A 54,757-nucleotide genomic window follows, 5' to 3' on the forward strand; every position below is an offset into this window, starting at 1 on the left:
ATGTGAGTGCAGAGACGGCCATGTCGTGGAACCTGGCAAGGGATGTAATGCTGGCCAAGGAAAGTGTCGTGGCGAACTCTCCCTGGACATTCATGCAGAACACATCAGGGGTGAATAAGCCTGAAAACTATACGTTGCTACCTTTCTTCAAGGCGGACGACTGCACTGCTCAACCTGTGACCTGTTGGCAGGACCCGGTATCAGGGGCTCACGTATCGGTCCACTTCAAGACTTATACATTCACTGGAAACGGCAGTTTTGTTATCGCTCCGGGCAATGTGGCGTTTCACCCCGGGAAAAATAGCCAGACGGTTATCCGCTGGAGCAGCCCGGTCGTTGGTGAGGTAAATGTTCTCGGGCGTGTCAACAGCATTCACGACAGCTGTGGTGATGGGGTTGCCTGGTCCCTGAATTTGGATGACTCGGTTCTTCAGTCGGGTAGCTTGGCCAGAGGTACGGGAGCTGTTTTTTCGGTAAGCAAGGTGCCTGTCAGCAAGTTGTCGTCCATCTATTTTGTCCTGGACAAGAAGGCCAATTACTCTTGCGATACCAGCACCATCGACATGCTGATCACCAAGTGACGTGCCTTTATCAGTGGTTCTGGAGGCCGCGCGTGATTGTCGAAGCTGCGCAAGGGAGATAGACCGGTCCAAGAGTACTCAACTCTGATTCCGATCTGACAGCCTGTCACTTGCAAGCCACCTCGCCTGGTGTACGGTAAGCACACGCCAGCCCCATCAGGAGAGGATTGTGAAAGAAATCACCCAGCTTGCCGCTGAACTCGGCCGGCGTTTGCAGGTTCTGAATGCCCACGTCACCACCGCGGAGTCCTGCACCGGTGGAGGGATTGCCGAGGCGATCACGCGGATTCCTGGCAGTTCGGCCTGGTTCGAGGCCGGTTATGTCACCTATTCCAACCGCCAGAAGACCCTGCAATTGAATGTGCCGGTCGATTTGTTCAATTCGGTCGGCGCGGTCAGTCGTGAAGTGGTCGAGGCCATGGTCCGGGGGGCGCAGGCCAAGAGCCATGCGCATTTTGCCGTGGCGGTCAGCGGTATCGCCGGGCCGGATGGCGGTTCTGCGCAGAAGCCTGTGGGCACGGTGTGGCTGGCCTGGGGAGCGGGAGAGACACTTACTACCGAGTGCCGGCACTTTCCGGGGAATCGCGATGAGGTCCGCCGACAAACGGTGAAGGCCGCGCTAGAGGGGTTGCTGCAACATGCTGCGGCAGAAATCGCAAATCAGGGGTAGGCGATCCTCGAGCGCTGTGGAATAATACTGGCTACTTATACAGGTGTTGGCCGTCAGGCCTTATTGATTACGTGAGGACTTTAATGGACGACAACAAGAAGAAAGCCTTGGCTGCGGCCCTGGGTCAGATCGAACGTCAATTCGGCAAGGGTGCCGTAATGCGTATGGGCGATCACGACCGTCAGGCGATCCCGGCCATTTCCACCGGCTCTCTGGGTCTGGACATTGCTCTGGGCATTGGCGGTCTGCCAAAAGGCCGTATCGTTGAAATCTACGGCCCTGAGTCGTCCGGTAAAACTACCCTGACTCTGTCGGTTATTGCCCAGGCGCAGAAAGCCGGTGCCACTTGTGCGTTCGTCGATGCCGAGCACGCACTGGATCCGGAATACGCCGGCAAGCTGGGTGTGAATGTTGACGACCTGCTGGTTTCCCAGCCGGACACCGGCGAACAGGCCCTGGAAATCACCGACATGCTGGTGCGTTCCAACGCGGTTGACGTGATCATTGTCGACTCCGTGGCGGCCCTGGTGCCCAAGGCTGAAATCGAAGGCGAAATGGGCGACATGCACGTGGGCCTGCAAGCCCGCCTGATGTCCCAGGCGCTGCGTAAAATCACCGGTAACATCAAGAACGCCAACTGCCTGGTGATCTTCATCAACCAGATCCGCATGAAGATCGGCGTGATGTTCGGTAGCCCGGAAACCACCACCGGTGGTAACGCGCTGAAGTTCTACGCTTCGGTCCGTCTGGACATCCGCCGTACCGGCGCGGTGAAGGAAGGCGACGAAGTGGTGGGCAGTGAAACCCGGGTCAAGATCGTCAAGAACAAGGTGGCTCCGCCGTTCCGTCAGGCCGAGTTCCAGATTCTTTACGGCAAGGGCATCTACCTTAACGGTGAAATCATCGATCTGGGCGTGCTGCACGGTTTCCTGGAGAAATCCGGTGCCTGGTACAGCTACCAGGGCAACAAGATCGGTCAGGGCAAGGCCAACTCGGCCAAGTTCCTGCAGGACAACCCGGAAATCGGCAACGCGCTGGAGAAACAGATCCGTGAAAAACTGCTGACGGCATCGCCAGACGTCAAAGCCAACCCGGTCAAAGAGACCGAAGACGACATGGCCGACGCTGATATCTGATTGATCCAATGACCGCCGTACTCGATACCCTCGTCGCGGTGCGGCGAACCGCAATGGACCTGCTCGCGCGACGCGAGCACGGTCGAGTCGAGCTGACGCGTAAACTGCGTCAGCGCGGCGCCCCTCCTGAAATGATCGAGGCAGCCCTTGACCGTTTGACGGAAGAAGGCCTGCTGTCTGAATCCCGTTATCTCGAAAGCTTTGTTTCCTATCGTGCCCGGTCCGGTTACGGGCCCATGCGTATTCGCGAAGAACTGGGCCAGCGCGGCTTGCAACGCAGCGATATTGATCTTGCGCTGCGCGAGTGCGGTATCGATTGGCAGGAACAATTGCGTGACGTCTGGCAGCGCAAGTTTGCCGGGCAGTTTCCTGCGGATGCTCGAGAGCGCGCCAAGCAAGGGCGTTTCCTGAGTTATCGCGGGTATTCCATGGACATGATCAGCCGCTTGTTGAGTGGCCGGGGCATGGACGACTGAAGCCGTACCCGCTGCATAACGCAGCGGGCTATGGCTGGGGTCAGTTGGCTTTGCTGGTCTCTCGTGCCCGTTGCGTTGTTTGAGGCTGAGGCCTGGCCCAGTTTTCCGGCAGGTTGATGAAGTCGATCAGCTCGCGCAGGCGACCGTTGTCGCGAGCATTGAAGGCGAATGACAGCCGCGCCAGATGGCTGAACTGCACTTCGTCGTGTTCCTCCCCGCTGTAGGCATGCTGTTGAAACTGGCCACTCAGGCACAGGTCGGCGAATGCTGTCTGCATCTGCTCCAGCGCCTGCTCATTGAGGTTGTAGTTCATGCGGATGACGAACTGCTGCTTGAGCCAGCGGCTGGAGTGGAAGTTGGCATAGAACTGCTGGATTTCCTGCACGGCTTCTTCAGTGCTGTGCACCAGGCGTACCAGCTTCATGTCACTGGGCAGAATGTAGCGATTGGCTTCCAGCTGGTTGTGGATGAAGTCCAGGGCGCCTTGCCAGAACTGTCCACCCGGCATGTCCAGCAGTACCACGGGTACCAGCGGGCTTTTGCCGGTCTGAATCAGGGTCAGTACTTCCAGGGCTTCATCAAGGGTGCCAAAGCCGCCTGGGCAAAGCACCAGTGCGTCGGCCTCCTTGACGAAGAACAGCTTGCGGGTGAAGAAAAAGTGGAACGAGAGCAGGTTATCCGTACCGCCAACGGTGGGGTTGGCATGCTGCTCGAAAGGCAGGGTGATGTTGAACCCCAAGCTGTGCTCCAGGCCTGCACCATCGTGGGCGGCGGCCATGATGCCTCCGCCGGCACCGGTGATGACCATCAGATCCGAGCGGGCCAGGGCAGCCCCCAGTTCTCGGGCCATGGCGTATAGCGGGTGTTCACTGGGGGTGCGTGCCGAGCCGAAGACCGTCACTTTGCGTCGGCCCTTGAACTGTTCCAGGACGCGGAAGGCGTGCTCCAGTTCGCGCAGGGCCTGCAGGGTTATCTTGGCATTCCAGCGATTGAGGTCATCCTCGGCCATGCGCAGGACGGTGAGCACCATGTCGCGGTAAAGAGGAAGATTCGGGCTGTTGGGGGCTATCTGGTTGAGTTGCGCTTCGACCTGGTTCGTCAGGTCGACGCCGTTGCTCTGAAAATGACGACTTAACAGGTCATTCGATTGGTAAGGCATTCAGCTTCTCCTTCTGCACAGAACCTTGCGCACGATCGAGATATTCGAATGTGCCACGACACTGCCTGTGTCGCTGCCTGCTCAGCCCAGCGAATGAGCGAATTTCCGGACCCGGTCACAGCTGACAGTCGCTGGGCAGTGTTGGGGTCATCCACAGAGGTTCTGCTTTCCTTTATTTGAGAACATTTGCACAGCAAGACGCACAAGGACGGCCTCCTCAACCGTCCGCAAGCCGTTTCGGACATGGCTTGATCATGTGCCCATAGAGTCTTGGCTGGCAACCGCTTGTTCGTGGTTTTCCCCAGGCTGGCACCGCTGGTCAGGAGGAGCGGCAGGGGGCGGCGGCTCTGATTTACTAAGGTGCAGCGTCTGGAGCAGGAGAGAGGCAAGCGGGTTCTGGGCCATGCAGGCCCAGAGCAGGGAGGCAGGGGATGACCATTGTCACGCTGGAGATTGATCCGAAGTTGTATCAGCTGCTGCAAGCCGCCGCCGCTGACCATCAAATAAGCTTGGAGGATGAGTGCCGGCGCCGATTGGCAGCACAGGAGCGGCCATCGCGATACCTACAGGCCCTGGTTGCCGAACTGCGCGCCGATGATCAGCAGCGGCGCGCCGCTCGTTCGTGATTACTTTTTCTTGGGCGTGCTTTGCGCCGGGCAATCCGACTCCTGAAAGCGCGCTGAGGCCACCGGGCGATTGGTGCGGTTTTCAGTGAACTCGTAACGCATGATGGCGCCTTTGGCCATCAGCTTGCGGTAGTTGGGGTTGCGGCAGACGCTTGCCCCAAGTTGCAGGTAGACCGCCTTGGGGTTGGCGCGCATCTGCTCGGCATGGCCAGACTGCACGCTGAGGTGGTTGATCAGTTCCTTGCCTTCAACGGTATAGCCCTGGTCGAGAATGTTCTCGTTGATTTCCCGAGGAGTGCCGACGTTGCTTTCCGCAGCGACCTTCTCCAGCATTTTGCCCAGTTCGAACTCTTGCAGGGACGCAGCTTGGGCACCCAGGGGCAGGGCCAGCAGAAGGGCGACGGTAGGAATGGTAAAGCGCAACATGAAACTCTCCTGGTGCAGTGACTGATGCTTCGACCAGCCACTCGACTGTGCGTTCAGTGGCGACGAATTATAGGGGGAGAGGCCGCAGGGCGGTACAGGTTTGAACGGATAGCTCTGATAAACTTGTCCGACTTATTCCCTTCTTGAGTGTTTGTCGTGTTGATTTCTGTTCCTTGCTGGCACGTCCTGCGATGAGTCATGCGGTTTCCCGTCTACGTGATCTGCGGATGGCGCGCGTGGCCAAGCCCTTTTTCGCACGCGGCTCACGGGCTGAACGCTGCCCCCGCTGTCGAGTGATTCCCAGCCATTGCCTGTGTGCCTGGCGACCGAAAGTCGTTGCCCGGTCAGCCATGTGCCTGGTGATGCACGACGTCGAACCGCTCAAACCGAGCAATACCGGTTGGCTGATTGCCGATGTGATTGGCGACACGACGGCGTTCAGCTGGTCGCGTACCGAGGTCGATCCGCAACTGCTGGCGTTGCTGGCCGACCCGCAGTGGCAGCCCTATATCGTGTTTCCGGGGGAGTTTGTCGCGCCCGAACGTGTGGTCAGCGAAGTCAGGCAGGAGGAGGGCAAGCGGCCGCTGTTCATTCTGCTGGACGCTACCTGGAGCGAGGCGCGCAAGATGTTTCGCAAGAGCCCTTACCTGGAGCACTTGCCGGTTCTCAGCCTGTCCCCGGAGAAACTCTCGCGCTACAAGCTGCGTCGCTCCAAGCGTGATGACCACTTCTGTACCGCTGAAGTGGCGGCGTTATGCCTGGAGCTGGCTGGCGATGAGCAAGTCAGCCAGGTACTGGATGCCTACCTCGATGTGTTCAGCACCCATTACCTGTCGGCGAAGTTCCAGAAGGCCATCGATCCGGATGACGAGGTGCATACCCGGCTCAAGCCCTTTGTGTAGTCGTGCTGGAATGAGGCTTTTGTGGCCATAGCTGGGCTACCAGCATGCCGCTGAGCATTAGCGCGCAGCCGAAGTAGCCGCGGGCCTGCAGCGACTCATCCAGCAACCAGGCCCCGGCAATGGCGGCAAATACCGCTTCCAGGGACAGAATGATTGCCGCGTGAGAGGCAATTGCATCCTTTTGGGCAATCACCTGCAAGGTGTAGCCGATACCGACGGCCACCACCCCGCCATAGAGAATGGCCGGCCCGGCGCCGACAATCGCTTCCCAGCGAACCGGTTCCAGGCATAACGCCAGGATCAGGCTGACCACCGCGCAGGTGGCAAATTGCAGGAATGCCAGGCGAATCGGGTCATGACGGCCGGCGAAAACTCCCACCAGAATCACGTGCCCACCCCAGACGAAGGCGCCAATCAACTGCAGCCAGTCTCCCGAGGCAACGTGAAAGCTGTCGCTGACGCTCAGCAGGAACATGCCCACCACCGCCAGCACGGCGCCGAGCCACGTGCCCAGGCCAGTCTTGTGGCCAATCAGCAGCCCCAGAAGCGGCACTACAATGACATAGAGCCCGGTGATGAAACCGGCGTTGGTGACGGTGGTGAACATCAGCCCCACCTGTTGCAGATTGATGCCCAGGGCCAGGGCCAGCCCCATGAGTACGCCGCCCAGTAGCAGGCCACGATTGAGCAAGGGTTCGGGCTGACGATCCGTGGGTGTTTTACGCAGCACCAGCGGCAAGAGGCAGAGTGAGCCCAGGGCGAAGCGCAGGCCGGAATAAAGGAAGGGGCCGATATGATCCATACCGGAAGTTTGTGCGACAAACGCCGAGCCCCAGATCACCGCGGTAATCAGCATCAGGACATCGGCACGCAAGGCTTGGCTGCGCATGATGGCTCTCTTATTAGTTAGCCAGCTAAGATGCCGCAAAGCTTCGCGCTTGACCACCCTGGCTTGGCTGGGCATGCTTGGCGCCGATTAGGGCGCCGGCGCTGTTTGAACCACTGTTTTGCTCAGGCTTTTCGCGGCGTTCGTGCTCTTTGGGTGCGGTATTCTGGCGTGCCCCCGTGTTGCTTGGGTGAGGGCTGAATGCATCAGTCCTGCCATGAAGAACAGGATCATTTAAAAATGGCCACATACGAAATCCTGATTGCCGATGACCACCCGCTGTTTCGCAGTGCGCTGCATCAAGCCGTCACCCTGGGCCTGGGGCCTGATGTGCGTCTGGTGGAAGTGGCGAGCATCGCCGAACTGGAAACCCGCCTTACCGAAAAAGCCGACTGGGACCTGGTCCTGCTGGACCTGAACATGCCCGGCGCCTACGGCTTTTCCGGCCTGGTGCTGCTGCGCGGGCAATACCCGCAGATTCCCGTGGTGATGGTCTCGGCCCAGGAAGAAGCCTCCGTCATGGTCCGTTCCCGCGAGTTTGGGGCCAGCGGTTTCATTCCCAAGTCCAGCTCCCTGGAAGTCATTCAAGAGGCGGTGCGCAGTGTGCTGGACGGTGATGTCTGGTGGCCGCCCCAGGCGTTTGAAGAAGTCAGTGTTTCGGCGGAAGCCAAGGCCGCCAGCGAAGGCCTGGCCAGCCTGACGCCCCAGCAGTTCCGGGTTCTGACCATGGTCTGCGAAGGGTTGCTGAACAAGCAGATCGCCTACGAGCTGAGCGTGTCGGAAGCCACGATCAAGGCCCATGTGACGGCGATCTTCCGCAAGCTCGGGGTGCGCACCCGGACCCAGGCAGCGCTGCTCTTGCAACAACTTGAGTCAATTTCCAGCCATTAACCGGCTGTTTGTTCACGCTTTTTTGACTTTGGTTGAACTAGCTTCCCCACTTCTTTTTCTTCAGTTGCCCAGCTTATGTCGCCTTTCAAAGGTCAAACCGGTCTTAAACGTATCCTTAACGCCGCCGGCTATTCGTTCGATGGCTTGCGCGCGGCGTTCACTGGCGAGGCGGCATTCCGTCAGTTGGTGTTGCTCAATGTGATCCTGATCCCCTTGAGCTTCCTGCTCAATGTCAGCCGGGTCGAGCGTGCGCTGTTGATCGCCGTGTGCCTGCTGGCGCTGATCGTCGAGCTGCTCAATTCGGCGGTGGAAGCGGCCATCGACCGCATCTCCCTGGATCGTCATCCCTTGTCGAAAAACGCCAAGGACATGGGTAGCGCGGCGCAATTTGTCGCCCTGAGCATGATCACCCTCGTCTGGGCAGTGATCCTGATCTGAATCAGGGAATGCTCGGCAGGACGATTTCGTCGCTGCGTTGCACCCCGGCGGTAAAGGCGCGACACAGTTCCAGGAATTCGCGCATGGCCGAGGTCTGGTACTTCTGCTTGTGCCAGATGAAGTAGAACTGCCGGGCCAGGTCCAGGCCCGGGGTTTCTACCGGCACCAGGCTGCCGCGGCGAAACGCATCGCGCAGGGCCAGCCTGGAAATACAGCCAATCCCCAAACCTGACTCCACTGCACGCTTGATGGCTTCGGTGTGCTCCAGCTCCAGGCGGATGTTCAGTGCGCTGCGGTGGTGACGCATGGCCTGGTCGAAGGTCAGCCGCGTCCCGGAGCCCTGTTCGCGGAGGATCCAGGCTTCGTGGGTCAGTTCTTCCATGCTGGCGTGGCCGCGTTTGGCCAGGGGATGCTGGGGCGCGCAGAACACTACCAGCTCATCCTCGACCCAGGTCTGCACCTCGATGTCCGGGTGGCTGCAGTCGCCTTCGATTAGACCCAGATCAATTTCGTAGTGGGCCACCTGTTGCACGATATGCGCAGTGTTCTGCACATGGAGCTTCACCTGGCTCTCCGGGTGTACCTGCATGAAACTGCCGATCAGCAGGGTGGCCAGGTAGTTGCCAATGGTCAGGGTCGCGCCCACCGACAGCGAGCCGAAGCCGGATTTGCCGTTGAGCAGGTCTTCGATTTCCTTGGCCTGGTCCAGCAGGGCCACTGCCTGTGGCAGCAGCTGTTTGCCCAGGGCGTTGAGGCTCAGGCGCTTGCCGGCACGGTCGAACAGCTGGCAGCTGGATTGGCGCTCGAGTTCGGTGATCGAGGTGCTCGCCGCGGATTGCGATAGGGAGAGCAGCCCCGCAGCACGAGAAACACTCTCTTGCTGGGCGACGGCGACGAAGACTTGCAGTTGACGGAGAGTAAATCGCATATCGATATAACCGATAACCCTTATCTTAATAATCCAGTTAACAGATATTGTCGCCGCCATTAGAATGCTGTGCAATTGCGCTCATGGTCAGCGCAGGCAATTTCTAGGAGCCCCCGTACATGAGCAACATGAACCACGAGCGTGTCCTCAGTGTTCATCACTGGAATGACACTCTGTTCAGCTTCAAGTGCACCCGCGACCCGGGTCTGCGCTTCGAGAACGGTCAGTTCGTGATGATCGGCCTGCAACAGCCCAATGGCCGTCCGCTTATGCGTGCCTACTCCATTGCCAGCCCGAACTGGGAAGAGCATCTCGAATTCTTCAGCATCAAGGTTCCAGACGGTCCGTTGACTTCCCAATTGCAGCATCTTAAGGAAGGCGACGAGATCATCATCAGCAAGAAGCCAACCGGCACCCTGGTGCTGGATGACTTGAAGCCGGGCAAACACCTGTACCTGCTCAGCACCGGCACCGGCCTGGCGCCGTTCATGAGCGTGATCCAGGATCCTGAAACCTACGAGCGTTTCGAAAAAGTGATCCTGTGCCACGGCGTACGCTACGTCAACGAAGTCGCCTACCGCGAGTTCATCACCGAGCACCTGCCACAGAACGAGTTCTTCGGCGAGGCTTTGCGTGAAAAGTTGATCTACTACCCCACCGTGACCCGCGAGCCGTTCGAGAACGAAGGCCGCCTCACCGACCTGATGCGCAGCGGCAAGCTGTTCCGCGACATCGGCCTGCCACCGATCAACCCGCAGGACGACCGCGCCATGCTGTGCGGCAGCCCGAGCATGCTGGAAGAAACCAGCGAAGTGCTCAACAGCTTCGGCCTGACCGTTTCGCCGCGCATGCGCGAACCGGGCGACTACCTGATCGAGCGCGCCTTCGTCGAAAAGTAGGGGCGAGCTTGCTCGCGAAGCCTGTCCAGTCAGCCTGTTCATGCTGACTGGGCACCTGCTCCCAGACACAGAAAAGCCCGCGTTGCCTTCCCAGGCAACGCGGGCTTTTTCGTTTCCGGGGTTCAGCCCGCCGGGACCACTTCCAGCACCCGGATCAGCTCCGGCTCGGGATAATGCCAGCGCACCTCCAGGTCCCAGAACTGCGCGCCGTATTCCCGCTCTGCAGTAGGCACCTGATAGGCCGGACGCGGATCCTGAGCCAGGCACTGTTCGATCAGCTCCACCAAGGGCTCTTGCAGGCGCTGAGCGTGGATCTGAGCCTGTTGCAGGGCATTGTCCTGCCACTGCACGGGAATAATCTGCGGCGCGGCGCTGGCGATCTCATTGCTCGCCGTGGCAATGATGTCGGCGTAGGGCACGTAGGGCTTGATATCGAGGATCGGCGTGCCATCCAGCAGGTCGATGCCGGAGATCCACAGGCGATTGGCCTCGACCTTGTCCAGCTTCACCACCGACTGGCCGATGCCATTGGGCCTGTGGGTGGCGCGGGTGGCGAAGACCCCCATGGACTTGTTGCCCCCCAGACGCGGCGGGCGCACCTTGAGCCGCGGCTTGTCCTCCAGGGCCTGGTGAAACAGGAACAGCAGCCAGACGTGGCTGACCTGCTCCAACCCTTGCACCGCCTCGCCCTGATCGAAGGGCGCCACCAGTTCCAATATGCCGCGAGCGGCCGGCGCCAGTTGCGGCTGGCGCGGGATGGCGAACTTCTCCTTAAAACAGGAGCGCACGAAGCCGATGGGGGAAACGCTATAGGTCATTTGGCAAGCCTCAAGCCTTGAGCTACAAGCCGCAAGCTACAAGCGTTGAACTGGCAGCTTGAAGCGTGCAGCTGTCTTAAGCTCTAACCCGCAGGGTCAGGCCCTTGAGGAAGTTGCGCAGCAGTTGGTCGCCGCAGGGGCGGTAGTTGGTGTGGCCGAACTTGCGAAACAGCGCGCTCAGCTCGGGCTTGGACACCGGGAAGTCGGCTGCCTTGAGCACGGCGTGCATGTCGTCTTCCTTGAGTTCAAAGGCCACTCGCAGCTTCTTCAGAATGATGTTGTTGGTGACCGGCAGTTCGATCGGCAGCGGCGGGCGGCTTTCGTCCTTGCCGCGCTTGAAGATCACCAGGCCATCGAGGAAGTGCGCCATGACTTCGTCCGGGCAATGCACAAAACCTTCTTCCTCATCCTTCTTCAGGTAGCTGACGATATCGTCCAGGCTGACCTTGAAACCGGTGAGCTTGATGATTTCGACGACCTTCTTGTCGCTGATGTCGAGCATGTAGCGCACGCTGCGCAGTACATCGTTATGAATCATGGTTACAGTCCTGATCAATGCGCGTGGAGCGCCGCGCAAGGGCACGGCGTCTGAAATGGGGGCGGCTTTAGAACTTCTCTTTGGCCGACAGGTAGCGCCACTGGCCCAGCGGCACCTTGCCGATGGACACGCCACCGACCCGGATGCGGCGGATGGCGACGACCTTGAGGCCGACGGCCTGGCAAAACAGCGCGATCACGCCCGGCTGCGGGTTCTTCATGGCGAAGCGCAGGCGGTTCTCGTTCTGCCAGCTGGCTTTTACCGGTGGCAGCTCGCGGCCTTTGTAGGTCAGGCCGTGGTTCAGGCGGTTGAGGCCGTGGTCGATCATCTCGCCTTCGACCTCGACCACGTATTCCTGCTCGATCTTGGCCGCGTCGGCAGTCAGCTTGCGCAGCACTTTCCAGTCCTGGGTGAACACCAGCAGGCCGCTGGCGTTGGGCTGCAGGTCATCGCTGGCGGTCAGGCGCAGGAAATGCCCGCGCAATGGACGTTTGCCGTAGCGGTGTTCTTCGGACAGGCTGTCGGCGCTGATGGACTGCAGGGCGCTGTCCAGGTCCTGGCCGGCGGGCACGTTGAGCAGGATGGTCACCGGCTCCGGCGCAGTGGCCTTGGCCTCGGGGTCCAGAGCAACGGTTTGCGTGCCAACCTTGAACTGCGGTTCGTCGATGACTTCGCCGTCTACGGTGACCCAGCCGCCCTCGATGAACAGCTCAGCCTCCCGGCGGGAGCAGCCGACCAGTTCGATGAGGCGTTTGGAGAGACGAATCGGGTCAGTCATGACAGGGGCCGTAACAAAAGAGGGCAGCTATTGTACCTGCCTGGCGCCGGTTAATCGCGGGTCCATTTGCTGGCTGTGGCTTTTAGCCGCGCAAGGACTGTCGCTGCGGCTGTTTGAGGCGCATGTGCAGCAGGGGGTAGGGCTGGCCCATGCCGTCCTGCTCCGAGCGCCCAACCACTTCGAAGCCTTGGCTGAAGTAGAAGCCCAGGGCTTGGGGGTTCTGCTCGTTGACGTCCAGTTGCTGGGCATTGAGGTGTTCCACCGCGTAGCGCAGCAGTTGCCGGCCCAGGCCCTGGCCTCGGTGAGCCGGGGCGATGAACAGCATTTCCACCTTGCCCGCCGCGACCCCGGCAAAGCCGGTGATGCGTTGGCGAGCATCGCGGGTGCAGATCAGCATCACCGCATCCAGGTAGCGGGTCTGCACCAGGTTGCGCAGCAACTCTATATAGCTGTCCGGGAGAAAGTCGTGGGTGGCACGCACCGAGGCTTCCCAGACCTGGGTCAGTTCCGGGTAATCGCTGAGTTTGGGTGTATGCACGACCGAGTGTTGGCGCATGCCGCCTGCCCCTGAAGTGATCGGCCGCAGAGATTGCAGGCCTGGCAGAGCAAACGATAGACCGAAAAAAGCCCCGCATCTCGTGGCGAGAGCGGGGCTTGGCAGTTTTTTTACGCCTTACAGGGTCTCGGCCCAGAGGTCGTATTCGTCGGCGTCGGTCACCCGGCACCAGACCTTGTCGCCCGGCTTCAGGTCGCCCGCGCCGTCGATGAACACATTGCCGTCGATCTCCGGGGCGTCGAAGAAGCAGCGGCCCACGGCGCCATTCTCATCCACTTCATCGATCAGCACTTCGATGTCCTTGCCGATGCGCTGTTGCAGGCGTGCCGAGCTGATTTCCTGCTGGTGCACCATGAAGCGCTCCCAACGGTCCTGCTTGACCTCGTCCGGGACCACTTCCAGGTCCAGGTCGTTGGCCGGAGCGCCTTCCACCGGCGAGTACTGGAAGCAGCCGACGCGGTCCAGTTGGGCTTCGGTCAGCCAGTTCAGCAGGTACTGGAAGTCTTCTTCGGTTTCGCCGGGGAAGCCGACGATGAAGGTCGAACGGATGATCAGTTCCGGGCAGATCTCGCGCCAGGCCTTGATTCGTGCCAGGGTCTTGTCTTCGAAGGCCGGGCGCTTCATGGCCTTGAGCACCTTCGGGCTGGCGTGCTGGAACGGGATGTCCAGGTACGGCAGGATCTTGCCGGCGGCCATCAGCGGAATCAGCTCGTCCACGTGCGGGTACGGGTACACGTAGTGCAGGCGCACCCACACACCCAGGGTGCTCAGGGCTTCGCAGAGCTCGGTCATGCGGGTCTTGACCGGCGCGCCGTTCCAGAAGCCGGTGCGGTACTTGACGTCGACGCCATAGGCGCTGGTGTCCTGGGAGATCACCAGCAGTTCCTTGACCCCGGACTTGACCAGGCGCTGCGCCTCGTCGAGCACGTCTCCCACCGGGCGGCTGACCAGCTTGCCGCGCATCGACGGGATGATGCAGAAACTGCAGCTGTGGTTGCAGCCTTCGGAAATCTTCAGGTAGGCGTAGTGCCGTGGGGTCAGCTTGATGCCTTGCGGCGGCACCAGGTCGATCAGCGGGTTGTGGTCCTGTTTGGGTGGAACCACTTCGTGCACGGCGTTGACCACCTGCTCGTATTGTTGCGGGCCGGTGACAGCCAGCACGCTGGGGTGCACGTCACGGATATTGCCTTCTTCGATGCCCATGCAGCCGGTGACGATGACCTTGCCGTTTTCCTTAATGGCTTCGCCGATCACTTCCAGGGATTCGGCCTTGGCCGAGTCGATGAAACCGCAGGTGTTGACCACCACGACATCGGCGTCCTGGTAGGTGGACACCACGTCATAGCCTTCCATGCGCAGTTGAGTGAGGATGCGCTCGGAGTCGACCAGAGCTTTTGGGCAACCCAGGGATACGAAGCCGACTTTCGGGTTGGCCGGCGCGGAGGGGGTGGACATGTCTAACCTCGGTATTGGGTGTCGAGCCACTTGGGGGGCAAGTGCGACAGTTGGGCGCTGGCTGCGCCTCTGATCAAAAAGTGCGCAATTCTAGCGGTGGTCGAGGCGCTTGACCAGCTTTATGCAGGGGAAATACGACGAGCGCTGGACTATGCTACTTCGCGTTATGCCCGGTGGTTTTCATACGGCTTTAGTTAGAGCCTTAGTGGTAATAAAAATCTGCAAGTTGCAGGGCAAACTGCACAAGTTTAGAGAATAGCGCTTGTATAACCTTGCGCTTTCTATATAAGAAGCCCCGGTCTTGGTAGTAGGAGTCATTGATGGGTCAGGCAAGTAGTCAGGCGGCGAGTGGCGAGCACTCCGGGGTCAAGCCTCTGGGGATGCTGGTGGCGGCGGTCGGGGTGGTGTACGGCGATATCGGCACCAGCCCGCTCTATACCCTCAAAGAGGTGTTTTCCGGCAGTTATGGTGTGCAGGTCAATCACGATGGGGTGTTTGGCATCCTGGCGCTGATTTTCTGGTCGTTGGTCTGGGTCGTTTCGATCAAGTACGTGCTGTTCATCTTGCGCGCCGACAACCAGGGCGAGGGCGGCATCATGGCCCTGACTGCTCTGGCTCGACGGGCGTCCGGTTCCTATCCGCGTTTGCGCTCGGTGCTGGTGATTCTCGGTTTGATCGGCGCCGCGCTGTTCTATGGCGACAGCATGATCACCCCGGCGATCTCGGTATTGTCGGCGGTGGAAGGGCTGGAGCTGGCGTTCAGCGGCCTGGAGCGTTGGGTGGTGCCCTTGGCATTGGTGGTGCTGGTGGCGCTGTTCCTGATCCAGAAGCACGGCACAGACCGTATCGGCAAGCTGTTTGGCCCGGTCATGGTGACCTGGTTCCTGGTGCTGGGCGGTCTGGGGGTCAATGGCATCCTCAAGCATCCTGAAGTGTTGCAGGCGCTGAACCCGGTGTGGGGCGTGCGTTTCTTCATCGTCCATCCGGGCATGGGCGTGGCTATTCTTGGTGCGGTGGTGCTGGCGTTGACCGGGGCCGAAGCCCTGTACGCCGACATGGGGCACTTCGGCCGCAAGCCGATTGCCCGTGCCTGGTTTGCCCTGGTGCTGCCGGCCCTGGTGCTGAACTACTTCGGACAGGGCGCGCTGCTGCTGGAAAACCCCGACGCGGCGCGCAACCCGTTCTACCTGCTGGCTCCGGGCTGGGCCCTGATTCCGCTGGTGGTGTTGGCGACCCTGGCCACGGTCATTGCCTCCCAGGCGGTGATTTCCGGGGCCTTCTCCCTGACCCGTCAAGCGATCCAGCTGGGCTATATCCCGCGCATGTACATTCAGCACACCTCCAGTGCCGAGCAGGGGCAGATCTACATCGGCGCGGTGAACTGGTCGCTGATGGTGGGCGTGATCCTGCTGGTGCTGGGCTTCGAGTCCTCCGGCGCCCTGGCCTCGGCCTACGGCGTGGCGGTGACCGGGACCATGCTGATCACCAGCATCCTGGTAGCGGCGGTGATGCTGCTGCTGTGGAAATGGCCGCCGGTGCTGGCGGTGCCGGTGCTGGTGGGCTTCCTGCTGGTGGACGGGCTGTTCTTCGCCGCCAACGTGCCGAAGATCGTCCAGGGCGGTGCCTTCCCGGTACTGGCGGGGATCGTGCTGTTCATCCTCATGACCACCTGGAAACGCGGCAAGGAGCTGCTGGTGGACCGCCTGGACGAAGGCGGGCTGCCGCTGCCGATCTTTATCGGCAGCATCCGCGTGCAGCCGCCGCATCGGGTCCAGGGCACCGCGGTGTTCCTCACTGCCCGCCCGGACGCCGTGCCCCACGCCTTGCTGCACAACTTGCTGCACAACCAGGTGCTGCATGAGCAAGTGGTGCTGTTGACCGTGGTCTACGAGGACATTCCCCGGGTCCCTGCGCAGCGGCGTTTCGAGGTGGATTCCTACGGCGAAGGCTTCTTCCGGGTGATCCTGCATTTTGGTTTCACCGACGAGCCGGACGTGCCGGAAGCGCTGAAGCTGTGCCACCTGGATGAACTGGACTTCAGCCCGATGCGCACCACCTACTTCCTCAGCCGCGAGACGGTGATCGCCTCCAAGCTCGAAGGCATGGCCCGCTGGCGCGAGGCGCTGTTCGCCTTCATGTTGAAGAACGCCAACGGCAACCTGCGCTTCTTCAAACTGCCGGTGAACCGGGTGATCGAACTGGGCACCCAGGTCGAGATATAAACCCGAGCCCCTAAAAGCCCCCGTTGCCTTGCGGCAGCGGGGGCTTTTTCGTTTCACGGACCCTGTAGGAGCGAGCTTGCTCGCGATAGCGGCCCGACAGCCAACATCAATGCCGATAACAGAACGTTTTCGCGAGACCTCCCCTGGTTTTTAATCCGCGAGGCCATTTAGACCATCGGTGTAAAAAAGCCCCCGCAACCTCAAGGCTGCGGGGGCTTTTGTCGGGCGAGGCTCAGCTCACTCTTGAGCGGTGGCCTGATCCTTGGCCTGGCGCTTCTCGATGGCATCCACCAGACGCTTGGCCAGCGCCGGGTAGTTCTCATCGAAGTGATGGCCCCCTGGCAGCTTCATGGCTTCACCCACGGCGGTCTTGTCGGTGCAACCGCTTTCATCGACCTCTTCCACGCCGTAGATGCACACCACCTTGGCGGCTGGCAGCTTGGCCATTTCCGGGCCGGTGGCGGCTTCCTTGCCGGCGTTGCCCAGCCAGCCCTCGACCTCGATCTCGAAGCTGCCGGTACGGGCGAAGGCCAGCAGGATAATGGCGTCGACCCGCTGCTGCTCGGCTTCCGGCAGGCGGTTGTAGATGGCCGGTAGCACGTCGGCTCCGAAGGAGTAACCGGTCAGCACGAAGCGCTTGGTTCCCCACTTCTGCCGGTAGTGCTGCATCAGCTCGGTGAGGTCGATGGCGCTCTGTTCCGGGGTCTTGTGCTGCCAGTAGTAGCGCAGGGTGTCGATGCCCACCACCGGGTAGCCGATCTTGGCCATTTCGCCGGCCACGTCGCGGTCCAGGTCGCGCCAGCCGCCGTCGCCGGAAAGGAACAGGGTCACGGTGTCCTTGGCCTGGCCGGCCGGGACTTCTACGACAGGAATGCTCAGGCCGCCGTTTTCCGAACCCACTAGCAGCTTGCGCAACTCATTGTTCAGCACTTGCGGCAGGTGAATGTCGTAGTCGCTGATGCTGGTGGTGGCGTTGGGGGTGTCACGCACGAAGCCGGCGCTTTCGTCATCCGGGTTGTCGTTCCAGGCCACCAGCCAGTGGCCGTGGGCCAGGGTCTTGGGCAGTGGGTCGGTACAGCCGGGTGCCGGGTTGATGGTGAAACCCACCGACACGGCCTGGGCCTTGTCGTCGTTCTGGGTCGCGATCCAGCGCCAGGCCAGGGCCGCGCCCGGGCCGATGCCGCTGACCAGGGTGGCCGGGCCACTGAGCTGGGGCAGGGCGTCTTGCAGGGCTTGTTCCTGCAGCTTGCAGTCGTCCTTGGGCAGGACCACCTGGACGATCTGCGCCGCGCCGCTGCGGCTCAGGGCCAGCAGTTGCTTGTCGGTCAGGGTGGCGTCAGGCAGCACCGCCACTACCACCCGGGCCTTGGCCTTGGTACCCGGGGTCACACGGGTCAGGGTCGAGCCGTCGGCCTGGGTCAGTTGTTCCAGGGTCGGTTCAGGGGCGGGGCGGTTCCACCACCAGTAGCCGCCACCCGCAATCACAGCCAGCACCACCAGTGTGGCCAGCAGATACCGCCAAGAGCGTTGAATCATCAGCGTTTCACCAATCCAGTCAGGCCGCCCGCGATCAGGGCGGCGGTGTCGGCCAGTGCCACCAGCGGGTCAAGCCCGGCCGGCACGGCCATGTAACGGGGTTCCCAGTCGGGCTGGAACTTGTCTTTGAAGCGGCGCAAACCTTGGAAGTTATACAGTTGCTCGCCACGGCGGAAGACCATCGAGCCCAGGCGCTGGGTCAGCGGTGCGCCACGCCGTGGTTGCAGGCCTGACAACGGCACCATTCCCAGGCTGAAGCGGGCGTATCCATGGTTTTTATAATGCTGGATCAGGCCGACCATCATGAATTCCATGGTCAGCTTCGGCGCGTCCGGGTGTGCGCGCATCAGGTCGAGGCTGGCCAGGTCGTGGCTGTAGGTCTCGAGCAGGTTGGCGAAGGCCACCGGGCGCCCTTCGAAACGAATGATGGCAATGCGGAAGTGCTTGAGGTACTCGTCGCTGAAGCGGCCCAGGGAGAAGCCTTTCTCGCGGACATTCTTGCCGGTCAGCCAGGCGTCGGAGATGACCTTCAGCTCGTCCATCGGTGCTTGCCCAGGCTCGTGGATCTCCAGTGACAGGCCGTCGCGGGTACCGCGGTTCCAGGTATAGCGCAGGTCCTTCATCTCCTTGCCTTTGGCTTCGAGATCAAAGCGCTGCAAGTCGACCCGGGCTTCTTCGCCGAGCTTGATCGCGGTCAGGCCGATGTCCATGTAGTAGGGCAGGTTCTCTGCCCGTACCTGGTAGAACACCGGGCGCGCGTGGTGCACGTCGCACAAGTCGCGGAACTGCCAGATCATTTCCGCGCGCTGCTGGGTAGGGCCGATGGGGTCGTACAGCGCCACCAGGCTGCGGCCGCGGCGGGCGTACATCAGGAAGGCGTCGTCGTTGGGGTGGAATAGCAGCGCCTTGTCACCGGTCAGGGCCAGGCCGCCATCGGGTTGGGAGGAGGCCATGAGGATCTTCGCCGCCTTGTCCAGTTCCTCGCTGGTGGGCAGGTGGATTACCGGGCGTGCGGTGCGCAGCAGCCAGGTCAGGGACACCACCAGCAGCAGCACCGCGGCACCCAGCAAGGAGCGCAGGCCACGAGGGGCGTCGGCGTCCAGGGTGAACTGCCACCACAGCTGATGGCTGTAGGGAACATCCTGATAGGCGAACAGCAGCAGCCAGATTGAAGCCCCCAGTACACAGACGCTGGCCACCAGGTACAGCGGCGAGAACGGCAATTCGGTGAGGCGGCTGGGGCGATAGAACGAGCGGCGGAACACGGCCAGCAGGCTGGCGGTGAGGGTCATCAGGCAGGCTTCTTCCCAGTCAAAACCCTTGAGCAGGGAGAGCAGGGCACCCACCAGCAAGAGAATGGTGGTCAGCATCCAGGCCGCCGACAGGCGCCGGCGCAGGCCCTGGGCCAGCAGTAGGCAGAGCACGCCGATCAGGCTGGCGCCGAAGTGCGAGGCGTCCACCAGGCGATGGGGAATCAGGAAGCCGATGTGTTGCAGGCGGGTATCGATTTCCGGGGTAGCGCCGGAAAACAGCAGGACCACGCCGGAAAGGAACACCAGCACCGCGAGGATCGGGGCCGCGAGGCCGGACGCCACCCGCAGCGATTGCCGGGTCTGGAACAGGCGCTGGGCTTCGTTGATCAGCAGCAGGACGCAGGCCACCAGCATCGGCAGCACCACGTAGATCAACCGGTACAACAGCAGTGCCGCAGCCAGGGGGGCGGCACCGAGCTTGTCCGCGAAGGCCGCCAGCAGGATCGCTTCGAACACTCCGACACCACCGGGCACGTGGCTGAGTACCCCGGCCGCCAGGGCCAGCAGGTACACCAGCAGGAAGGCGCCGAAGGGCGGTGCTTCCGGCAGCAGCAGGTAGAGCACGGTGGCGGCGGCGGCGACGTCCAGGGCGGTGATGATCAGTTGCAGGAAGGTCAGGCGCCGCCCGGGCAGGCGCAAAGTGCGGCGGCCAACCCGCACCAGCAGGTTGTCGCGCAGGGGCTGCTCAGGCAGACGTCGGCGATAGATGCCAACGGCCAGCACTGCCCCCAGCAGCAGGATGGCCAGGGCGATGCCCGCCAGCAGGCTTTCCGGCAGACGCAGGGCCGCGGAGGCTGCCGGCAGGTTGCTCAGTGTGGCCAGGGCCGCCAGCGGAGGCAGGGCGCAGCCCAGGGACAGGCTGGCGAACAGGGTCATGTGGGCCACATCGGCGGCCCCCAGCCCATGGCGGGCGTACAGCCGGTAGCGCACAGAACCGCCGGAGAGCAGCGACAGGCCAATGGCGTTACCGATGGCGAAGGCCGTGAAGCCACCCAGGGCCAGGGTGCGGCCAGGCAGATTGACCCCGGCATAGCGGCTGGCCGACCACTCGTAGCCCAGTAGGATGATGAAGCCGACGATGGTCGCGCCCAATGCACCGAGCAGGGCCGGCTTGGGCACTTCGAGGATCGAATCGTGCAGCGCGTAGAAGTCCAGCTCGCTGAGCAGGTGGCGACAGGCGATCAGGGCAATGGCGAATAGCAGCAGGGTCACGGCCAGGCCCAGCGGCTGGCGGTATTTGCTCAACAGGTCCAGCCAGCGCAAGCGAGTGACTGTAATGGGTTGAGTGGCGGTAGCGGTATCGGCGTCTTGTGAGTCAGACATGTTGGCGCGCATCAATCACCTCGTGGATTGTGCGCGACAGGATGGGGGTATCCAGCCAAGTTACCAATCCCTGTAGAAAAAATAATTTCAAATATTAACGCGTCTCACCGGGGGCCGGCGAGCCTGCGCGATCAACGCAAGATGGTTGCCCCGAGACAGAGCATAGCTTGCATGGTGAAGAGTCGACGCGCTGCTAAAGGTTCGCAACACATTGCCAGATCATTGTTGCCAAAGGACTTTTTCGACAGATACAAAAAAGGCCACTCTTTCGAGCAGCCTTTTTTGATGTTTGGTTGCGGGAGCCGGATTTGAACCGACGACCTTCGGGTTATGAGCCCGACGAGCTACCAGACTGCTCCATCCCGCGTCTGTGTGGCGGCATTCTACAGGCGAACGACTGAGTGTCAACCGTTAATGGTCCAATTGGTCAAATTAACGTCGAAATGCCAGCTGGCAAGCTTAAGTCATGGACATGCAAGGAGTTTTACAAGGGGCGGGTAAGTTAAAAACTCACGCACACAAAAAAGGCCACTTTTTCAAGTGGCCTTCTTCGATGTTTGGTTGCGGGAGCCGGATTTGAACCGACGACCTTCGGGTTATGAGCCCGACGAGCTACCAGACTGCTCCATCCCGCGTCTGTGTGGCCAAATTCTACAGAGCTGGCAGATTCTGTCAATCATTAAATTTTGAAAATTGCTTCCGGTTCAATCGCTTAGCTTCCTGGAAGAGGCTTTTCGGAAGGCTCAGGCCTAGCTAGAACGGGGCTTGCAGCTCTATTGACGGCGTTGTTGTCATTGAGCAAATAAATTCAGCCGGCCCTGATGAAGGTAGGCGCGAAGATGCAAGGTACTGGTGCTATATACAGGTGTCGGTAGATACTTGCCTTCTGCTTCCATTGCGACCTGTGCCTTCCATGACCTCTGCCTTTATATGATGCAGCGCAAAATCATTCACATTGACTGCGATTGCTTCTACGCCGCCATCGAAATGCGTGATGCCCCGCACCTGGCCAGCAAGCCGCTGGCGGTGGGCGGGTCCGCGGATCGACGGGGGGTGATTGCTACCTGCAATTATGAGGCGCGAGCCTATGGCGTGCGCTCGGCCATGTCTTCCCGGCACGCCCTGACCCTGTGTCCGGACCTGGTGATCGTCAAACCGCGCATGGAGGCCTATCGGGAAGCCTCCAAAGAGATCCATACGATCTTTCGCGACTACACCGACCTGATCGAGCCCTTGTCGCTGGACGAGGCCTACCTGGATGTTTCCGAAAGCCCGAGCTTTGCCGGCAGCGCCACACGTATCGCCCAGGACATTCGCCGCCGGGTTTCCAATCAGTTGCACATCACCGTGTCGGCCGGGGTGGCGCCGAACAAATTCCTGGCGAAAATCGCCAGTGACTGGAAAAAGCCCAACGGGCTGTTTGTGATCACCCCAGACCAGGTGGAGGATTTCGTCTCCGAGTTGCCAGTGAGCAAGCTGCACGGCGTGGGCAAGGTCACGGCGGACAAGCTGGGGCGCCTGGGCATTGTCGACTGCCTGCAATTGCGGGACTGGAGCAAGCTGGCGCTGGTGCGCGAGTTCGGCAGTTTTGGCGAGCGCCTGTGGAGCCTGGCCCGGGGAATCGATGAGCGGCCAGTGCAGAACGATAGCCGGCGGCAGTCGATCAGCGTGGAAAATACCTACGACGTGGACCTGCCGGATCTGGACAGTTGCCTGCAGAAATTGCCGGAATTGATGGAGACCCTGGCGGGGCGCATGGCGCGCATCGACAGCAGCTACCGGCCGGGCAAGCCTTTCGTCAAAGTGAAGTTTCATGATTTTACCCAGACCACCCTGGAGCAGGCGGGGGCGGGGCGTGACCTGGAGAGTTATCGGCAATTGCTGACCCAGGCTTTCAAGCGCGGCGGCAAGCCGGTGCGCTTGCTGGGAATTGGCGTGCGTTTGCAGGATATGCGCGGCGGTCATGAACAGCTGGAGCTGTTCCGAGGGGTGTTGTAGGGGCCGGTCGGTTGCGATCCATCCGGTGCATCGCTTTCGCCGGCAAGCCGGCTCCTACAGGGTGTGTCAGTTGTTGCCGGGGTCGGCGACCAGGCGGCCGGCATTCTTGGTCAGGGACTTGAGAAACTCGCTCTGCAGCTCCGGGTCGTTGCGGGTCAGCTCGATCAGGCTCTGCTCCAGCTCGCTGGCTTCTTCCTCCAGGCCCAGTTCCGACAGGCGCTTGACTCGGTGCACCCATTGGCTCACTTCGTCATCTTCCAGGTCGTCGTAGATCAGTGCATGAGCTTCCACCAGCTTGCCGCGCAGGCTGCTGCTCAGGCTTAGGGAGGAGTCGGAATGCACTTCGTCCTGGGCGTCTTCGACACTGATCTGCAGCTTGCCGATGTGGTTCAGGTCCTGTTCGGAGAACGGCGCGTCCAGCAGGTTCAAGCGCAGCACGCCATTGCGATCGGTGCTCATGTCGTAGGTCTGCTTGCCGGCCTTGACCTGCACCGGGCGCTCGCTCCAGGGCAGGCTCGAATACTCCAGGCGTTTGTCACGCTGGACTTCATCGATGGCCGCCAGGTTCTGCTGGGCACGACCGTGGGACGGCATATTCATGAACGGGTTGAGCCCGGACACGCCGTAGCTGACCCAGTCCTTGGTGACACTGTCCGGCAGGTTGCCCAGAGCAAACACGTTGACCACATTGGCACCCACGCCGGCCACCAGGGCTACCGCGCCCAGCGGGATCTCGTAGATCTCGCGCCAGGGTTGGTAGGGCGTGTAGCGATCGTAGCGGCGGGTGACCTCGAACTCGGTGACTTCGAAGGTCTTCTGTTCGTGAATGCGCACTCGGCGCTGCGGCAGCTCAAGCACCTTAGGCTCACCGACATCGATCTGCAGGCTGTGGTCGAGCAGTTTGCGTTCGACACGTTCCTCGTGTTCGCTGCGTTGCGACATCTGGTTGGCACAGCCGCTGACCAGCAGGGCACCGCACAAGGCGGCGCCCCCGAGGCTTAAGGTGTTTCGCTTGAACATGACTTCTCTATCTGGTTTCAGCGACGGATACGGGCTTGAAGGAAGGACAGCACGTCGGCCACGGGCAGCGCTTGCGCCTCGGCTTCGGTACGGCTCTTGTATTCCAGGTTGCCTTCGGCGAGGCCGCGGTCGCTGACTACGATCCTGTGAGGAATGCCGATCAGCTCCATGTCCGCGAACTTGATGCCCGGGCTGGTCTTCTTGTCCCGATCGTCCAGCAGCACTTCGAAGCCGGCAGCGGTGAGTTCGGCGTAGAGCTTGTCGGTGGCTTCGCGAACCTGCTCGGTTTCGTAGCGCAGCGGCACCAGGGCGATCTGGAACGGCGCCAGGGTGTCGCTCCAGATGATGCCGTTGTCATCGTTGTTCTGCTCGATGGCAGCAGCCACCACGCGGGACACGCCAATGCCGTAGCAACCCATTTCCAGGGTCACCGGCTTGCCGTTCTCGCCCAGCACTTCGCACTTCATCGCCTTGCTGTACTTGTTGCCCAGCTGGAAGATGTGCCCGACTTCGATGCCGCGCTTGATTTCCAGGGTGCCCTTGCCGTCCGGGCTCGGGTCGCCGGCCACCACGTTACGCAGGTCGGCCACGGTCGGCACCGGCAGATCGCGTTCCCAGTTGACGCCGAAGTAGTGCTTGTCGTCGATGTTCGCACCGATCCCGAAATCGCTCATCAGCTCGACCGAGCGGTCGATGATGATCGGCAGCGGCAGGTTCAGCGGGCCGAGGGAACCGGCACCGGCGCCAATGGCGTCACGCAGTTCGGCATCGGACGCCATGACCAGCGGGCTGGCAACGCCAGGCTGGTTGGCCGCCTTGATTTCGTTCAATTCGTGGTCGCCACGGATGATCAGGGCAATCAGCTTGCCCGGCTCTTCGGCGTGGACGATCAGGGTCTTGATGGTCTTTTCAATCGGCAGATTGAATTTTTCCACCAGCGCGGCAATGGTCTTGGTGTCTGGCGTATCGACCAGGCGCAGTTCTTCGGCTGGCGCAGGGCGGGAGGTTTCGCGTGGCACGGCTTCGGCTTTCTCGATGTTCGCCGCGTAGTCGGAGCCGTTGCTGAAGACGATATCGTCTTCACCGGACTCGGCCAGCACGTGGAATTCGTGGGAGCCGGCGCCGCCGATGGAGCCGTTGTCCGCTTCAACCGGGCGGAACTTCAGGCCCAGGCGGGTGAAGACGTTGCAGTAAGCCTGGTGCATGCGGTCGTAGGTGACCTGCAGGGACGCCTGGTCGGCGTGGAAGGAGTAGGCGTCCTTCATGATGAACTCGCGGCCACGCATCAGACCGAAGCGTGGACGGATTTCATCGCGGAATTTGGTCTGGATCTGGTACAGGTTCAGCGGCAGCTGCTTGTAGCTGCTCAGCTCGTTGCGCGCCAGATCGGTGATCACTTCTTCGTGGGTCGGGCCGGCGCAGAAATCGCGACCGTGACGGTCTTTGAAGCGCAACAGCTCCGGGCCGTACTCTTCCCAGCGACCGGATTCCTGCCACAGCTCGGCCGGCTGAGTGCTCGGCATCAACACTTCAAGCGCGCCCGCGGCGTTCATTTCTTCGCGAACGATGGCTTCAACCTTGCGCATCACCCGCAAGCCCATCGGCAGCCAGGTGTACAGGCCGGAAGCCAGTTTACGGATCATGCCGGCGCGCAGCATCAGCTGATGGCTGATCACGACCGCGTCGGAAGGCGTTTCTTTCTGTGTGGCGAGCAAATATTGACTGGTGCGCATGGTAGGCCGTTGTCGGTTGCTGAAGACTGGAAGTGACGGAGCATTGTACGGGCGAGTTCCGCTGGCGTACAGGATTGCGCTCGGAGGGGCCGGGGGCTACTGCGAAAAGTGCGCAACCCCCGGGATTTTCTACGACTCTTCGCCGACTGCGGTGCTGTTGGCGGGGCTTTCGGGCTCGGATTTCGGCCCGGCGCGGCGGCTCTCCTGGAACCAGTGAATGGCGATCAGAATCAGTGTCGGCACCCCGAGGATCGCGGTGATGAGAAAGAAGTCGTGATAGCCGAACTTTTCCACCATGACCCCGGAATAGCCGCCGATCAGACGCGGCAGCAGTAGCATGATGGAGCTGAGCAGGGCGTACTGGGTGGCGGAGAACTTGAGGTTGGTCAGGCTCGACAGGTAGGCGACAAAGGCTGAAGTGGCCATGCCTGAACTGAAGTTGTCCAGGGAAATGGTAACGATCAGCATCTTCAGGTTAGGGCCCATGTCGGCGAGCATGAGGAACAGCAGGTTGGTGGCGGCTGAGGCGGCGCCGCCGATAAACAGGATCGGCAGGATGCCGAACCGCACGATCAGCAGGCCGCCCATGCCGGCGCCGAGCAAGGTCATGATCAGGCCGAAGATCTTGCTGACTCCGGCGATCTGGTCCTTGGTGAAGCCCTGGTCGATATAGAACACGTTGGCCATGACGCCCATGACCGTGTCCGACATGCGATAGGTGGCGATCAGCCCCAGCAGCAGGAAGGCTTGCCAGCGATAGCGCAGGATGAAGTCGTTGACCGGCGTCAGCACCGGCGCCAGCCCACGGCGGCCCATGGCCGACAGGCACAGGGTGCTGAGGGTGATGTAGAGGATGGCCCGCAGGAAGGCGCGGTCTTCCAGCAGCAGGTCCAGCAGGCTCATGCCATTGAAGATCACGCTGGCGAAGTCGGTGTTGTACAGCTGGGTGAAGGTGGCGGGAACGGAAACCAGCAGCACGATCAGCACGAACACCGAGATCAACTGGTGAGCGAAGCTGTAGCGTCCCGCGGAGAGTTGGGTGCGCAGCGGTACCGCAGGTTCACGCATCAGCAAGGTGGTGATCAGGGCCGGGATCATCAGCACCCCGAATAGCACGTAGGTGCCAGTCCAGGCTGAATGCTTGTAGCTGAAACCGGTGGAGCCGAAGCCTTCGGCGAAAAACAGTGCGCCGGCAGTGGCCAGCAGCACGGCAACCCGATAGCCGGACATGTAGCTGGCGGCCAGGGCGGCCTGGCGGCTGTCGTCGGCGATTTCCAGGCGGTAGGCGTCGATGGCGATGTCCTGGGTGGCCGAGGCGAATGCCACGATCACCGCAATGGCAATCAGCCAGGAAAGGTGCTTTTGCGGATCGCAGAAACCCATGCCGATCAGGCCGAGAATCACCAGGGTCTGCGCCAGGACCAGCCAGGAGCGACGTCGGCCGAGCTTGCCCAGGAGCGGCAGGCGCCATTGGTCGAGCAGCGGTGACCATACCCACTTGAAGGCATAGGCCAGGCCGATCAGGCTGGCGTAACCGATGGTTTCACGAGCCACACCGGCCTCGCGCAACCACACCGAAAGAGTCGAGAACACCAGCATGTAAGGCATGCCGGCGGCGAAACCAAGCAGCAACAGCACGAGCGTCGAGGGGCTGGCATAGGCGGCAAGTGCGGCGCGCCAGGTTTTACGGGGCATGGGCTGAAGTCTGCCTCAGATTACGGAAACAAAGCGCGCACTCTAACCGCTGTGCTCCACCGGGCGCCAGCCATGGCGCTGAATATCCACGCGATTGTTCAGGATAGAGACACCTTCGCCGCGCAGTCTGGCCCGCTGTTCGTCGCCTGAGGGGCTGCCGGCTGGCAAGCTCAGGCGACCGCCGGCGCCGAGCACCCGATGCCAGGGCAGGCTGGTGTCGGCGGGCAACTGGCTGAGGGTGCGCCCGACCCAGCGTGCCGCCCGCCCCAGGCCTGCCATTTCCGCCAGTTGGCCGTAGCTCACCACCCTGCCTTCGGGAACCTGGGCCAGGGTCAGGTACAGCGCCGTGCGTCGGATCTGTGCAGGGCTTTGCGGCTCTTCGCTGTGTTCGGTCACATTCGCGGTTCCAGATAATAGAGGAGGGGCGCTGGTCGGTTGTGGTGATCAAAGCCGGATGAGTATTGAACTCACTCTCAATACCCGGGTCAGTCCTGACTGAGGCTTGTTCAGCACGAATAATGCCGTTTTTTTTCGCAAGATCGAGTCCTGTATTGCTTATGTTGCCTAGAACTTTGCTGTGTTTTGCGGTGCTCAGCGCCTCCATGCCTGTGTTGGCCGATACCGTGTGGTTGAAGAACGGTGATCGCCTGAGTGGCAAGATCAAGGTGTTCGACGGTGGCAAGCTGTTGATCCAGACCGACTATGGCGGCGCCATCAATATTGACTGGAAGCAGGTCAAGACTCTGGAGAGCGACCAGGAGCTGCTGGTCAAGCAGGATGCCTACACCGGGGAGAGGGCCAAGTCGCTGCAGGCGGCGGATGAGGGCAAGGTGATCCTGGCCAACGGCGAGGCGCCCAAGACGGTGGAGCTAGCAAGCATCCAGCAGATCATGAAACCCAAGCCGCTGGTGGAGGACATGGTCTGGAAAGGCAACGTCGATGTGGCCATGGACTACAAGCGCGCCGAAAAGAACACTGATGACTACGACATCGACTTCAAGACCTCGGCGCGTCATGGGGCCTGGCGCCACAATGCCCAGGGCGAATACAACCGTGAGTTCCAGGATCATGTGGTGACCACGGATAACTGGAGCGCCGAGTATGCTCTGGACCGTTTCATCACGGAAAAGTGGTTCTGGGAAGGGCGCCTGACCTACAAGCGGGACAAAGTCGAGGACCTGGCGCGGCAGCGGGTGGTGGGTACCGGTCCCGGCTACCAGTTCTGGGATGATGAGCTGGGTGCATTCTCCCTGGGCTCACTGCTCAACCGTACGGATTACGAGTACGCCGATGGCGGCAAGGACAACTTCTATTCCCTGGCGATGAAGTGGGACTACAACCGTTACCTGATTGGCAAGCGGGTGGAGTTCTTCACCAATGGCGAGGTGGGGCGGCCGCTTTCGGGGGTGGCCGACTATGCGCTGGATGCCGAGATGGGGCTGCGCTACAAGGTCACCGACTGGGCTTCGTTGAACCTCAAGGCGGAAAAAGACCTGATCCGTGGTACCGAAGACAGCGATCTGGACAAGACCCGCTACACCGTGGGCTTTGGCGTGACCTGGTAACTCGGGACGCATGGGCGCCTTTTTCAGCGAGGGCGCCGACAAAAGTGACGGGCACAAAAAAGCCCCGCTGTTGAGGGCGGGGCTTTTTACTGGATCAGTACAAGTTAGATAACTTGAACTTCTTCAGCTTGCATGCCTTTCTGACCGCGGGTAGCGATGAAAGAAACCTGTTGGCCTTCTTTCAGGCTTTTGAAGCCGTCGGATTGGATAGCTTTGAAGTGTACGAACAGGTCGTCACCGGATTGTGGAGTGATGAAGCCGAAGCCTTTTTCATCGTTGAACCACTTAACGGTACCGGTTTGGCGATTAGACATGGTGTATCTCCTTGGACAAAGTTAACTGCGACTCAGGAAAAGCCCTGGCCGAGACTGAGTGCAAAGAGCAGGAAAAATTCTTGGAGATGGTTGGATCGAAATTCAACATCGTGTAGAGATTCTCAGTGACACAAGCAGCACAGTGGCGCCACCTTAACCCTTTTTCCTGAACGTGCCAATGGCCAGTGCGAAGGTTTCTCGGTTTTCGTGACTGACGGCCCGTTGTTCGTCGCTGGGCCCTTGAAAATCGTGGCGTGGGGCGAGAAAAACGTCCCAGACTTTGAACCCGACCTCGCGCCCCGGTAAGATGCCAGACCGTTTTTTTTCACCTCGCTATTTCAGGACACCCGCCATGAGCATCAAATCGGACAAGTGGATTCGCCGCATGGCGCAAGAGCACGGCATGATCGAGCCCTTCGTAGAGCGCCAGATGCGTGGCGAAGGCCAGGATCGGCTGATCTCCTTCGGGGTGTCGAGCTACGGCTACGACGTGCGTTGCGCCGACGAATTCAAGGTGTTCACCAACATCAATTCGGCCACCGTCGATCCGAAGAACTTCGATGAAAAGAGCTTTGTCGACATCAAGAGCGACGTCTGCATCATCCCGCCGAACTCCTTTGCCCTGGCGCGCACCGTCGAGTACTTCCGCATTCCGCGCAACGTACTGACCATTTGCCTGGGCAAGAGCACCTATGCCCGTTGCGGCATCATCGTCAACGTGACCCCGCTGGAGCCCGAGTGGGAAGGCCACGTGACCCTGGAATTCTCCAACACCACCACCTTGCCGGCGAAGATCTACGCCAACGAGGGCGTGGCGCAGATGCTGTTCCTGGAGTCGGACGAAGAGTGCGAAGTGTCCTACAAGGACCGTGGCGGCAAATACCAGGGCCAGCGCGGCGTGACCCTGCCACGCACCTGAGTTCGTCTGTCTGACGAATAGCGGGAATTCCTGAGCCGGCAGGCACTCTATTGGAGGTACTGCCGGTACGCGCAAGGCGTACCCGGCACAGCTCAGGAGTGCCCTCATGAAGATAGATCCGCGAATCAGTGCCACCTTGGCCAGGCTGGAACCCAATCAGGTTGGCGTACTGGCCTGGACCCTGCTGGCGCATCCTCCCGTCAGCATGGCCGGTGGCATTCCCGGCCAGCCGGATCCCGATTCCCCGCAACCCCTTGAACCCACCGAGCCGGGCGAACCGACCTTGCCCGACGAGCCGCCTCCCGCGCCTGTCGCCTGAAGCCCGTACCGCGCCCGCTCGGCCCAGAGCCTGAACGGGCGCGGTGCCGCTGTTACTTCAGGTTGCCGCTGAGAAACTGCTGCAAGCGCTCGCTTTTCGGGTTGCCCAGCACGTCCTCTGGAGCACCTTCTTCTTCCACCAGGCCCTTGTGCAGGAACAGCACCTGGCTGGACACTTTGCGCGCAAAACTCATCTCGTGGGTGACCATGATCATGGTCCGGCCCTCTTCGGCCAGGCCCTGGATCACTTTGAGCACCTCGCCGACCAGCTCCGGGTCCAGGGCCGAGGTGGGTTCGTCAAACAGCATGACCTCCGGCTCCATGGCCAGGGCCCGGGCGATGGCCACCCGTTGCTGCTGGCCGCCGGAGAGAAAGGCCGGGTACTGGCTGGCCACCCGTGCCGGCAGGCCGACCTTGTCCAGGTAACGTCGGGCGCGTTCCTCGGCCTCCCTGGTGCTGACCCCCAGCACCCGGCGCGGGGCCATGGTGATGTTTTCCAGCACGGTCATGTGGCTCCACAGATTGAAGTGCTGGAACACCATCGCCAGGCGGGTACGAATGCGCTGCAGCTCGGCCGGATCGGCCACGTGCATGCCGTGGCGATCGCTGACCATGCGGATCTGCTGGCCATCCAGGCTCATGGCACCGTCATCCGGGGTTTCGAGAAAGTTGATGCAGCGCAGGAAGGTGCTCTTGCCCGAGCCGCTGGCGCCGATCAGGCTGATCACGTCGCCGGTCCTGGCCTTGAGGGAAACACCTTTGAGCACTTCATTGTCGCCATAGCATTTATGCAGGCCTTCAACGGTCAGTTTGTACATGGGGGCGTGCATCCTCAAGGCGAAAGTAGGTAACCGCTGCGATAGGCCTCGCGACCGGCGACATGGGCGATCACCATGCCTGCGGTGGCCATGCGTCGCAGCGAGCGGGCATACATGAGCCCGGCGTTGTTGCAATGGATGGGGGTGACCCGGTCGTGGATCGGGTCGATGATTTCGGCCACCAGTTGCCCGGCTTCCAGGTATTCCCCCGGCAGTGCGTTGAACACCAGCAGCCCGCCTACCGGGGTCGCCACCGGTTCGACGCCGGCCAGTGGCGTGGCCGGGAAGGGCAGCTCGGGCAGTGGCGGCGCTTCACCGTCGATGGCCCCAAGCCGGGTCAGGTAGTCGATCAGGGCCTGGCAGTCGAGGCTGGCCAGGCCGTGGTTGACGTCGCCCTGGCCGCGCAGCTCGACGGTCACCGCAAAGCTGCCTGTCGGGATGGCGAAACGCTCGCCAAAGCGCTGTTGTAGTTGCCACCACAGCAGGCTGAAGCATTCGTCGAACGACCAGGCCGCAGAGTCGGTGGCCAGCAGGCAGGCTTCGGCGCCCAGGTAGCGAGCCAGCGGCTCCACCCGGGGCCAGGCTTCGGGGGTGGTGTAGAGATGCGCCACAGCCTCGAAGTCGCAATGCAGGTCCAGCACCATGTCGGCATCGCAGGCCAGCCGTTGCAGGGTCAACTGCAGGGACTGCAGTTGGGTTTGCGGCCGCTGGCGGGCCAAGGCATCGATCAGGTGACGGCGGATCAGTTCAAGGTTGTGTTCAGGGTCGGCATTGAGCAGCCCTTCGATGGCATCGCCGACTTGTTCGCCCAGGTCGGCGAAGCCGCGGTTGAAGTTCTGCCCGCTTTCCAGCTGGTAGCGGCCCAGGGGCACATCCATCAGCACCTGTTCCAGGCCCACCGGATTGGCCACCGGTACCAGGACGATTTCCTGGCGCAGGCGACCGGCGGCTTCCAGCTCCGCCAGGCGTTGCTTGAGGTGCCAGGCCACCAGCATGCCGGGTAACTCGTCGGCGTGCAGGGAGGACTGGATATAGACCTTGCCGGCGGCCTGGGGCGGGCCGAAGTGAAAGCTGTGGACCTGGCGCGCGGTGCCCGGCAGCGGGGCGAGCAGGTCGTGGATCTCGTGGCGCATTGACGGTTTTCCTGCAGCAAGTCCTAGTGGGTCGGCCCGAGGAAAGCCAGCCAGCGGCGTTCGGCGAGGCGGAACAGGCCCACCAGGGCGAAGGTCACGCACAGGTAGATGAGGGCGGCGATGCCGAACGACTGAAATGTCAGGAAGGTCGCCGAGTTGGCGTCGCGGGCGATTTTCAGGATGTCGGGAATGGTCGCGGTGAAGGCCACGGTGGTGGAGTGCAGCATCAGGATCACTTCGTTGCTGTAGTAGGGCAGCGAGCGGCGCAGGGCCGAGGGCATGATCACGTAGGCGTACAGCTTCCAGCCGCTCAGGCCATAGGCCTTGGCCGCTTCGACTTCGCCGTGGGCCATGCTGCGGATCGCCCCGGCGAAGATCTCCGTGGTGTAGGCGCAGGTGTTCAGGGCGAAGGCAAGGATGGTGCAGTTCATTGCATCGCGAAAGAACGCATCCAGGACTGGCTGCGCGCGGATCGCGGCGATGCTGTAGATCCCGGTGTAGCAGATCAGCAGTTGGATATAGAGCGGTGTGCCACGAAACAGGTAGGTGTAGAACTGCACCGGCCAGCGGATGTAGCGCTTGGGCGAGACCCGGGCGATGGACAGCGGGATCGACACCAAAAAGCCGATGCAGATCGAGGCACTGAGCAGCCACATGGTCATGGCCAGGCCGGTCACGTGGTAGCCATCGCTGTAAAGGAAGGGACGCCAGTATTCCTGCAGGAGTTCGATCATCGCACGGCCTCCCGGGCGCCGGCGGCGTAACGCCGTTCAAGCCTGCGCAGGACAAAGTTGGAGGCACTGGTGATCAACAGGTAGATCAGCGCCGCCAGAACCAGAAAGTAGAACAGCTGATAGGTGCTCTTGCCGGCGTCCTGGGCTGCCTTGACCAGGTCGGCCAGGCCAATGATCGACACCAGCGCCGTGGCCTTGAGCATCACCATCCAGTTGTTGCCGATGCCCGGCAGGGCGAAGCGCATCATTTGCGGAAAGACCACGAAGCGAAAGCGCTGGCCGCGTTTCAGGCCATAGGCGGTGGCCGCTTCTACCTGGCCCCGGGGCACGGCAAGGATCGCCCCGCGAAAGGTTTCGGTGAAGTAGGCGCCATAGATGAACCCCAAGGTGATTACCCCGGCGCTGAAGGGGTTGATCTCGATGTAGTCCCACTCCATGAAATCGGTAAAGGAGGTCAGCCAGGTTTGCAGGCTGTAGAAAATCAGCAGCATCAGGACCAGGTCCGGCACGCCGCGGATCAGGGTGGTGTAGAGCTGGGCCGGAACCCGCAGCAAGGCAACGCTGGACAATTTGGCGCTGGCGCCGATCAGGCCCAGCAAAACGCTGACCAGCAGCGACAACACCGACAACTTGATGGTCATCCAGGTACCTTCCAGCAGCAGAGGGCCGAAACCCTTCAGGCTGAGCGCGGAAAGCCCCAGGTTTTTTAGAAGTTCTTCGAGCATCGATCTGTGACCCGTAGCGATAAAAAAGGCGCCCATCGAGGATGGGCGCCGACAGGTTATTTACCGCTGTAGAGGTTCAGGTCACCGAAGTGTTTTTTCTGGATGGTGGCGTAGGTGCCATCATCGTGTAACGCTTTGATACCTTTATCCAGAAGCGCTTTCAGCTCTTTGTTACCTTTCGAGATACCCACCGCGGTCTTGGCCGGCAGCAGCGGGTCGTCCACTGGTTTGCTGATCTCATAGTCAGCGCCTTGCGGTGACTTGAGGAAGCCCAGTTCGGCCTGCAGCATGTCCTGGATCGAGGCATCGAGGCGCCCGGAAGTCAGGTCGGCATAGACCTGGTCCTGGTTCTGATAGGCCTGGGTCTTGACCCCGGCCTTGTCCAGCACGGCCTTGGCATAGGCTTCCTGGATGGTGCCCTGCTCGTAGCCGACGGTCTTGCCCTTGAGCGAGGCGGTGTCTTCGCTCAGGCCCGAGCCTTTCTTGAACACGAATGCGGTGGGGCCGGAAAACAGTTCGTTGGAGAAGTCGATGACTTTCTCGCGAGCCGGGGTGACGGTCATGGACGAGATCACGCCGTCGAATTTATTGGCCTTGAGACCTGGAATCATGCCGTCGAAGTCACTTTCGACCCACTTGCACTTGACCTTCAGCTCGGCACAGATGGCATTGCCCAGGTCGATGTCGAAACCCACCAGGCTGCCGTCGGCGGCCTTGGATTCGAAGGGGGCGTAGGAAGGGTCGACGCCGAAGCGCAGTTCCTTGTATTCCTTGGCCAGCGCGGAGCCGGCGGCCATGCAGAGAGCCAATGCAGAAAGGGTCAGCAATGCTTTTTTCATTATTCAATCCCTAAGAACCAATATGAGCGCTTGTGGCGCATGAGTACTGTTACTGGACCGCATAAGACTTAATGAAAGTAGCAATTTCCGAACCAGAGTCCCGAACAGGTGTTTTAAAAGCGCTGGAAAGCAGCGACACGAGGGAAGCCGTGCGCCGAGATGGGGCGTGATTTTTGGCAAGCGCCAATAAGGTGCGTAGGGGTGGGCAATCTACGATGGGCGAACTGACAGGGCTGCCAGTGCCAAGCACGGTCGAGGGCGCCTGTGAGCTGTTCGTTTTGGAGCAGGCCCGCTTGCACAGGACGTGCAAGCGGGGGGGGAAGGTTACTTGCCTGGAACCAGGGTCAGGCGGGTCTTGCCGTAGCTGCGCTCGAAGTTCTGCGGTTGCATCGGCAGGCTCAGGTACTGGGCCTTGAGCCAGCCGTCGATGCCGTTGGCATAGTTGGGGCTCACCGGGTTGCCGGACTGGCCGCTGCTGTTGAGGCCCATCAAGGGTTCGCTGAGGCCGAAATCCACGATCAAGCGCAGGGCCGGTGTATCGGTGATGGCAAAGTCCTGCCCCCAACGGTACGCGGCGCTGTTGATGGTGTTGTGGTCGCCCCCGGCCTGAAGCGGGCCACGGATCTGCCGGCCATTGGCGTTGGTCCATTGGTAGCTGTGCAGCTTGCCCCATTGCCAGGCCTTGCGGTCGGCGCCCAGCAGTCGCTCGCCGGAGCTGATGGCGGCTGCCAGGCTGCGGGCGAGGATGGCTGGCTTGTCTTCCTTTTGCGCGGTGCGCGAGTCGTCCCAGAACGGGCTGTCTTCCTGGCCCAGGAGGTGGTCAGCCTGGGCCGAGTAGGAAAGGTTGCCATTGGCCACGAAAGCCTGCCAGGCATCACCGGATTCGGGGCCGAGCTTGTCGAGGAAGATCTGCTTGGCGCTCTCTTGCAGGAACAATTCGTACAACGCCGCGTCGGCCGAGCCGGCGCTGACCTTGCCGTCGAACGCCAGCAAGCGGCTATAGGCTTCCCTGGCCTTGGCGCGCTCGGCATCGGGCAAGGCCTCGATGGCCTGCTTCAGCGGCTGGGCCATGCCCGGAGCCTCGAACATCTTTTTCAGTTTGGCGGCGAACAGGGTGCTTTGGTCGTACTGCAGGGCGATCAGGCTGCGGTTGTCCTGCTTGCCGCTGGAAGCCAGACCGGCCATGCGCTCGGCCCGTTCCGGGGCGTGCCAGGAATTGGACAACTGCATGCCGTAGCCCCGCGAGATCACTCGCTGGTTGGCGGTGGCGATCCAGCCCTGGGGCGGGTCCTGGTCGTAGGGGTGGAGCATCGGGTCGGCGTAGCCGTCCCAGTCGTAACGGCCATCCCAACCCGGTGAAGGCAGCAAGCCTTCGCCTTCGCGGCGGTTGGGGAAGCGCCCGGTGACCTGCCAGCCGATGTTGCTGGCGTCGGCAAATACCATGTTCAGGGCGATGGCGCGGATTTCCCGACTGGCGTCCGAGGCCTTTTCGACGTTCTGCGCCCGGGACAGGTCGAAGAAGGCGTCCAGGGTCTTGTCGTCCTTGAGCTCCGGCGTCTGCAGAGCCAGGCCGAAACCGTTACCGAGCGCTGCCCCCAGGGCGCTGTTGAGCAGCGGGCCATGGCGGGTTTCGTACACGGCTTCGCGAATCGGCCGCTGGCCTTTGACGAAGTAGGTTTCGTTGCGCACGGTCACGGGCTGCCATTTGCCGTTGTTCTGGTAGTACAGGGCGTTGCCCTGGCGCTTGAGCTTTTCCAGGAACAGGTCCTGGTTGTCTCCCTCCACCGAGCTCATGCTCCAGGCCACCTTGCCGTTGAAGCCCTGGAGAATCGCCGGCAAGCCAGCGATAGAGGCGCCAGCGGCCTGGTATTTCGGCGCGCGGATCTGGGCGTAGTACCAGGCTTGCAGGTGGCTGTCGGCGGCCAGCAGGCTGCGGCCGGTGCGGCTGCGCTGTGGGGCAATGGCCAGGTTGCTGCCACCGCGGGTGCCCAGGCTGTTGAGCTGGGCCAGACGGATGATGGCGCGGCTGACTTCGTTCAGGCCCGGCACATTGAGATTCAGGCCCTTGAGCTTGTCCGCTTCGGCCTGGGGCAGGGGTTCGTCGGGATAGCTCGGCGTCAGCCACGGCAGTTTGTCGCTGCCGACTTTCTGCGCCAGCACCAGGGCGTTGACCTCTTCTTGCAGGTTGGCGGACTGGCCGAAATTCAGCAGGCAGAAGATCAGCGCCGAATCCTCGGCTTTCCAGTATTCGGGGGTGTAGCCCTGGGCTGCCAGGTCCGGCGGCAGCTTGTCGCGATAGCGGAACAGGTAGGCGTTGACGCCCCGGGCATAGACCTCGAAGAAGCGCTTGATCCGTGGCGACGAAGCCTTGTACAGCTCATCGGCGCTTTTCTTCAGGTTGATCGCGCGCATCAGGCGGTCCACTTCCAGTGCGTCGGCACCGGACATTTCGGCCAGGCGGCCCTGTGCCAGCAGGCGCAGGGTCACCATCTGGCCAATGCGGTCGCTGGCGTGCACATAGCCCAGGGTGAACAGGGCGTCATGGAAGCTGCTGCTTTCGATCAGCGGTACGCCGACCGCATTGCGCCGCACGGAAACGTTCTGTGCCAGGCCCTTGAGCGGTTGCACGCCAGAGGTGGGGGGCAGGGTGTCTTGAGTGTTCCAGGACTGGCAACCGGCCAGGCTCAGAGCACTGGCCACTGCCGCGGCAACGCCGAACCGGGGAAGAAAATGTGAGAAGGCTGGCGAGGCCATGGCAAAGCTCCTGCGGGGGGTAGCGTCGATAAAGGCGCTACGTTAGTGAGCAGGCGAGTGCCGCGCAAGCGGGGGCAGGAGGTATTTCTCGACGACGCTGCAAATAGCGATCACCGGCGCGTCGGCACCTGGCAAGACCCGTAGGAGCGGGCTTGCCGGCGAAGAGGCCTTCTGGCCTTGCCCGGCCCTTGCGGGCGCCGTGGCTGGCAAGCCAGCTCCTGCAGGAACGAGGCTCAGGAGGCGGGGTTGACCTGTTCTACCAGGGCATAGGCCCGTTCGGTAGCCGGCCGGGCCTGGATGCTGTTGAACCAGCGGTGCAGGTGCGGGAAGTCCTCGAGTTTCTGGCTCTGCTTCTTATAGGAAGCGATCCAGGGAAAGATCGCCATGTCGGCAATGCTGTAGTCGCTGCCGGCGACGAACTTGCGGTCGGCCAGGCGCCGATCGAGCACGCCGTACAGGCGCGCGGTTTCATCCACATAGCGTTTGATGGCGTAGGGGATCTTTTCCGGGGCGAACTGGCTGAAGTGATGATTCTGACCAGCCATCGGCCCCAGCCCGCCCATCTGCCAGAACAGCCATTGCAGGGCTTCCTGGCGCCCGCGCAGGTCCTGGGGCAGGAACTGGCCGGTCTTTTCCGCGAGGTACAACAGGATCGCCCCAGATTCGAACAGCGAGAGTGGCTGGCCGCCATCGGCGGGTTGGTGGTCAACGATCGCCGGGATGCGGTTGTTGGGGGCGATCTTCAGGAACTCGGGCTTGAATTGCTCACCCAGGCCGATGTTCACCGGGTACAGGGTGTAGGGCAGGCCGGCTTCTTCCAGGAACAGGGAGATCTTGTGGCCGTTGGGGGTGGTCCAGTAATACAGGTCGATCATGGAGCGCTCCAAATGGGGATGTATCTGTGCTTAAGGACAGCAAACTCCGGCATTAGGTCGTCCTGTCTGCATTCGATGGCTTGCCTGAACAGGTAAGTGATGCTCAGGTGCGGCAAATTCAATGACCTTCGCAGAGAAAAACATGCCCCTTCCGGCACCGCACTGATGCTCGTCGACCAGTAGCAAGGCATCCTCCAGCCGCGCAACAACCCCCAAGCGCAGGTGCGGATGCTCGAACTGCTGGCCCGCTGGCGGGCCGGTGATCCATGTGCAACACCTGTCGCGTTCGCCGGATTCGGTGTTCTGGCCCGGGCAGTCGGGGTGGAGTTTCAACCGCGCTTTGAGCCCCGGGGCGGGGAATGGCGGGTTCAGAAGCCGGTGCCGGATGCGTTTTGCGCCAATTCACTGGAAGCGGATTTGTGGCGCGAGGGGATTGTCGGGTTGGTGATTGTCGGTGTCGCCACCAACAACTCTGTGGAGTCGACGGCGCGTACGGCCGGCAACCTGGGCTTTGCCGTGTGGGTGGTGGCCGACGCCTGCTACACCTTCGACAAGCCCGACTTCAGCGGTCGGGCCCGTAGTGCCGAGGAGGTGCATGCCATGTCGCTGGCCAACCTGGATGGCGAGTACGCCACCGTCCTGGACCTGGCGCAGTTGCTGGCCCAGGAGGCCGGGCGTAGCTGAAGGCGCAAGCGCCCAGGCCGGCCCCGCCCGTGCTCAGGTCAGGCGCCGTGGCACTTCTTGAATTTCTTGCTGCTGCCGCATGGGCAAGGGTCGTTGCGGCCAACGTCTTTCAGTGCGTTGCGTACCGGCTCCTGGTGAGCGTGGTTGCAGTGCGGGCCGTGAACATGGCCATGGTCGTGATCGTGGTGGTCATGATCGTGGTTGCAGTCAGGGCCATGGACATGAGGTTGCTGGGTCATTGCGGGTTACTCCGGGATAAAATCGCCGGGAATTATCACGCCATTGCGCTTCAGGTGCACGTCCTGGCCGATGAATAATCCGATTTCCAGTTCCCCTTCGAGGCGGTAGGGGATAGGTCGCTCGGGCTTGCGCAGCAGTTTCACCACGTCGCGGATCTGCGGCCACAGGTTGGTCCGCACCGGCACCTTGAAGAAGCGGCTGCTGTGGGGCGTGACGGTGAACCAGTGTTCGTGCTCGCCTTCGCTGAGCAGGAGGCGCTCCAGGTAGACCTTGTAGGTCAGGCGGCGCACGGTCAGGTCGCTGTCGTTGGGGTTATCCACCCGCAGGTGCAGGGTGAAGCGCTGCTCCAGCAGGTTGGCCTTGACCACCTCGACCTTGACCAGATGCACCGCAGGCTCCAGCTCCTCATCGGTGAACCAGGACACGCACCCCGACAGGCTCAACAGTCCGATCAGGCAGAGGCTTCGTAGGACGCGCAGTTCACCGATCATTGCAAGACTCCCTTTGAACTCCCCGGGTCCGTCCTGGGCCTGGGGCATTGCTGATTCAGCGGGTGAAGTAGCTGGCGCAGCACTTCTTGAATTTGTGCCCACTGCCACAGGGGCAGGCGTCGTTGCGACCGGACTTGAGGGGAACCGTGGGGTCGATGAAATACCAGCGTCCCTGGTTCTGCACGAAGGATGAGCGCTCGCGGTGGCTGTGCTCGCCCTGGCTATCGTGCCAGCGGGCAGTGAAGGTCACAAAGGCATGCTCGGGCTGGCCGCCGAAGACTTCCGAGCTTTCGACCTGCAACCCCAGCCAGGTGCTTTGGGCGCTCCAATCGCTGATGGACTGGCGATCCAGGCCCGCCTGCTGCGCCGGCAGGGTGGTAGCCAGCAGGTAGTCCACCTGCCCCAGCACATAGGCGCTGTAGCGCGAGCGCATCAGGGCTTCGGCGCAGGGCGCGGGATGGCCGGCATGGTAGTGGCCGCAGCAGGCATCCAGCAGGTTGCCGCTGCCGCAGGGACAAATCGAGGCGCTCATCGTGTTACCACCAATACTTTCCAAAGTTTTCCGGGTTTGCCCAGAAGCGTGAATTGAGCCAATCGGGCACTTGCTTGTATTCAAGCAGATCGTAGGTGAACAGGGTCAGGACCTGTTCATCGCGCTGAAAGCGTTCACTGGCCTGTAACGCCAGGGAATAGAAGTCGGTTTCCTGCCAGCCGCAGGCCTGCAGATCGGCCAGCACGGCGATCCGGCTGGCATTGAGGTTGCGGATGCCCCCCAGCAGGTTCAGGCCGTCGCGCTTGGGCAAGTGTTCCAGGCAATCCACGGCCAGGGCCAGGTCGAAACGCCGCGCTGCCAGTTCCGCAGGCAGAGGGCCGGGTGCCGCCTGGGCCACTTGGGTCGTGGGGTGGGCCTCCTTGAAGGCGGCCAGGGCGGGGAAGTCGCTGGCACCGATCAGCAGCAGCTGTTGCGGTGCGTAGCGATCCAGCAAAGCCGCCAGGGCCTGCTGCGGGGTACGGTTGGAAATGCCGGCGCTCATCTTCGCTCCTCGGTCAGAACGCTAAAGACTAGCGTGCCGGCATCTGCGGGCCTAGAGCGGTTCACCACTAAATCGGCGAACCTCCCGTGTTTACGGGGCGAAACCGGTGATAGCCGGGTGCTGGCGCAGATGAAATGCGCGGTCTTTACTCCGTGAATCGGCCTTGAGCCGATCCCTCAGGAGAAATCAGATGAGCATCATTCGGACGGCAGTACCCCTGGTTCTGTTAACCAGTGTGTTGACTGGTTGTGCAGGTTTGCAGAAAACCGACTGGCCGATCTGCGCCGCGGTAGGTGGCGTCACGGGCGCGGCGCTGGGCGCCACCGAAAGCTCCTCGTGGGCGGGCGGCGGCGCACTGTTGGTCGGTGGCCTGGCGGGTGCGTACTGCTGGGTAAAAGGTGATGGCGACGAGGACGGCGATGGTGTGCCGGACAGTCGCGACAAGTGCCCCCACACCCCCAGAGGCGTCCAGGTCGATGCCAACGGCTGCCCGCTACCGCCACCGGTGGTAGAAGAGGTGGTAGTGGTCAAGGAAGAAACCATTGTCATTCGTGATGTGCACTTCCATTTCGACTCGGCCAAGCTGACCGATGCCGATAAAACCAAGCTCAACACCATTGTCACCCGACTGAAACAGGAGGCGTCGAGTGCCCAGCTGCGAGTGACCGGTTACACCGATAGCGTCGGCAGCGATGCCTACAACCAGAAGCTCTCGGACAGGCGTGCCCACTCGGTCGTGGAGTACCTGATCAGCAACGGCATTCCCCGCAGCAGCTTTGTCTCGGTAACCGGTGCGGGTGAAAGCAAGCCAGTGGCGGATAACAAGACCGCTGAAGGCCGGGCGATGAACCGTCGCACGGAAATCCAGATCAACCGCTGAACCCCAGGGCCTGTGCGGCAATTGAGCCGCACGTGGCCGCCTCGGCTCCTGTGCCAGGGCCATGCTGATGGCGCAGGGGCCTTTGATCCCGGTCTCTTCTCGGCGATGGGCTCAGCCTGTGTGTAACGGGCGATCCTCGTCGATCCGGTAGCTAAACCGCCACTTCGGGAAGAATTTTCATTCCCCTCTGGCTTACCCCCGGGATAAGTCGTTACTGTGCGCGCAAAGAATAATTCACGAGGGGAGCGTATGAAGGTTTTATGGGGGCTGGGGAAGTTTCTGACCTTGGTTTTCTGGTTGGTGGTGCTGATCAACCTGGCCAGGCCGCTGATCAACCCGCTGCATCTTCTAGTGAATCTGGCGGGCAGCCTGTTGCTGTTGACCCATTTGCTGGAACTGCTGCTGTTCAACGGCAGCCTCAAGGATCGGCCACATCCCTGGCGTGACCGGCTGTACATCCTGCTGGTGGGGATCTTCCATCTGCAGACTCTTCCTGCTCCTGTCGTTGTCGAGGCCGACCATGCGTAAGCTCTGCCTGCTGGCTCTTTTCTGCAGCCCCCTGGCCATGGCCCAGGTGGTCAAGGTCGAAACCAACTCCCTGATGCGTCTGCCCAATACCGCCAGCACCCTGCAACTGGAGCGGCTGGAAGTGGCGGACTACGGCACCTTGCTGATCCCGGCCAATGTCACCGAGCTCAAGGTGGACGAACTGCGGCTCGGGCATGAGGCGCGGATCGCCATCGTTCCTACCGAACAGAGCCTGCAGTTGATTGTCCGCCGTGCGGAGCTGGGGGCGGGCAGCCAGATCACTTCACGCGGCGCGCCGGGTACCTACCTGAAGGCCGCCAAGCCGGGGCGCAACCTGAACCTGCGCATCGAGTCGTTGCAGGCCGAGACGCTGTCCGTGGACGCCCGGGGCGGTGCCGGTGCGCCGGGTTATGTCGGCCTGGATGGCGCCAATGGCCAGGAACCGGGCTGCACCTGGGGCAGCGCGGGGCGTGGGGCTGACGGTGACAATGGCGGCGATGGCCGTCCTGGTGCGGCAGGCGCCCAGGTCCGGGTGGAACTGCCGCGGGACTTCCCCAGCGAGCAGATCAAGGTCTGGGTCGAGGGTGGCGCAGGCGGGCTGGCCGGTGCTGGTGGCAAGCCGGGTGCGGGCGGCAAGTCCAAGGGGTGCCTGGTGTACCGCACCGACGGAGGCAAGAGCGGACGGCCCGGCGCCCAGGGGCAGCCCGGCCCGGCCGGCGAGCCAGGCGCGCTGACGGTGCAGCGCCTGTAAGCCGTAACGCTTGCGTTGAACCTTGCCCGGCCGCCCGCTTCTGCAGCGGGCGGCCTGTTTTCAGAAGGTCGGCCGGGCCGCCGCCAGGGCGACCAGCACCAGGCCGATGATCAGGTTGCTGCCCACCAACCGGCGGATCTTGCCCAGCGCCGCGGCGCCAGCGGGCCAATCCTCGGCCGCTACTGCCTTGCGCAGCTGCGGCAACTGCAGGGACTGGATGCGGATGAACAGGGCGGTCATCACCAGGTACAGGCCCATCATGATCTGCACATACTTGGGCGCGGTTTCAAAGCCGCTGAAGCGCAAATGCAGCAGGCCGATACCGCTGATCGGCAACAGCACCACAGCGATCCACACCCAGACGAAAAAACGCGGAAACACGTGCGCCCACAACTTCAGCCGCGCCGGCCCCTCCAGGGCCACCATGGCCGCCGGGCGCAGGACCATCCAGGCGAAAAACATGCCGCCGACCCAGACCAGGGCGGCCAGGACATGCAGGGTGTAGGCAAGGGCGAAAGGGGTCATTCGGGTACTCCGTTCTGCGCGGGATGAATTAGCGGGGTATGATAGCGGCCGATTCGAACCACTGAAAATTTATCCAGCGTTTTGTGCGCCCGAAAAACCATGATCAGCAACGAACTCAAAACCACGATCCAGGGCGCCTACTCGCGTTTTCTCGAAGCCAAGAGCCTCAAGCCGCGTTACGGCCAGCGCCTGATGATCGCCGAAGTGGCCAAGGTCCTGGGTGATATCGACACCGACGACGAAGGCCGGCGCAGTGGCGACCCGGCGGTGGTCGCCGTGGAAGCCGGCACCGGTACCGGCAAGACCGTGGCCTACAGCCTGGCGGCGATTCCCACGGCCAAGGCCGCCGGCAAGCGCCTGGTGATCGCCACCGCCACCGTCGCCCTGCAGGAGCAGATTGTCTACAAGGACCTGCCCGACCTGATGCGCAACAGCGGGCTGAACTTCAGCTTCTCCCTGGCCAAGGGCCGCGGTCGCTACATGTGCCTGTCCAAGCTCGACATGCTGCTCCAGGAAGGCCACGCCCAGACCGCCACGGCCCAGCTGTTCGAGGAAGAAGGCTTCAAGATCGAAGTGGATGAAGCCAGCCAGAAGCTGTTCACCAGCATGATCGAAAAACTCGCCGGCAATAAATGGGACGGCGACCGCGACAGCTGGCCCACGGCCCTGGAAGACGCCGACTGGGCGCGCCTGACCACCGACCACAGCCAGTGCACCAACCGCCATTGCCCGAACTTCGGCCAGTGCGCCTTCTATAAGGCTCGGGAAGGCATGGGCAAGGTCGATGTGATTGTCACCAACCACGACATGGTCCTGGCCGACCTGGCCCTGGGCGGTGGCGCCGTGCTGCCGGACCCGCGCGACACCCTCTACGTGTTCGACGAAGGTCACCACCTGCCGGACAAGGCCATTGGCCACTTCGCCCATTACACCCGTCTGCGCTCCACTGCCGACTGGCTGGAGCAGACCGCCAAGAATCTCACCAAACTGCTGGCCCAGCATCCGCTGCCGGGTGATTTGGGGCGCCTGATCGAGCAGGTGCCGGAGCTGGCGCGGGAGATCAAGACCCAGCAGCAGTTCATGTTCACCGCCTGCGAGCAGATCGCCGATTTCCGCACCGGCGAAGACATGGAAGGCCGCGAGCGGCCGCGCCACCGTTTTGTCGGCGGGCTGATCCCCGAGCATATGCGCGAGATGGGCCTGGAGCTGAAAAAGGGCTTTTCCCGTCTCACCGACCTGTTCACCCGCCTGACCGAGTTGCTCAAGGAAGGCATGGATGGCGAGGTCAACATCGGTATCGCCAGCAACCAGGCCGAAGAGTGGTACCCGCTGTTCGGCAGCCTGCTGGCCCGTGCCTCGGGCAACTGGGAACTGTGGACCGCATTCACCATCGAGGACCCGGAAGACAATCCGCCCATGGCTCGCTGGCTGACCCTGGCCGAAAGTGGCTCGCTGTTCGACATCGAGGTCAACGCCAGCCCGATCCTCGCTGCGGAAATGCTCCGACGCAATCTGTGGAACGTGGCCTACGGTGCCCTGGTGACGTCGGCGACCCTGACTGCCCTGGGTACTTTCGACCGCTTCCGCATGCGTGCCGGCCTGCCGAAAAAGGCCGTGACCGCGGTGGTGCCGAGCCCGTTCCACCATGCCGATGCCGGGGTGCTGCGGGTGCCCGACCTGCGGGCCGATCCACGGGACGCGCCGGCCCATACCGCGGCGATCATCCGCGATCTGCCGGAACTGGTGGAGGGCTCGCGGGGCACCCTGGTGCTGTTTTCCTCGCGCAAGCAGATGCAGGACGTGTTCGACGGCCTGGACCGGGACTGGCGCAAGCAGGTGTTCATCCAGGGCAACCTGTCCAAGCAGGAAACCCTGAACAAGCACAAGGCGCGGGTCGACGGTGGCGATTCCAGCGTGCTGTTCGGCCTGGCGAGCTTCGCCGAAGGGGTGGACCTGCCCGGGGCCTACTGCGAACACGTGGTGATCGCCAAGATCCCGTTCTCGGTGCCGGATGACCCGGTGGAGGCGGCGCTGGCGGAGTGGATCGAAGCCCGTGGCGGCAACCCGTTCATGGAAATCTCGGTGCCGGATGCATCCCTCAAGCTGGTCCAGGCCTGCGGTCGCTTGCTGCGCACCGAGCAGGATCGCGGCACCATCACGCTGCTGGACCGCCGTCTGGTCACCCAGCGCTATGGCAAGGCTATCCTCAATGCCTTGCCGCCGTTTCGCCGAGAAATATCTTAAGCACGGCCCGCATATTTGCGTGCCGTGCTGTCTATTTCATGTCACCGCTTCAGCACCGGCCGTTCATCGGTCTTTAGGGAGAGCCAGGTTCATATGATTCGCCGTTCGTTGCCCGCTGTATTTGCCCTGTTGTTTGCCGCGCCTGTCTGGGCGGCCCCTGCCGGACAACAGACGCTGTTCAACTTTGTCCGACCTGCCGCTGTGGTGCAGGTGGCGACACAAGATGCCAGCCTGCCGCAATCCAACGCAGAGCAAACGGCCGAAGGCGAAGTGCTGCGGCGCATCATCTTCAACCCCACGAGCCGGCCGAGCCTGAGCCTGTCGCCCCAGAGCGGGGCCTGGGACTGGTCGCAGTCGGGGATGATGAGCCTGCGTATCCAAAGCGCGATGAACTGGGCCCTGACCCTCTACGTGACCATCCAGAGCAATGACGGCAAGACCCTGGTCAGCCGTGTCGACCTGCCGGCCGGCCCGGCGCAGACCCTGTTGGTGCCACTGGTGGCCAGCAGCCCGCTGAGCCAGGGCATGAAGGCCGCGCCCCCGATGCCGATGACCGTGGACGGCCAGCGCATCCTGCTGGCCAGTAGTGAAGGGCAGTTGGACCGCAGCCAGGTGGTGTCGGTGACCTTGTCCATGGACAACCCCAAGGCGGCCCAGAGCATTCTGCTGGAGCGTTTCGGCGTGCAGGACGGCGAGGGGGTGATCAAGGAGGTCTACGGCTCCCTGGTGGATGCCTACGGTCAATCGACCCGGGCCCGCTGGCCGGAAAAGATCACCAGCGACGATCAGCTCAAGGCGGCTGACGCCAAGGAGCAGCAACAGCTCCAGGGCTGGCTGGGGGAGCGCGAGAAGGCTTCGCTGGACAGCTACGGTGGCTGGAACAAGGGGCCGAGCTTCAAGGCCAGCGGTTTCTTTCGCACGGAAAAACGTGATGGCCGCTGGTTCCTCGTGACCCCGCAGGGGCATCCGTTCTATTCCCTGGGGGTCAATACTGTGGCGCCCGACAACAACCAGACCTATGTCGCGGGCCGGGAATGGATGTTCGGCGCCTTGCCCAAGGACGACGAACCCCTGGCGGCGTATTACGGTGAAGGCGACAACCGCGGCGGCAATGGCGCCGACCAGGGCCGTGGCTATGGTTCAGGGCGCTGGTATGACTTCTATCGGGCCAACCTGCAACGGACCTACGGCAAGCCCTGCACCGCGGACAGCGCCACTGCGCAGCAGGGGCCGGCCGACACCTCCCCGCCGCCCCAGGCAACTCCTTGCGCGGCACCGGCCTTCGACCAGAAACGCTGGGTTGGCCACACCCTGGACCGCTTGCAGGCCTGGGGCTTCAATACCATCGGTAACTGGAGCGCTCCGGCCCTGGGTCTGGCCGACCGGGTGCCTTACACCTTGCCGCTGTCGATCGTGGGTGATTACGCCAGCATCAGCACCGGCAGCGACTGGTGGGGCGGCATGCCGGATCCTTTCGATCCGCGCTTTGCCATGGCCACCGAACGTGCCGTGGCCATTGCCGCCCGCGACCATCGGGACGATCCCTGGCTGATCGGCTACTTCGCCGACAACGAATTGGCCTGGGCCGGCCCCGGCGATGATGCCAAATCCCGCTATGCCCTGGCCTACGGCACCCTGCGCCTGACCACCGATGTGCCGGCCAAGCGCGCGTTTCTCAAGCAACTGCGGGACAAGTACCGCAACCAGGCCGGGCTGTCGAAAGCCTGGGGCATCGACCTGCCGGCCTGGGAGTTGATGGAAGACCCGGGCTTCGTGCCGCCGTTGCCGAGCCCGGAGCACCCGGAGATCGAGGCCGACTTCAAGTATTTCCAGAAGGTCTTCGCCGATACCTACTTCAAGACCATCTCCGACTCGCTGAAATGGCACGCCCCCAACCACCTGCTGCTGGGCGGGCGGTTTGCCGTGAGCACCCCTGAGGCCGTGGCTTCCTGCGCCCAGTACTGCGATGTCCTGAGCTTCAATATGTACACCCTCAAGCCCCAGGACGGTCAGGACTTTGCCTACCTGCGCAGCCTCGACAAGCCGGTCCTGATAACCGAGTTCAACTTCGGTTCCCGGGATCGCGGCCCGTTCTGGGGCGGCGTGACCGAGCTGGCCCGGGAGGAGGACCGGGGCCCGGCCTATGCCAACTTCCTCAAGCAGGCGGTCAGCGAGCCTTCGATTGTCGGCGTGCACTGGTTCCAGTATCTGGACCAGCCGGTGACCGGGCGCCTGCTGGACGGTGAAAACGGTCATTTCGGCCTGGTGGGCATCACCGATGTGCCGTTCCAGGGCTTTGTCGACAGCGTGCGCAAGAGCAACCTGCAGGCCATTGACCAGTTGGGCAAGGCCGCGCAGCAGGCTCGGGCCGAGGCGGAGCAGGCCGTGGCCGGCGAGCATGGGGGCGATGGCGCCGATAAAGGCCACGCCGGCAAGGGCCCGGGCGGGCACGCCGGTGGCCATTCCGGCAACGGTCATTGACGTTCACAAGGCCTGAGCGGCTTTCCGGGAAAATCCGGGCAGCCCTCTGAAACGAGGGTTTGCCGGTGATAGCTGGCAGCTCGCCGGCTGTTCCCAAATGCCTTCGGGGCTGGAACAATGCGCGCCACGTTGTCGAGCATGGTTGCAGGGGGAGTCAGGGGTGCAGATTCAAGGTCATTACGAGCTTAAATTCGAAGCGGTACGCGAGGCGTTCGCCGCCCTGTTCGAGGACTCTCAGGAGCGTGGCGCGGCGCTGTGCATCCAGGTCGGCGGGGAAACCGTCATCGACCTGTGGGCCGGTACCGCGGACAAGGACGGCGCCGAGGCCTGGCACAGCGACACCATTGCCAACCTGTTCTCCTGCACCAAGACCTTTACCGCGGTCACCGCCCTGCAGTTGGTGGCCGAGGGCAAGCTCAGGCTGGATGCGCCCGTGGCCGACTACTGGCCGGAATTCGCCGCGGCGGGCAAGGCAGCCATTACATTGCGCCAGTTGCTCTGCCATCAGGCCGGCCTGCCGGCAGTGCGCGAGCTGTTGCCGGCGCAAGCCCTGTACGAATGGCAGACCATGGTCGATGTCCTGGCCGCCGAGCAGCCCTGGTGGACGCCCGGTGAGGGGCATGGCTATGCCGCCATCACCTATGGCTGGCTGGTGGGCGAGTTGATCCGGCGCGCCGATGGGCGCGGGCCGGGGGAGTCCATCGTGGCTCGGGTCGCCCGGCCTTTGGGGCTGGACTTCCATGTCGGCCTGGCCGATGAGGAGTTCTACCGCGTGGCGCATATCGCCCGTGGCAAGGGCAATATGGGCGATGCTGCGGCCCAGCGTCTGCTGCAAGTCACCCTGCGCGAACCCGATGCGATGAGCACTCGGGCGTTTACCAATCCACCGTCTATCCTGACCAGCACCAATAAACCCGAGTGGCGGCGCATGCAGCAGCCGGCGGCCAACGGCCACGGCAATGCCCGCAGCCTCGCCGGGTTCTACAGCGGCCTGCTGGACGGCAGTTTGCTGGAAGCCGACATGCTCGAAGAGCTGACTCGGGAGCACAGCCTGGGCATGGACAAGACGCTACTGACCCAGACCCGCTTCGGCCTGGGTTGCATGCTCGACCAGCCCCAGGTGGCCAATGCCACCTTTGGCCTGGGGGAGCGGGCGTTCGGGCATCCGGGGGCCGGGGGCTCCATCGGTTTTGCTGACCCGGAGCATGATGTGGCGTTCGGTTTTGTGACAAATACCCTGGGGCCCTATGTGTTGATGGACCCTCGGGCACAGAAGCTGGTGCGGGTTTTGTCGGATTGTCTGTAAAAAGGTTGCTGTTAAGAACTTTTTTGCTTAAACATGCTTGGAAAGCTGCAGGGTGGAACCCTGTGGCTTTTATAATTTCCAAGCGTCTGTTTGTAACGGTTGTTTAGACCGAATTTTTTATCTCATTTTGTGGATATCCCATGTCGTCGAACAAGTCTCTAGCCTTGGCCATCTGCCTGACCGTCACCGGTTGCGCGCAAACCCCACAAAATGAAGCGGATGGCGGCCATTGGTGGTCATTCGGCTCCGATAAGGCCAGCAGCAAGGAAACTGCAGCTGCGCCTGAAAAGCCGGTTGCCACCACTGAAGCCGCACCTGCCGCTTCTGCAAGCAAGCCTGCGGTAGTGGCCAAGGCCGCTGCACCGGCGCCTGCTGCCAAGAACACAGCCGCTGGCAAGCACCCGGCCCCTGCCGCCAAGGCCGCTGCTGGCGCCAAGCCGGCGCCTGTCGCTGCTGCCGAGCCCGCTCCAGCTCCAGCGCCGGTCGTTGCCGCAGCCCCTGCCGCGCCTGCCGCCAAGGCCGAGAGCAGTAAGTGGTGGTGGCCGTTCTCCTCCAAGGATTCTTCCGACAAGCCAGTAGCCGAGGCGAAGAAGGCCGAGCCTGCCCCAGCGCCAGCAGTGGCAGCGGCAGCCGACTCCGAAACCCACTGGTGGTGGCCGTTCCCCAAGAGCCAGCCCAAGCCTTTGAGCAAGGTCAATGTGGCGGACATCCCGATGCCCGACCCGAAAATCACCCAGGCCTGGCTGGACGACTACGAGCCACGCCTGCGCGAAGCGGTGAAGGACAGCAAGCTGCAGGTCGAGCGGCGTGAAAACGTGCTGGTGGTCACTGCACTGGTAGATGCCTCGTTCAACCCGGATCGTCCAGCCATGTTGCTGCCGGTCACCCTGGGGCCGTTCACCCGCGTCGCCAAGGCGGTGGAAGGTGATCCGAAGACCGCCGTGCTGATTCTCGGCCATGCCGACGCCACCGGCCCGACCCTGGCCAACCAGAAGCTGAGCCGTGATCGTGCACAGTCCGTGGCGGCGATCTTCAGCCTCAGCGGCCTGAAGCAGGACCGCCTGATGCTGCGTGGCATGGGTTCGGTGATGCCGCGTGCCGCCAACGACAGCCCACAGGGGCGCTCGCTGAACCGTCGGGTGGAAATCATGCTGACCCAGCGCAGCACCATGCTGGGCCTGCTGAGCAAGTACAACCAGCCGACGCCTTCCGAGACTGAAATGGTTGCCGTACAGGATGCCGTGCCTCCAGTACCTGCGGCTTCTGCCAAGAAAGCGGCGCCTGCGAAGAAGGCGACCGTGGCCAAGAAGCCGGCTGCCAAGAAGGCTCCAGCAAAAAAGGCCGCCGCGTCTTCGAAGACCGCAACGGCTACCGCCCAGGTTAAAAACTGATTTTCAAGGATAAGGAAGCAGGCATGACTCAGTCCCTGGCTGATATGCGCCGCGACTACACTCGCGACGGCTTGTCCGAGGCTCAGGCCCCGGCCGAACCTTTTGCGCTGTTCCACCAGTGGTTTGCCGATGCGGTGAAAACCGAGCAACCGCCGGTGGAAGCCAATGCCATGACCGTGGCGACCGTCGACACCGACGGTCGCCCTCACTGCCGCATCCTCTTGCTCAAGGGCCTGGATGAGCAGGGCTTCACCTTCTTCACCAACTACGAGAGCGCCAAGGGCCAGCAGCTGGCTGCACGGCCCTTCGCTGCCATGACGTTCTTCTGGCCGACCCTGGAGCGTCAGGTGCGGATTGAAGGACGGGTGGTCAAGGTCACTCCTCAAGAGTCCGATGCCTATTATCAGGTGCGTCCCCTGGGTAGCCGGCTGGGAGCCTGGGCTTCACCGCAGAGCCGGGTGATCGCCGATCGTGACGAACTGCAAGAGTTGCTCAAGGCCACGGAGGCTCGTTTCAGCGATAGCCAGCCCGATTGCCCGGAGCACTGGGGGGGTTATCGCCTGCTGCCGGAGCGCATCGAGTTCTGGCAGGGGCGCCCCAGCCGACTGCATGACCGTTTGAACTATCGCCTGCAAGGCCAGGAGTGGGTCCGCGAACGTCTGGCTCCCTGATCGGATTGCAGGTCACTTGCCGGGATAGCCGGCCGCAGCGGCTTCCAGCCATTGCGGCAGGTCCCGGCGTTTTACTTTCTGGCGCTGGGCCTCGGCCAGTTGCTCCAGCATGAATTGCTTCTTCTGGGCATCGGTTCCGGCCAGAGAGAGGGCCAGGTCCCGATCGGTCCAACGCTTGATGCGTACATACAGCCACCAGTGAAAATACAAGCCTGCAGCGGTGGTCACGATGATGATGAAGTAGTCCATGGAAAATCCTTTGTTCGGTGGCGCTATGCAGGGAGCTGGAGCTACCGTAATGAGAAAGCTTGGCGTTTACACAGCCTGTACTTTGGCTGAATGAAAGCAATTTTATCCGGGCGACGCCGTGACAGGCGTCAAGCTGCGGAGTCTAATGATTATCTGTCCTTTGGAGTTGATCCTATGCGTAAGTCTGTTTTGCTGGTTGCATCCTTCACCACGATGGCAATGTTGCTCGGTGGCTGTGCCTCCAACCTGACCGGTGACTCCTATTCCCGTGATGAAGCGCGTCGTGTGCAAACCGTGCGCATGGGCACCATCGAATCCCTGCGTCCGGTGAAAATCGAAGGCACCAAGACCCCGATCGGCGGCGCTGCAGGTGCTGTGATCGGCGGCGTTGGCGGCAGCGCCATCGGCGGCGGCCGTGGCAGCATCGTCACCGCAGTCATCGGTGCAGTTGCCGGTGGCCTGCTGGGCTCGGCCACTGAAGAAGGCCTGACCCGTACCCAGGGCGTTGAAATCACCGTGCGTGAAGACGACGGCAGCATGCGTGCCTATGTGCAGCAGGTTCAGGAAAACGAAGTGTTCCGCGTGGGCGACCGCGTGCGCATCATGACAGTCAACGGTACCAGCCGCGTTACCCGCTGACCCTTCCTGCTACAAAACAAAACCCCGGCCAGGCAACTGGTCGGGGTTTTGTGTTTTCAGCCTGGCCAAGCGCTGCGTGTCAGGACGCCAGGGTGTTGTTCCTGCGGCTGGCAGCGGCGGTGACGGCGTAGCCGATCAGGGCCGCAAACAGCGAACCGGTCAGGATGCCCATGCGGTCCATGCCGGCGTATTCGCTGCTGCCGGGTTCGAAGGCCAGGGAGCCGACGAACAGGCTCATGGTGAAGCCGATACCACACAGAATTGCCACGCCGAGCACCTGGCCCCAGTTGGCCCCGGACGGCAAGGCAGCGAGACCGGTTTTCACTGCCATCCAGGTCAGACCGAAGACGCCGATGGTCTTGCCCAGCAGCAGGCCGACCGCGATCCCCATGGGAACATGGTGGGTGAAGCTTTCGAGGGTCACGCCGCTCAGCGACAGCCCGGCATTGGCGAAGGCGAACAGCGGCAGGATGCCGAACGACACCCAGGGATGCAGGGCGTGTTCCAGCGACTTGAGCGGCGAAGGTTCGGCGTTGCGGGTGCGCAAGGGGATGCAGAAGGCCAGGGTCACGCCGGCCAGGGTCGCGTGGACCCCACTCTTGAGCACGCAGACCCAGAGGATCAGGCCGATGATCATGTAGGGGCCAAGCTTGACCACGCCCATCCGGTTCATCGCCACCAGGGCGGCGATGCAGGCACCAGCCAGCATCAGCGACAGGGTCGACAGCGCGCCGGAGTAGAAGATCGCGATGATCACGATCGCTCCCAGGTCATCGATGATTGCCAGGGTCATCAGGAACAGTTTCAGCGAGGTGGGCACTCGCTTGCCCAGCAAGGCCAGCACTCCGAGGGCGAAGGCGATATCGGTGGCGGTGGGAATCGCCCAGCCATTGAGGGCGGGCGGGTTGTCACGGTTGAGGAACCAGTAGATCAGCGCCGGCACCAGCATGCCGCCGATGGCCGCTGCGCCGGGCAGGACGATCTGCGATGGCTTGGCCAACTGCCCCTCCAGCACTTCGCGCTTGACCTCCAGGCCGATCAGCAGGAAGAACAGTGCCATCAGGCCGTCGTTGATCCACAGCAGCAGCGGCTTGGCGATCTTCAGGGCTCCAACCTGGGCCACCACCGGGGTTTCCAGCAGGCCGTTGTACAGCCAGGACAGGGGGGAGTTGTTGATTATCAGGGCCAGGATGGCAGCGGCGATCAATAACAGACCGCTGGCAGCTTCCATGGCAAAGAAACGAGTGAAAGTGCTACGCAGAGGCAAGGTCGCTCTCCATCTAAAAACTAAAAAGGTGGCACACCCTAACCTGTACAGTTAGTTGTTAAAACAAAAGTTATATTCTTTTTTGTTATATGCAGAAGACAAGCGGCCTGCTGAAAATCCCCTCTTGCAGTTGTGTTTCCAATTGCTTCATAGCTGTACCTGTAAGGGGGGCAGGATATTTCCTAACATGTCTGTCCGCAGCGGCTGGCGGGGCATTTTTCCAGGATAAAGGTGCCTGTCTGTCGCGAACCTGGATCACCTATGCTGGGTGCATTTCATCTTCTGCGCCGGTACGGCGTGCGATCCAACGAGAATAGAGCATGAGCGACAATCGCCAGTGGGCCCGCGAGGCCATCCGTATCATCGAAGCCGACTTCCAGCGCAGCGCCGACACCCACTTGATCCCGCTGCCTTTGCCGGGCCTGCCGGGCATCGAGCTGTATTTCAAGGATGAATCCAGCCACCCCACCGGTAGCCTCAAGCATCGCCTGGCCCGCTCGCTGTTCCTTTATGCGCTGTGCAATGGCTGGCTCAAGCCCGGCGCGCCGGTGATCGAGGCCTCCAGTGGCTCCACGGCGATTTCCGAAGCCTATTTCGCCCGGCTGCTGGGGTTGCCGTTCATTGCCGTGATGCCGGCGACCACCTCCCAGGAGAAAATCGCCCAGATCGCCTTCTATGGCGGCAAGAGCCACCTGGTGCAGGAGCCGACGCAGATCTACGCCGAGTCCGAGCGCCTGGCCCGGGAGAGCGGCGGCCATTTCATGGACCAGTTCACCTATGCCGAGCGCGCCACCGACTGGCGGGCCAACAACAACATCGCCGAGTCGATATTCCAGCAGTTGCGTTTCGAGCGTTACCCGGAGCCCAGCTGGCTGATTTCCAGCCCGGGCACGGGCGGTACCACCGCGACCCTGGGGCGCTACGTGCGCTATCGCCAGCACTGCACTCGGGTGCTGTGTGCCGACGCCGAGCGCTCGGTATTCTTCGACTATTACCAAAGTGGTGATGCCAGCCTGCGCCTGGACTGCGGTTCGCGGATCGAGGGCATCGGCCGGCCGCGGGTCGAGGCGTCGTTCCTGCCCAAGGTGATCGACGCCATGGTCAAGGTGCCGGATGCCCTGTCCCTGGCGGCCATGCATTATCTGGCCCAGCGCCTGGGGCGGCGGGTTGGCGGTTCCAGCGGCACCAACCTGATAGGCGCGCTGATGGCCGCCCAGCAGATGGCCGCGGCTGGCGAGTCGGGGTCGATCGTGGCGATTCTCTGTGACGGTGGCGAGCGCTATGCGACCACCTACTACGATCAGCAGTGGCTGGCAGGGCAGGGTTATGAACTGACAGTATTGATCGAGGCGGTAGCCGCCAGTGTCGAGCGTGGTGAG

54 protein-coding genes, 2 tRNA genes and 1 pseudogene (2 of these 57 only partly in view) are annotated in these 54,757 nt (G+C 62.1%); 25 read left to right on the forward strand and 32 right to left on the reverse strand.

Going from position 1 to position 54,757, the window contains the following annotated elements; genetic code table 11:
- The 4 genes from KCG88_RS14670 to recX form a co-directional block, all read left to right on the forward strand.
- A protein-coding gene (locus KCG88_RS14670) for a hypothetical protein (RefSeq protein WP_210712613.1) crosses the window boundary here: on the forward strand, positions 1-581 show its 3' portion. Its footprint begins 61 nt before the window's first position; only the last 581 of its 642 coding nucleotides appear in the window; the start codon falls outside the window, past its left edge; its stop codon occupies positions 579-581.
- 169 nt (positions 582-750) lie between these two features.
- On the forward strand, positions 751-1,251 hold the full coding sequence (locus KCG88_RS14675) for a CinA family protein (RefSeq protein ID WP_047284174.1): 501 nt from the start codon (positions 751-753) through the stop codon (positions 1,249-1,251).
- Between the two features lie 83 nt (positions 1,252-1,334).
- Positions 1,335-2,387 (forward strand): recombinase RecA, encoded by a 1,053-nt coding sequence (gene recA / locus KCG88_RS14680; protein ID WP_011059579.1) that lies wholly within the window; start codon positions 1,335-1,337, stop codon positions 2,385-2,387.
- An 8-nt stretch (positions 2,388-2,395) separates the two neighbouring features.
- On the forward strand, positions 2,396-2,863 hold the full coding sequence (gene recX / locus KCG88_RS14685) for a recombination regulator RecX (RefSeq protein WP_041116266.1): 468 nt from the start codon (positions 2,396-2,398) through the stop codon (positions 2,861-2,863).
- A gap of 40 nt (positions 2,864-2,903) precedes the next feature.
- Here the strand turns inward: recX and KCG88_RS14690 are convergent, their stop codons facing one another.
- Positions 2,904-4,022, reverse strand: coding sequence for a TIGR00730 family Rossman fold protein (locus KCG88_RS14690; protein WP_047335836.1), 1,119 nt, complete (start codon positions 4,020-4,022; stop codon positions 2,904-2,906).
- A 431-nt stretch (positions 4,023-4,453) separates the two neighbouring features.
- Here KCG88_RS14690 and KCG88_RS14695 point away from each other — a divergent pair, with 431 nt between their 5' ends.
- A complete protein-coding gene (locus tag KCG88_RS14695; RefSeq protein WP_210712614.1) occupies positions 4,454-4,648 on the forward strand; it encodes a hypothetical protein in 195 nt (64 codons plus the stop codon).
- Here the strand turns inward: KCG88_RS14695 and KCG88_RS14700 are convergent, their stop codons facing one another.
- Positions 4,649-5,074 carry a quorum-sensing-regulated virulence factor family protein gene (locus KCG88_RS14700; RefSeq protein WP_011059583.1) on the reverse strand — a complete coding sequence of 142 codons (426 nt, stop codon included), beginning with the start codon at positions 5,072-5,074 and terminating at the stop codon, positions 4,649-4,651.
- Between the two features lie 191 nt (positions 5,075-5,265).
- On the opposite strand from KCG88_RS14700, the gene KCG88_RS14705 reads away from it, so the two are divergent.
- Positions 5,266-5,976, forward strand: a complete 711-nt coding sequence (locus KCG88_RS14705) for a tRNA-uridine aminocarboxypropyltransferase (RefSeq protein WP_210712615.1) — start codon at positions 5,266-5,268, stop codon at positions 5,974-5,976.
- On the opposite strand, the gene KCG88_RS14710 is transcribed toward KCG88_RS14705, so the two are convergent.
- Entirely contained in the window at positions 5,960-6,865 is a 906-nt protein-coding gene (locus tag KCG88_RS14710; RefSeq protein WP_210712616.1) for a DMT family transporter, read from the reverse strand. The two genes, KCG88_RS14705 and KCG88_RS14710, sit on opposite strands and share 17 nt — an antisense overlap.
- A gap of 237 nt (positions 6,866-7,102) precedes the next feature.
- On the opposite strand from KCG88_RS14710, the gene erdR reads away from it, so the two are divergent.
- Together erdR and KCG88_RS14720 are read left to right on the forward strand one after the other, a co-directional pair.
- A complete protein-coding gene (gene erdR / locus KCG88_RS14715; protein WP_016966065.1) occupies positions 7,103-7,753 on the forward strand; it encodes a response regulator transcription factor ErdR in 651 nt (216 codons plus the stop codon).
- Positions 7,754-7,828: 75 nt separating this feature from the next.
- Positions 7,829-8,191: a diacylglycerol kinase gene (locus KCG88_RS14720; RefSeq protein WP_047284179.1), complete on the forward strand. Its 363-nt coding sequence runs from the start codon at positions 7,829-7,831 to the stop codon at positions 8,189-8,191.
- Between the two features lies 1 nt (position 8,192).
- On the opposite strand, the gene KCG88_RS14725 is transcribed toward KCG88_RS14720, so the two are convergent.
- Positions 8,193-9,119 carry a LysR family transcriptional regulator gene (locus tag KCG88_RS14725; protein WP_016966063.1) on the reverse strand — a complete coding sequence of 309 codons (927 nt, stop codon included), beginning with the start codon at positions 9,117-9,119 and terminating at the stop codon, positions 8,193-8,195.
- Between the two features lie 119 nt (positions 9,120-9,238).
- Between KCG88_RS14725 and fpr the strand changes: the two genes are divergently transcribed.
- On the forward strand, positions 9,239-10,018 hold the full coding sequence (fpr, locus tag KCG88_RS14730) for a ferredoxin-NADP reductase (RefSeq protein ID WP_016966062.1): 780 nt from the start codon (positions 9,239-9,241) through the stop codon (positions 10,016-10,018).
- Positions 10,019-10,140: 122 nt separating this feature from the next.
- Here the strand turns inward: fpr and tsaA are convergent, their stop codons facing one another.
- The 5 genes from tsaA to rimO all read right to left on the reverse strand — a co-directional run bounded on the left by tsaA (position 10,141) and on the right by rimO (position 14,163).
- The gene (gene tsaA / locus KCG88_RS14735; RefSeq protein ID WP_210712617.1) at positions 10,141-10,836 is read right to left on the reverse strand and encodes a tRNA (N6-threonylcarbamoyladenosine(37)-N6)-methyltransferase TrmO; all 696 of its coding nucleotides are present in this window, start codon (positions 10,834-10,836) and stop codon (positions 10,141-10,143) included.
- A 76-nt stretch (positions 10,837-10,912) separates the two neighbouring features.
- Positions 10,913-11,374 (reverse strand): DUF1456 family protein, encoded by a 462-nt coding sequence (locus KCG88_RS14740; protein WP_047284181.1) that lies wholly within the window; start codon positions 11,372-11,374, stop codon positions 10,913-10,915.
- 67 nt (positions 11,375-11,441) lie between these two features.
- On the reverse strand, positions 11,442-12,152 hold the full coding sequence (locus tag KCG88_RS14745) for an rRNA pseudouridine synthase (RefSeq protein ID WP_047335839.1): 711 nt from the start codon (positions 12,150-12,152) through the stop codon (positions 11,442-11,444).
- 82 nt (positions 12,153-12,234) lie between these two features.
- Positions 12,235-12,708 carry a GNAT family N-acetyltransferase gene (locus tag KCG88_RS14750; protein ID WP_047284183.1) on the reverse strand — a complete coding sequence of 158 codons (474 nt, stop codon included), beginning with the start codon at positions 12,706-12,708 and terminating at the stop codon, positions 12,235-12,237.
- 117 nt (positions 12,709-12,825) lie between these two features.
- Positions 12,826-14,163 (reverse strand): 30S ribosomal protein S12 methylthiotransferase RimO, encoded by a 1,338-nt coding sequence (gene rimO / locus KCG88_RS14755; protein WP_210712618.1) that lies wholly within the window; start codon positions 14,161-14,163, stop codon positions 12,826-12,828.
- Between the two features lie 320 nt (positions 14,164-14,483).
- Here rimO and KCG88_RS14760 point away from each other — a divergent pair, with 320 nt between their 5' ends.
- A complete protein-coding gene (locus KCG88_RS14760) occupies positions 14,484-16,385 on the forward strand; it encodes a potassium transporter Kup (protein ID WP_047284185.1) in 1,902 nt (633 codons plus the stop codon).
- Between the two features lie 237 nt (positions 16,386-16,622).
- On the opposite strand, the gene KCG88_RS14765 is transcribed toward KCG88_RS14760, so the two are convergent.
- The 4 genes from KCG88_RS14765 to KCG88_RS14780 form a co-directional block, all read right to left on the reverse strand.
- Positions 16,623-17,921, reverse strand: a complete 1,299-nt coding sequence (locus tag KCG88_RS14765; RefSeq protein WP_047284186.1) for an AcvB/VirJ family lysyl-phosphatidylglycerol hydrolase — start codon at positions 17,919-17,921, stop codon at positions 16,623-16,625.
- On the reverse strand, positions 17,921-20,557 hold the full coding sequence (mprF, locus tag KCG88_RS14770) for a bifunctional lysylphosphatidylglycerol flippase/synthetase MprF (protein WP_241774693.1): 2,637 nt from the start codon (positions 20,555-20,557) through the stop codon (positions 17,921-17,923). Before mprF ends, KCG88_RS14765 begins: the two co-directional genes overlap by 1 nt.
- Positions 20,558-20,847: 290 nt before the next feature.
- A tRNA-Met gene (locus tag KCG88_RS14775) sits at positions 20,848-20,924 on the reverse strand.
- A gap of 191 nt (positions 20,925-21,115) precedes the next feature.
- Positions 21,116-21,192: transfer RNA gene (locus KCG88_RS14780), tRNA-Met, on the reverse strand.
- A gap of 295 nt (positions 21,193-21,487) precedes the next feature.
- Between KCG88_RS14780 and dinB the strand changes: the two genes are divergently transcribed.
- Positions 21,488-22,555, forward strand: a complete 1,068-nt coding sequence (dinB, locus tag KCG88_RS14785) for a DNA polymerase IV (RefSeq protein WP_047284188.1) — start codon at positions 21,488-21,490, stop codon at positions 22,553-22,555.
- A gap of 66 nt (positions 22,556-22,621) precedes the next feature.
- On the opposite strand, the gene KCG88_RS14790 is transcribed toward dinB, so the two are convergent.
- The 4 genes from KCG88_RS14790 to KCG88_RS14805 form a co-directional block, all read right to left on the reverse strand.
- The gene (locus KCG88_RS14790; RefSeq protein ID WP_047284189.1) at positions 22,622-23,575 is read right to left on the reverse strand and encodes a hypothetical protein; all 954 of its coding nucleotides are present in this window, start codon (positions 23,573-23,575) and stop codon (positions 22,622-22,624) included.
- 17 nt (positions 23,576-23,592) lie between these two features.
- Positions 23,593-25,308 (reverse strand): proline--tRNA ligase, encoded by a 1,716-nt coding sequence (locus KCG88_RS14795; RefSeq protein ID WP_210712619.1) that lies wholly within the window; start codon positions 25,306-25,308, stop codon positions 23,593-23,595.
- A 129-nt stretch (positions 25,309-25,437) separates the two neighbouring features.
- A complete protein-coding gene (locus tag KCG88_RS14800; RefSeq protein WP_047284191.1) occupies positions 25,438-27,003 on the reverse strand; it encodes an AmpG family muropeptide MFS transporter in 1,566 nt (521 codons plus the stop codon).
- A gap of 42 nt (positions 27,004-27,045) precedes the next feature.
- Positions 27,046-27,399: an MGMT family protein gene (locus tag KCG88_RS14805; protein ID WP_015634389.1), complete on the reverse strand. Its 354-nt coding sequence runs from the start codon at positions 27,397-27,399 to the stop codon at positions 27,046-27,048.
- Positions 27,400-27,560: 161 nt separating this feature from the next.
- On the opposite strand from KCG88_RS14805, the gene KCG88_RS14810 reads away from it, so the two are divergent.
- A complete protein-coding gene (locus KCG88_RS14810; RefSeq protein ID WP_210712620.1) occupies positions 27,561-28,568 on the forward strand; it encodes a DUF481 domain-containing protein in 1,008 nt (335 codons plus the stop codon).
- Positions 28,569-28,672: 104 nt separating this feature from the next.
- Here KCG88_RS14810 and KCG88_RS14815 read toward each other — a convergent pair whose 3' ends face one another.
- Positions 28,673-28,882, reverse strand: a complete 210-nt coding sequence (locus KCG88_RS14815) for a cold-shock protein (RefSeq protein WP_002554837.1) — start codon at positions 28,880-28,882, stop codon at positions 28,673-28,675.
- 352 nt (positions 28,883-29,234) lie between these two features.
- Here KCG88_RS14815 and dcd point away from each other — a divergent pair, with 352 nt between their 5' ends.
- Both dcd and KCG88_RS14825 read left to right on the forward strand, forming a co-directional pair.
- A complete protein-coding gene (gene dcd, locus KCG88_RS14820) occupies positions 29,235-29,801 on the forward strand; it encodes a dCTP deaminase (protein ID WP_011059604.1) in 567 nt (188 codons plus the stop codon).
- A gap of 106 nt (positions 29,802-29,907) precedes the next feature.
- The gene (locus KCG88_RS14825; protein ID WP_011059605.1) at positions 29,908-30,120 is read left to right on the forward strand and encodes a hypothetical protein; all 213 of its coding nucleotides are present in this window, start codon (positions 29,908-29,910) and stop codon (positions 30,118-30,120) included.
- 52 nt (positions 30,121-30,172) lie between these two features.
- Here the strand turns inward: KCG88_RS14825 and KCG88_RS14830 are convergent, their stop codons facing one another.
- The 7 genes from KCG88_RS14830 to KCG88_RS14860 form a co-directional block, all read right to left on the reverse strand.
- A complete protein-coding gene (locus KCG88_RS14830; RefSeq protein WP_015634391.1) occupies positions 30,173-30,937 on the reverse strand; it encodes an ATP-binding cassette domain-containing protein in 765 nt (254 codons plus the stop codon).
- 14 nt (positions 30,938-30,951) lie between these two features.
- The gene (locus tag KCG88_RS14835) at positions 30,952-32,070 is read right to left on the reverse strand and encodes a succinylglutamate desuccinylase/aspartoacylase family protein (RefSeq protein WP_210712621.1); all 1,119 of its coding nucleotides are present in this window, start codon (positions 32,068-32,070) and stop codon (positions 30,952-30,954) included.
- Between the two features lie 23 nt (positions 32,071-32,093).
- Positions 32,094-32,804: an ABC transporter permease gene (locus KCG88_RS14840; protein WP_047284194.1), complete on the reverse strand. Its 711-nt coding sequence runs from the start codon at positions 32,802-32,804 to the stop codon at positions 32,094-32,096.
- Positions 32,801-33,529 carry an ABC transporter permease gene (locus KCG88_RS14845; RefSeq protein WP_011059609.1) on the reverse strand — a complete coding sequence of 243 codons (729 nt, stop codon included), beginning with the start codon at positions 33,527-33,529 and terminating at the stop codon, positions 32,801-32,803. Before KCG88_RS14845 ends, KCG88_RS14840 begins: the two co-directional genes overlap by 4 nt.
- A gap of 56 nt (positions 33,530-33,585) precedes the next feature.
- Positions 33,586-34,368 carry a transporter substrate-binding domain-containing protein gene (locus tag KCG88_RS14850; RefSeq protein WP_011059610.1) on the reverse strand — a complete coding sequence of 261 codons (783 nt, stop codon included), beginning with the start codon at positions 34,366-34,368 and terminating at the stop codon, positions 33,586-33,588.
- A gap of 324 nt (positions 34,369-34,692) precedes the next feature.
- Positions 34,693-37,122 carry a penicillin acylase family protein gene (locus tag KCG88_RS14855; protein ID WP_047284195.1) on the reverse strand — a complete coding sequence of 810 codons (2,430 nt, stop codon included), beginning with the start codon at positions 37,120-37,122 and terminating at the stop codon, positions 34,693-34,695.
- 233 nt (positions 37,123-37,355) lie between these two features.
- Complete coding sequence (locus tag KCG88_RS14860) at positions 37,356-37,997, reverse strand: glutathione binding-like protein (RefSeq protein ID WP_047284196.1); 642 nt, start codon at positions 37,995-37,997, stop codon at positions 37,356-37,358.
- Between the two features lie 189 nt (positions 37,998-38,186).
- Between KCG88_RS14860 and KCG88_RS14865 the strand changes: the two are divergent.
- Positions 38,187-38,681 (forward strand): annotated as a pseudogene (locus tag KCG88_RS14865) (cysteine hydrolase family protein).
- A gap of 38 nt (positions 38,682-38,719) precedes the next feature.
- On the opposite strand, the gene KCG88_RS14870 reads toward KCG88_RS14865, so the two are convergent.
- From KCG88_RS14870 to KCG88_RS14885, 4 genes are read right to left on the reverse strand one after another with little or no spacing between them, the layout of a single operon-like run.
- A complete protein-coding gene (locus KCG88_RS14870; protein ID WP_007923047.1) occupies positions 38,720-38,920 on the reverse strand; it encodes an SEC-C metal-binding domain-containing protein in 201 nt (66 codons plus the stop codon).
- Positions 38,921-38,926: 6 nt separating this feature from the next.
- Positions 38,927-39,412 (reverse strand): LEA type 2 family protein, encoded by a 486-nt coding sequence (locus KCG88_RS14875; RefSeq protein WP_047284197.1) that lies wholly within the window; start codon positions 39,410-39,412, stop codon positions 38,927-38,929.
- Positions 39,413-39,467: 55 nt separating this feature from the next.
- On the reverse strand, positions 39,468-39,944 hold the full coding sequence (locus tag KCG88_RS14880) for a YchJ family protein (protein ID WP_047335846.1): 477 nt from the start codon (positions 39,942-39,944) through the stop codon (positions 39,468-39,470).
- A gap of 4 nt (positions 39,945-39,948) precedes the next feature.
- Positions 39,949-40,446: a DUF6231 family protein gene (locus KCG88_RS14885; RefSeq protein ID WP_047284199.1), complete on the reverse strand. Its 498-nt coding sequence runs from the start codon at positions 40,444-40,446 to the stop codon at positions 39,949-39,951.
- A gap of 190 nt (positions 40,447-40,636) precedes the next feature.
- On the opposite strand from KCG88_RS14885, the gene KCG88_RS14890 reads away from it, so the two are divergent.
- From KCG88_RS14890 to KCG88_RS14900, 3 genes are all read left to right on the forward strand, one after another.
- Positions 40,637-41,326: an OmpA family protein gene (locus tag KCG88_RS14890; protein WP_047284200.1), complete on the forward strand. Its 690-nt coding sequence runs from the start codon at positions 40,637-40,639 to the stop codon at positions 41,324-41,326.
- Positions 41,327-41,575: 249 nt separating this feature from the next.
- Positions 41,576-41,854, forward strand: a complete 279-nt coding sequence (locus KCG88_RS14895; RefSeq protein ID WP_011059618.1) for a DUF1145 domain-containing protein — start codon at positions 41,576-41,578, stop codon at positions 41,852-41,854.
- Positions 41,847-42,605 carry a hypothetical protein gene (locus KCG88_RS14900; protein WP_047284201.1) on the forward strand — a complete coding sequence of 253 codons (759 nt, stop codon included), beginning with the start codon at positions 41,847-41,849 and terminating at the stop codon, positions 42,603-42,605. Before KCG88_RS14895 ends, KCG88_RS14900 begins: the two co-directional genes overlap by 8 nt.
- Before the next feature lie 60 nt (positions 42,606-42,665).
- Here the strand turns inward: KCG88_RS14900 and KCG88_RS14905 are convergent, their stop codons facing one another.
- On the reverse strand, positions 42,666-43,130 hold the full coding sequence (locus KCG88_RS14905; RefSeq protein ID WP_047284202.1) for a CopD family protein: 465 nt from the start codon (positions 43,128-43,130) through the stop codon (positions 42,666-42,668).
- 99 nt (positions 43,131-43,229) lie between these two features.
- Here KCG88_RS14905 and dinG point away from each other — a divergent pair, with 99 nt between their 5' ends.
- The 5 genes from dinG (at position 43,230) to pdxH (ending at position 51,223) form a co-directional block, all read left to right on the forward strand.
- Positions 43,230-45,374 (forward strand): ATP-dependent DNA helicase DinG, encoded by a 2,145-nt coding sequence (dinG, locus tag KCG88_RS14910; RefSeq protein WP_015634399.1) that lies wholly within the window; start codon positions 43,230-43,232, stop codon positions 45,372-45,374.
- A 93-nt stretch (positions 45,375-45,467) separates the two neighbouring features.
- Positions 45,468-47,855, forward strand: coding sequence for a beta-galactosidase (locus tag KCG88_RS14915; protein WP_047284203.1), 2,388 nt, complete (start codon positions 45,468-45,470; stop codon positions 47,853-47,855).
- 160 nt (positions 47,856-48,015) lie between these two features.
- Complete coding sequence (locus tag KCG88_RS14920; protein WP_210712622.1) at positions 48,016-49,161, forward strand: serine hydrolase domain-containing protein; 1,146 nt, start codon at positions 48,016-48,018, stop codon at positions 49,159-49,161.
- A 140-nt stretch (positions 49,162-49,301) separates the two neighbouring features.
- Positions 49,302-50,552, forward strand: a complete 1,251-nt coding sequence (locus tag KCG88_RS14925; protein ID WP_047284205.1) for an OmpA family protein — start codon at positions 49,302-49,304, stop codon at positions 50,550-50,552.
- Positions 50,553-50,575: 23 nt separating this feature from the next.
- Complete coding sequence (gene pdxH, locus KCG88_RS14930) at positions 50,576-51,223, forward strand: pyridoxamine 5'-phosphate oxidase (protein ID WP_011059625.1); 648 nt, start codon at positions 50,576-50,578, stop codon at positions 51,221-51,223.
- A 12-nt stretch (positions 51,224-51,235) separates the two neighbouring features.
- On the opposite strand, the gene KCG88_RS14935 is transcribed toward pdxH, so the two are convergent.
- A complete protein-coding gene (locus KCG88_RS14935; protein ID WP_047284206.1) occupies positions 51,236-51,472 on the reverse strand; it encodes a hypothetical protein in 237 nt (78 codons plus the stop codon).
- A 174-nt stretch (positions 51,473-51,646) separates the two neighbouring features.
- Here KCG88_RS14935 and KCG88_RS14940 point away from each other — a divergent pair, with 174 nt between their 5' ends.
- Positions 51,647-52,111 carry a glycine zipper 2TM domain-containing protein gene (locus KCG88_RS14940; protein ID WP_011059627.1) on the forward strand — a complete coding sequence of 155 codons (465 nt, stop codon included), beginning with the start codon at positions 51,647-51,649 and terminating at the stop codon, positions 52,109-52,111.
- 79 nt (positions 52,112-52,190) lie between these two features.
- Here KCG88_RS14940 and nhaA read toward each other — a convergent pair whose 3' ends face one another.
- A complete protein-coding gene (gene nhaA / locus KCG88_RS14945) occupies positions 52,191-53,378 on the reverse strand; it encodes a Na+/H+ antiporter NhaA (RefSeq protein WP_210712623.1) in 1,188 nt (395 codons plus the stop codon).
- A 320-nt stretch (positions 53,379-53,698) separates the two neighbouring features.
- Between nhaA and KCG88_RS14950 the strand changes: the two genes are divergently transcribed.
- Positions 53,699-54,757: the 5' portion of a PLP-dependent cysteine synthase family protein gene (locus KCG88_RS14950; RefSeq protein WP_210712624.1), read on the forward strand. 36 nt of this gene lie beyond the right edge of the window; the window shows 1,059 of its 1,095 coding nt (coding positions 1-1,059); its start codon is at positions 53,699-53,701; its stop codon lies off the right edge, out of view.

The organism is Pseudomonas sp. MWU349 (assembly GCF_017947325.1).
Classification (GTDB): domain Bacteria; phylum Pseudomonadota; class Gammaproteobacteria; order Pseudomonadales; family Pseudomonadaceae; genus Aquipseudomonas; species Aquipseudomonas protegens.

Excerpts from the sequence above, each read along its gene's own strand:
- recA (WP_011059579.1), top strand. The coding sequence starts at position 1,335 with ATGGACGACAACAAGAAGAAAGCCTTGGCTGCGGCCCTGGGTCAGATC.
- recX (WP_041116266.1), top strand. The coding sequence starts at position 2,396 with ATGACCGCCGTACTCGATACCCTCGTCGCGGTGCGGCGAACCGCAATG.
- KCG88_RS14690 (WP_047335836.1), bottom strand. The coding sequence starts at position 4,022 with ATGCCTTACCAATCGAATGACCTGTTAAGTCGTCATTTTCAGAGCAAC.
- KCG88_RS14695 (WP_210712614.1), top strand. The coding sequence starts at position 4,454 with ATGACCATTGTCACGCTGGAGATTGATCCGAAGTTGTATCAGCTGCTG.
- KCG88_RS14700 (WP_011059583.1), bottom strand. The coding sequence starts at position 5,074 with ATGTTGCGCTTTACCATTCCTACCGTCGCCCTTCTGCTGGCCCTGCCC.
- KCG88_RS14705 (WP_210712615.1), top strand. The coding sequence starts at position 5,266 with ATGAGTCATGCGGTTTCCCGTCTACGTGATCTGCGGATGGCGCGCGTG.
- KCG88_RS14710 (WP_210712616.1), bottom strand. The coding sequence starts at position 6,865 with ATGCGCAGCCAAGCCTTGCGTGCCGATGTCCTGATGCTGATTACCGCG.
- erdR (WP_016966065.1), top strand. The coding sequence starts at position 7,103 with ATGGCCACATACGAAATCCTGATTGCCGATGACCACCCGCTGTTTCGC.
- KCG88_RS14720 (WP_047284179.1), top strand. The coding sequence starts at position 7,829 with ATGTCGCCTTTCAAAGGTCAAACCGGTCTTAAACGTATCCTTAACGCC.
- KCG88_RS14725 (WP_016966063.1), bottom strand. The coding sequence starts at position 9,119 with ATGCGATTTACTCTCCGTCAACTGCAAGTCTTCGTCGCCGTCGCCCAG.
- fpr (WP_016966062.1), top strand. The coding sequence starts at position 9,239 with ATGAGCAACATGAACCACGAGCGTGTCCTCAGTGTTCATCACTGGAAT.
- tsaA (WP_210712617.1), bottom strand. The coding sequence starts at position 10,836 with ATGACCTATAGCGTTTCCCCCATCGGCTTCGTGCGCTCCTGTTTTAAG.
- KCG88_RS14740 (WP_047284181.1), bottom strand. The coding sequence starts at position 11,374 with ATGATTCATAACGATGTACTGCGCAGCGTGCGCTACATGCTCGACATC.
- KCG88_RS14745 (WP_047335839.1), bottom strand. The coding sequence starts at position 12,152 with ATGACTGACCCGATTCGTCTCTCCAAACGCCTCATCGAACTGGTCGGC.
- KCG88_RS14750 (WP_047284183.1), bottom strand. The coding sequence starts at position 12,708 with ATGCGCCAACACTCGGTCGTGCATACACCCAAACTCAGCGATTACCCG.
- rimO (WP_210712618.1), bottom strand. The coding sequence starts at position 14,163 with ATGTCCACCCCCTCCGCGCCGGCCAACCCGAAAGTCGGCTTCGTATCC.
- KCG88_RS14760 (WP_047284185.1), top strand. The coding sequence starts at position 14,484 with ATGGGTCAGGCAAGTAGTCAGGCGGCGAGTGGCGAGCACTCCGGGGTC.
- KCG88_RS14765 (WP_047284186.1), bottom strand. The coding sequence starts at position 17,921 with ATGATTCAACGCTCTTGGCGGTATCTGCTGGCCACACTGGTGGTGCTG.
- mprF (WP_241774693.1), bottom strand. The coding sequence starts at position 20,557 with ATGTCTGACTCACAAGACGCCGATACCGCTACCGCCACTCAACCCATT.
- dinB (WP_047284188.1), top strand. The coding sequence starts at position 21,488 with ATGATGCAGCGCAAAATCATTCACATTGACTGCGATTGCTTCTACGCC.
- KCG88_RS14790 (WP_047284189.1), bottom strand. The coding sequence starts at position 23,575 with ATGTTCAAGCGAAACACCTTAAGCCTCGGGGGCGCCGCCTTGTGCGGT.
- KCG88_RS14795 (WP_210712619.1), bottom strand. The coding sequence starts at position 25,308 with ATGCGCACCAGTCAATATTTGCTCGCCACACAGAAAGAAACGCCTTCC.
- KCG88_RS14800 (WP_047284191.1), bottom strand. The coding sequence starts at position 27,003 with ATGCCCCGTAAAACCTGGCGCGCCGCACTTGCCGCCTATGCCAGCCCC.
- KCG88_RS14810 (WP_210712620.1), top strand. The coding sequence starts at position 27,561 with ATGTTGCCTAGAACTTTGCTGTGTTTTGCGGTGCTCAGCGCCTCCATG.
- KCG88_RS14815 (WP_002554837.1), bottom strand. The coding sequence starts at position 28,882 with ATGTCTAATCGCCAAACCGGTACCGTTAAGTGGTTCAACGATGAAAAA.
- dcd (WP_011059604.1), top strand. The coding sequence starts at position 29,235 with ATGAGCATCAAATCGGACAAGTGGATTCGCCGCATGGCGCAAGAGCAC.
- KCG88_RS14825 (WP_011059605.1), top strand. The coding sequence starts at position 29,908 with ATGAAGATAGATCCGCGAATCAGTGCCACCTTGGCCAGGCTGGAACCC.
- KCG88_RS14830 (WP_015634391.1), bottom strand. The coding sequence starts at position 30,937 with ATGTACAAACTGACCGTTGAAGGCCTGCATAAATGCTATGGCGACAAT.
- KCG88_RS14835 (WP_210712621.1), bottom strand. The coding sequence starts at position 32,070 with ATGCGCCACGAGATCCACGACCTGCTCGCCCCGCTGCCGGGCACCGCG.
- KCG88_RS14840 (WP_047284194.1), bottom strand. The coding sequence starts at position 32,804 with ATGATCGAACTCCTGCAGGAATACTGGCGTCCCTTCCTTTACAGCGAT.
- KCG88_RS14845 (WP_011059609.1), bottom strand. The coding sequence starts at position 33,529 with ATGCTCGAAGAACTTCTAAAAAACCTGGGGCTTTCCGCGCTCAGCCTG.
- KCG88_RS14850 (WP_011059610.1), bottom strand. The coding sequence starts at position 34,368 with ATGAAAAAAGCATTGCTGACCCTTTCTGCATTGGCTCTCTGCATGGCC.
- KCG88_RS14855 (WP_047284195.1), bottom strand. The coding sequence starts at position 37,122 with ATGGCCTCGCCAGCCTTCTCACATTTTCTTCCCCGGTTCGGCGTTGCC.
- KCG88_RS14860 (WP_047284196.1), bottom strand. The coding sequence starts at position 37,997 with ATGATCGACCTGTATTACTGGACCACCCCCAACGGCCACAAGATCTCC.
- KCG88_RS14870 (WP_007923047.1), bottom strand. The coding sequence starts at position 38,920 with ATGACCCAGCAACCTCATGTCCATGGCCCTGACTGCAACCACGATCAT.
- KCG88_RS14875 (WP_047284197.1), bottom strand. The coding sequence starts at position 39,412 with ATGATCGGTGAACTGCGCGTCCTACGAAGCCTCTGCCTGATCGGACTG.
- KCG88_RS14880 (WP_047335846.1), bottom strand. The coding sequence starts at position 39,944 with ATGAGCGCCTCGATTTGTCCCTGCGGCAGCGGCAACCTGCTGGATGCC.
- KCG88_RS14885 (WP_047284199.1), bottom strand. The coding sequence starts at position 40,446 with ATGAGCGCCGGCATTTCCAACCGTACCCCGCAGCAGGCCCTGGCGGCT.
- KCG88_RS14890 (WP_047284200.1), top strand. The coding sequence starts at position 40,637 with ATGAGCATCATTCGGACGGCAGTACCCCTGGTTCTGTTAACCAGTGTG.
- KCG88_RS14895 (WP_011059618.1), top strand. The coding sequence starts at position 41,576 with ATGAAGGTTTTATGGGGGCTGGGGAAGTTTCTGACCTTGGTTTTCTGG.
- KCG88_RS14900 (WP_047284201.1), top strand. The coding sequence starts at position 41,847 with ATGCGTAAGCTCTGCCTGCTGGCTCTTTTCTGCAGCCCCCTGGCCATG.
- KCG88_RS14905 (WP_047284202.1), bottom strand. The coding sequence starts at position 43,130 with ATGACCCCTTTCGCCCTTGCCTACACCCTGCATGTCCTGGCCGCCCTG.
- dinG (WP_015634399.1), top strand. The coding sequence starts at position 43,230 with ATGATCAGCAACGAACTCAAAACCACGATCCAGGGCGCCTACTCGCGT.
- KCG88_RS14915 (WP_047284203.1), top strand. The coding sequence starts at position 45,468 with ATGATTCGCCGTTCGTTGCCCGCTGTATTTGCCCTGTTGTTTGCCGCG.
- KCG88_RS14925 (WP_047284205.1), top strand. The coding sequence starts at position 49,302 with ATGTCGTCGAACAAGTCTCTAGCCTTGGCCATCTGCCTGACCGTCACC.
- pdxH (WP_011059625.1), top strand. The coding sequence starts at position 50,576 with ATGACTCAGTCCCTGGCTGATATGCGCCGCGACTACACTCGCGACGGC.
- KCG88_RS14935 (WP_047284206.1), bottom strand. The coding sequence starts at position 51,472 with ATGGACTACTTCATCATCATCGTGACCACCGCTGCAGGCTTGTATTTT.
- KCG88_RS14940 (WP_011059627.1), top strand. The coding sequence starts at position 51,647 with ATGCGTAAGTCTGTTTTGCTGGTTGCATCCTTCACCACGATGGCAATG.